At 59.4% G+C, this 57,671-nt stretch carries 51 protein-coding genes (1 of these 51 running past the window's edge); 17 read left to right on the top strand and 34 right to left on the bottom strand.

The genetic code is table 11. The features are described 5' to 3' along the window. The 14 genes from LC354_RS08610 to LC354_RS08545 all read right to left on the bottom strand — a co-directional run. On the bottom strand, nt 1-90 hold the start of the coding sequence (locus tag LC354_RS08610; protein ID WP_223422936.1) for a chloride channel protein. Its footprint begins 1,599 nt before the window's first position; only the first 90 of its 1,689 coding nucleotides appear in the window; the start codon lies at nt 88-90; its stop codon lies off the left edge, out of view. A 101-nt stretch (nt 91-191) separates the two neighbouring features. Beyond that, nucleotides 192-1,841, bottom strand: coding sequence for a DNA repair protein RecN (gene recN / locus LC354_RS08605; protein ID WP_223422935.1), 1,650 nt, complete (start codon nt 1,839-1,841; stop codon nt 192-194). Between the two features lie 36 nt (nt 1,842-1,877). Then, nucleotides 1,878-2,726 (bottom strand): outer membrane protein assembly factor BamD, encoded by an 849-nt coding sequence (locus LC354_RS08600; RefSeq protein ID WP_263289360.1) that lies wholly within the window; start codon nt 2,724-2,726, stop codon nt 1,878-1,880. Nucleotides 2,727-2,847: 121 nt separating this feature from the next. After that, nucleotides 2,848-3,771: a UDP-3-O-acyl-N-acetylglucosamine deacetylase gene (lpxC, locus tag LC354_RS08595; RefSeq protein WP_223422933.1), complete on the bottom strand. Its 924-nt coding sequence runs from the start codon at nt 3,769-3,771 to the stop codon at nt 2,848-2,850. A gap of 196 nt (nt 3,772-3,967) precedes the next feature. Next, nucleotides 3,968-5,578, bottom strand: a complete 1,611-nt coding sequence (gene ftsZ / locus LC354_RS08590) for a cell division protein FtsZ (protein WP_223422931.1) — start codon at nt 5,576-5,578, stop codon at nt 3,968-3,970. A gap of 174 nt (nt 5,579-5,752) precedes the next feature. Next, the gene (gene ftsA, locus LC354_RS08585; protein ID WP_223422929.1) at nt 5,753-7,087 is read right to left on the bottom strand and encodes a cell division protein FtsA; all 1,335 of its coding nucleotides are present in this window, start codon (nt 7,085-7,087) and stop codon (nt 5,753-5,755) included. After that, on the bottom strand, nt 7,087-7,974 hold the full coding sequence (locus LC354_RS08580; protein ID WP_223422927.1) for a cell division protein FtsQ/DivIB: 888 nt from the start codon (nt 7,972-7,974) through the stop codon (nt 7,087-7,089). Before LC354_RS08580 ends, ftsA begins: the two co-directional genes overlap by 1 nt. Further along, the gene (locus LC354_RS08575; RefSeq protein WP_263289359.1) at nt 7,962-8,840 is read right to left on the bottom strand and encodes a D-alanine--D-alanine ligase; all 879 of its coding nucleotides are present in this window, start codon (nt 8,838-8,840) and stop codon (nt 7,962-7,964) included. Before LC354_RS08575 ends, LC354_RS08580 begins: the two co-directional genes overlap by 13 nt. Before the next feature lie 135 nt (nt 8,841-8,975). After that, entirely contained in the window at nt 8,976-9,902 is a 927-nt protein-coding gene (gene murB, locus LC354_RS08570; protein WP_223422924.1) for a UDP-N-acetylmuramate dehydrogenase, read from the bottom strand. Between the two features lie 19 nt (nt 9,903-9,921). Next, entirely contained in the window at nt 9,922-10,176 is a 255-nt protein-coding gene (locus LC354_RS08565) for a DUF2484 family protein (protein ID WP_223422922.1), read from the bottom strand. 163 nt (nt 10,177-10,339) lie between these two features. Further along, nucleotides 10,340-11,746: a UDP-N-acetylmuramate--L-alanine ligase gene (gene murC, locus LC354_RS08560; protein WP_223422920.1), complete on the bottom strand. Its 1,407-nt coding sequence runs from the start codon at nt 11,744-11,746 to the stop codon at nt 10,340-10,342. Further along, nucleotides 11,743-12,840: a UDP-N-acetylglucosamine--N-acetylmuramyl-(pentapeptide) pyrophosphoryl-undecaprenol N-acetylglucosamine transferase gene (locus LC354_RS08555; protein ID WP_223422918.1), complete on the bottom strand. Its 1,098-nt coding sequence runs from the start codon at nt 12,838-12,840 to the stop codon at nt 11,743-11,745. Before LC354_RS08555 ends, murC begins: the two co-directional genes overlap by 4 nt. A 46-nt stretch (nt 12,841-12,886) precedes the next feature. Further along, entirely contained in the window at nt 12,887-14,053 is a 1,167-nt protein-coding gene (gene ftsW, locus LC354_RS08550; protein ID WP_223422916.1) for a putative lipid II flippase FtsW, read from the bottom strand. 121 nt (nt 14,054-14,174) lie between these two features. Then, nucleotides 14,175-14,702, bottom strand: a complete 528-nt coding sequence (locus LC354_RS08545) for a redoxin domain-containing protein (RefSeq protein ID WP_223422915.1) — start codon at nt 14,700-14,702, stop codon at nt 14,175-14,177. A 105-nt stretch (nt 14,703-14,807) separates the two neighbouring features. Here LC354_RS08545 and LC354_RS08540 point away from each other — a divergent pair, with 105 nt between their 5' ends. After that, nucleotides 14,808-15,983: a BaiN/RdsA family NAD(P)/FAD-dependent oxidoreductase gene (locus tag LC354_RS08540; protein ID WP_223422913.1), complete on the top strand. Its 1,176-nt coding sequence runs from the start codon at nt 14,808-14,810 to the stop codon at nt 15,981-15,983. Between the two features lie 77 nt (nt 15,984-16,060). Here the strand turns inward: LC354_RS08540 and murD are convergent, their stop codons facing one another. The 8 genes from murD to mraZ all read right to left on the bottom strand — a co-directional run bounded on the left by murD (nt 16,061) and on the right by mraZ (nt 25,346). Continuing rightward, nucleotides 16,061-17,455 carry a UDP-N-acetylmuramoyl-L-alanine--D-glutamate ligase gene (gene murD, locus LC354_RS08535; RefSeq protein WP_223422912.1) on the bottom strand — a complete coding sequence of 465 codons (1,395 nt, stop codon included), beginning with the start codon at nt 17,453-17,455 and terminating at the stop codon, nt 16,061-16,063. Between the two features lie 225 nt (nt 17,456-17,680). Next, nucleotides 17,681-18,763: a phospho-N-acetylmuramoyl-pentapeptide-transferase gene (gene mraY, locus LC354_RS08530; RefSeq protein WP_223422910.1), complete on the bottom strand. Its 1,083-nt coding sequence runs from the start codon at nt 18,761-18,763 to the stop codon at nt 17,681-17,683. Between the two features lie 11 nt (nt 18,764-18,774). After that, complete coding sequence (locus LC354_RS08525) at nt 18,775-20,223, bottom strand: UDP-N-acetylmuramoyl-tripeptide--D-alanyl-D-alanine ligase (protein ID WP_223422908.1); 1,449 nt, start codon at nt 20,221-20,223, stop codon at nt 18,775-18,777. Beyond that, complete coding sequence (locus tag LC354_RS08520; protein WP_223422906.1) at nt 20,220-21,728, bottom strand: UDP-N-acetylmuramoyl-L-alanyl-D-glutamate--2,6-diaminopimelate ligase; 1,509 nt, start codon at nt 21,726-21,728, stop codon at nt 20,220-20,222. Before LC354_RS08520 ends, LC354_RS08525 begins: the two co-directional genes overlap by 4 nt. A 17-nt stretch (nt 21,729-21,745) precedes the next feature. After that, entirely contained in the window at nt 21,746-23,533 is a 1,788-nt protein-coding gene (locus LC354_RS08515) for a peptidoglycan D,D-transpeptidase FtsI family protein (protein WP_223422905.1), read from the bottom strand. After that, entirely contained in the window at nt 23,530-23,889 is a 360-nt protein-coding gene (ftsL, locus tag LC354_RS08510; RefSeq protein ID WP_223422903.1) for a cell division protein FtsL, read from the bottom strand. Before ftsL ends, LC354_RS08515 begins: the two co-directional genes overlap by 4 nt. After that, nucleotides 23,889-24,854: a 16S rRNA (cytosine(1402)-N(4))-methyltransferase RsmH gene (gene rsmH, locus LC354_RS08505; RefSeq protein WP_223422901.1), complete on the bottom strand. Its 966-nt coding sequence runs from the start codon at nt 24,852-24,854 to the stop codon at nt 23,889-23,891. The genes ftsL and rsmH overlap by 1 nt, the downstream gene beginning before the upstream one ends. Next, nucleotides 24,855-25,346 (bottom strand): division/cell wall cluster transcriptional repressor MraZ, encoded by a 492-nt coding sequence (mraZ, locus tag LC354_RS08500; protein ID WP_223422899.1) that lies wholly within the window; start codon nt 25,344-25,346, stop codon nt 24,855-24,857. It abuts the gene before it with no gap. Between the two features lie 814 nt (nt 25,347-26,160). Between mraZ and LC354_RS08495 the strand changes: the two genes are divergently transcribed. Further along, on the top strand, nt 26,161-26,724 hold the full coding sequence (locus LC354_RS08495) for a hypothetical protein (protein ID WP_223422897.1): 564 nt from the start codon (nt 26,161-26,163) through the stop codon (nt 26,722-26,724). 17 nt (nt 26,725-26,741) lie between these two features. On the opposite strand, the gene LC354_RS08490 is transcribed toward LC354_RS08495, so the two are convergent. Beyond that, nucleotides 26,742-27,815 (bottom strand): Mrp/NBP35 family ATP-binding protein, encoded by a 1,074-nt coding sequence (locus LC354_RS08490; protein WP_223422895.1) that lies wholly within the window; start codon nt 27,813-27,815, stop codon nt 26,742-26,744. Nucleotides 27,816-28,041: 226 nt separating this feature from the next. Here LC354_RS08490 and LC354_RS08485 point away from each other — a divergent pair, with 226 nt between their 5' ends. Further along, nucleotides 28,042-28,275 (top strand): DUF1127 domain-containing protein, encoded by a 234-nt coding sequence (locus LC354_RS08485; protein WP_223422893.1) that lies wholly within the window; start codon nt 28,042-28,044, stop codon nt 28,273-28,275. Between the two features lie 406 nt (nt 28,276-28,681). Here LC354_RS08485 and LC354_RS08480 read toward each other — a convergent pair whose 3' ends face one another. Continuing rightward, nucleotides 28,682-29,860, bottom strand: coding sequence for an alpha/beta fold hydrolase (locus tag LC354_RS08480; protein ID WP_223422891.1), 1,179 nt, complete (start codon nt 29,858-29,860; stop codon nt 28,682-28,684). 141 nt (nt 29,861-30,001) lie between these two features. Here LC354_RS08480 and LC354_RS08475 point away from each other — a divergent pair, with 141 nt between their 5' ends. Further along, nucleotides 30,002-30,181 carry a hypothetical protein gene (locus LC354_RS08475; protein ID WP_223422889.1) on the top strand — a complete coding sequence of 60 codons (180 nt, stop codon included), beginning with the start codon at nt 30,002-30,004 and terminating at the stop codon, nt 30,179-30,181. A gap of 47 nt (nt 30,182-30,228) precedes the next feature. Here LC354_RS08475 and LC354_RS08470 read toward each other — a convergent pair whose 3' ends face one another. Beyond that, nucleotides 30,229-31,863, bottom strand: a complete 1,635-nt coding sequence (locus LC354_RS08470) for a hypothetical protein (RefSeq protein WP_223422888.1) — start codon at nt 31,861-31,863, stop codon at nt 30,229-30,231. A 294-nt stretch (nt 31,864-32,157) separates the two neighbouring features. Then, the gene (locus LC354_RS08465; RefSeq protein ID WP_223422886.1) at nt 32,158-34,593 is read right to left on the bottom strand and encodes an ATP-dependent helicase; all 2,436 of its coding nucleotides are present in this window, start codon (nt 34,591-34,593) and stop codon (nt 32,158-32,160) included. 285 nt (nt 34,594-34,878) lie between these two features. Here LC354_RS08465 and LC354_RS08460 point away from each other — a divergent pair, with 285 nt between their 5' ends. From LC354_RS08460 to LC354_RS08440, 5 genes are all read left to right on the top strand, one after another. Further along, entirely contained in the window at nt 34,879-36,018 is a 1,140-nt protein-coding gene (locus LC354_RS08460) for an alpha-hydroxy acid oxidase (protein WP_223422884.1), read from the top strand. A gap of 203 nt (nt 36,019-36,221) precedes the next feature. After that, a complete protein-coding gene (locus LC354_RS08455) occupies nt 36,222-36,386 on the top strand; it encodes a hypothetical protein (protein WP_223422883.1) in 165 nt (54 codons plus the stop codon). Between the two features lie 89 nt (nt 36,387-36,475). Then, nucleotides 36,476-37,081: a tetratricopeptide repeat protein gene (locus LC354_RS08450; RefSeq protein WP_223422881.1), complete on the top strand. Its 606-nt coding sequence runs from the start codon at nt 36,476-36,478 to the stop codon at nt 37,079-37,081. Nucleotides 37,082-37,154: 73 nt separating this feature from the next. Continuing rightward, nucleotides 37,155-38,228, top strand: a complete 1,074-nt coding sequence (locus LC354_RS08445) for a flagellar motor switch protein FliG (protein WP_223422879.1) — start codon at nt 37,155-37,157, stop codon at nt 38,226-38,228. Nucleotides 38,229-38,496: 268 nt separating this feature from the next. Beyond that, nucleotides 38,497-39,396 (top strand): lysophospholipid acyltransferase family protein, encoded by a 900-nt coding sequence (locus tag LC354_RS08440; protein WP_223422877.1) that lies wholly within the window; start codon nt 38,497-38,499, stop codon nt 39,394-39,396. Here LC354_RS08440 and LC354_RS08435 read toward each other — a convergent pair. Then, nucleotides 39,389-40,081 carry a DUF1223 domain-containing protein gene (locus LC354_RS08435; protein ID WP_223422876.1) on the bottom strand — a complete coding sequence of 231 codons (693 nt, stop codon included), beginning with the start codon at nt 40,079-40,081 and terminating at the stop codon, nt 39,389-39,391. The two genes, LC354_RS08440 and LC354_RS08435, sit on opposite strands and share 8 nt — an antisense overlap. Before the next feature lie 239 nt (nt 40,082-40,320). On the opposite strand from LC354_RS08435, the gene acnA reads away from it, so the two are divergent. Then, on the top strand, nt 40,321-43,089 hold the full coding sequence (acnA, locus tag LC354_RS08430; RefSeq protein ID WP_223422874.1) for an aconitate hydratase AcnA: 2,769 nt from the start codon (nt 40,321-40,323) through the stop codon (nt 43,087-43,089). 474 nt (nt 43,090-43,563) lie between these two features. Here acnA and LC354_RS08425 read toward each other — a convergent pair whose 3' ends face one another. Further along, the gene (locus LC354_RS08425) at nt 43,564-43,755 is read right to left on the bottom strand and encodes a hypothetical protein (RefSeq protein ID WP_223422872.1); all 192 of its coding nucleotides are present in this window, start codon (nt 43,753-43,755) and stop codon (nt 43,564-43,566) included. Nucleotides 43,756-44,054: 299 nt separating this feature from the next. Continuing rightward, nucleotides 44,055-44,327 carry a DUF2312 domain-containing protein gene (locus LC354_RS08420; protein ID WP_223422871.1) on the bottom strand — a complete coding sequence of 91 codons (273 nt, stop codon included), beginning with the start codon at nt 44,325-44,327 and terminating at the stop codon, nt 44,055-44,057. Between the two features lie 633 nt (nt 44,328-44,960). On the opposite strand from LC354_RS08420, the gene LC354_RS08415 reads away from it, so the two are divergent. Further along, nucleotides 44,961-45,203: a hypothetical protein gene (locus LC354_RS08415; RefSeq protein WP_223422869.1), complete on the top strand. Its 243-nt coding sequence runs from the start codon at nt 44,961-44,963 to the stop codon at nt 45,201-45,203. Between the two features lie 208 nt (nt 45,204-45,411). Then, complete coding sequence (locus tag LC354_RS08410) at nt 45,412-45,840, top strand: TIGR01244 family sulfur transferase (RefSeq protein ID WP_223422950.1); 429 nt, start codon at nt 45,412-45,414, stop codon at nt 45,838-45,840. A gap of 9 nt (nt 45,841-45,849) precedes the next feature. On the opposite strand, the gene LC354_RS08405 is transcribed toward LC354_RS08410, so the two are convergent. From LC354_RS08405 to LC354_RS08385, 5 genes are all read right to left on the bottom strand, one after another. Next, a complete protein-coding gene (locus LC354_RS08405) occupies nt 45,850-47,079 on the bottom strand; it encodes a FliM/FliN family flagellar motor C-terminal domain-containing protein (protein ID WP_223422867.1) in 1,230 nt (409 codons plus the stop codon). A 93-nt stretch (nt 47,080-47,172) separates the two neighbouring features. After that, nucleotides 47,173-49,854, bottom strand: a complete 2,682-nt coding sequence (locus tag LC354_RS08400; RefSeq protein WP_223422866.1) for a sensor histidine kinase — start codon at nt 49,852-49,854, stop codon at nt 47,173-47,175. After that, nucleotides 49,854-50,162, bottom strand: coding sequence for a hypothetical protein (locus tag LC354_RS08395; protein ID WP_223422864.1), 309 nt, complete (start codon nt 50,160-50,162; stop codon nt 49,854-49,856). The genes LC354_RS08400 and LC354_RS08395 overlap by 1 nt, the downstream gene beginning before the upstream one ends. Then, entirely contained in the window at nt 50,159-50,533 is a 375-nt protein-coding gene (locus tag LC354_RS08390; protein ID WP_223422863.1) for a response regulator transcription factor, read from the bottom strand. The genes LC354_RS08395 and LC354_RS08390 overlap by 4 nt, the downstream gene beginning before the upstream one ends. Nucleotides 50,534-50,622: 89 nt before the next feature. After that, complete coding sequence (locus tag LC354_RS08385; protein ID WP_223422861.1) at nt 50,623-51,921, bottom strand: helix-turn-helix domain-containing protein; 1,299 nt, start codon at nt 51,919-51,921, stop codon at nt 50,623-50,625. 232 nt (nt 51,922-52,153) lie between these two features. Here LC354_RS08385 and LC354_RS08380 point away from each other — a divergent pair, with 232 nt between their 5' ends. The 5 genes from LC354_RS08380 (at nt 52,154) to LC354_RS08360 (ending at nt 57,404) form a co-directional block, all read left to right on the top strand. Further along, on the top strand, nt 52,154-53,491 hold the full coding sequence (locus LC354_RS08380; RefSeq protein WP_223422860.1) for a substrate-binding protein: 1,338 nt from the start codon (nt 52,154-52,156) through the stop codon (nt 53,489-53,491). A 79-nt stretch (nt 53,492-53,570) separates the two neighbouring features. Beyond that, nucleotides 53,571-54,602: a branched-chain amino acid ABC transporter permease gene (locus tag LC354_RS08375; RefSeq protein ID WP_223422858.1), complete on the top strand. Its 1,032-nt coding sequence runs from the start codon at nt 53,571-53,573 to the stop codon at nt 54,600-54,602. A gap of 4 nt (nt 54,603-54,606) precedes the next feature. Continuing rightward, nucleotides 54,607-55,806 carry a branched-chain amino acid ABC transporter permease gene (locus LC354_RS08370; RefSeq protein ID WP_223422856.1) on the top strand — a complete coding sequence of 400 codons (1,200 nt, stop codon included), beginning with the start codon at nt 54,607-54,609 and terminating at the stop codon, nt 55,804-55,806. A gap of 11 nt (nt 55,807-55,817) precedes the next feature. Then, the gene (locus LC354_RS08365; RefSeq protein ID WP_223422855.1) at nt 55,818-56,582 is read left to right on the top strand and encodes an ABC transporter ATP-binding protein; all 765 of its coding nucleotides are present in this window, start codon (nt 55,818-55,820) and stop codon (nt 56,580-56,582) included. A gap of 66 nt (nt 56,583-56,648) precedes the next feature. Further along, a complete protein-coding gene (locus LC354_RS08360; protein ID WP_223422853.1) occupies nt 56,649-57,404 on the top strand; it encodes an ABC transporter ATP-binding protein in 756 nt (251 codons plus the stop codon). Nucleotides 57,405-57,671 lie beyond the last annotated feature (267 nt).

The raw sequence follows: 57,671 nt of genomic DNA, 5'->3' as shown, positions 1-57,671 counted from the left end.
CTGATGGCGCAGGACTTTCCAGCCGTCTTTGCAGGCGGTAACCGCCTGATCGAGCTGTTGGGACATGAAGCGGCGCCGAGGTTCGGGCATGTGATGATTGGGGTCAAAAAAGCTTTTGCTCCCTTTGTCTTAGGCCATGCGCTCCGGTCTGGAAAGCCCACGCAACCGAAGTTCGGTGCGGATGCGACAATTCAGACGTTCAAAAGAGCGCGTGCAGCGGCGCGTGCCTGATCCGTGATCGTATCGCCTGCCAACATGCGCGCGATTTCGTCCACTCGATCTGGAGCACCCAAAGGAACGACCGTGGATGTGGTCATGCCCTTGGCGACCCGCTTTTCCACGCGCCAGTGATACGCGCCCAGGGCAGCCACTTGCGGAGAGTGCGTGACGACCAGAACCTGACCGCCTGCCGCGATCGACGCCAACCGCCGTCCAACCGCGTCCGCCGTCGCGCCGCCAACGCCTCTGTCGATCTCGTCGAAAATCATGGTCAGCCCCGACTGCCCCTTGGTCAGACAGACCTTGAGCGCCAGCAGAAAGCGGCTCAATTCACCGCCAGACGCAATCTTGTTCAACGGGCCAGATGGCGCGCCGGGATTGGTGGCCACGGTAAACGCCACCGCATCCATACCATCAGGGCCCGGCGTATCCGGCACGATTTCGGTCCTGAAAACCGCCCGCTCCATCTTGAGCGGCGCAAGCTCCGCCATGACCGCCTTATCAAGCCGTTTAGCTGCGGCCTTGCGGCGCTCCGACAGCGTCGCAGCCGCCGCGTCATAGGTAGCTTCGGCGGCCAGTTTTTCCTTGGTCAGAACTGCCAGATCCGCATCGCCCGCATCAAGGGCCGCCAGTTTGGCGCGCAGATCATCGGCGAAAGCGGGCAGGTCATCTGGAGTTTTCTTATGCTTCTTGGCTAAGTCACGAATGTCAAAGAAACGCTCTGAAACAGCCTCCAACTCGTTTGGATTAAAAGCAAGATTGCGCAGCGCACTTTCAACACTCTCATTCGCCTCGTCCAGTTCAATCATCGCGCGCGACAATGCAGATATTGGGGCATCCAGTTGCCCGTCGGCCTTGCCCGCTACATCCTCCAGCCACTTGATAGCATCGTTGATCGCCCCTTCGGCGCCGTCATTCCCTAGCATCTGCTTGGCCCGCTTCACATTGTCTAGGATTTCTTTCGCAGCCTTCATCAACCGACGCTGGGTATCGAGTGCGGCGTCCTCGCCCGGTTGCGGGTCCAGCGCGTCCAACTCGGCGACGGCATGGCGCAGATACTCTTCTTCCGCCCGGATCGCCTGCATCGCGGCCTCGGCGGCCGCAAGTGCCTTGCGCGCCGCGCCTGCCGCCCGCCACGCATTACGCGTCTTGGAGCGCGCCGCCGCCAGGTCGGCAAATTCATCAAGGATGTCACGGTGTCCGCGCGGATTGAGCAGGCCGCGATCATCATGCTGGCCGTGCAATTCGACCAACGTATCGGACAGCGCCCGCAGCACCTCCCCCGAACAGCGACGGTCATTGACCCAAGCGGTCTTGCGACCATCAGCCGTATTCACGCGGCGCAAGATCAACTCATCACCACTCGGCAAACCCGCTTCCTCCAGCACGGCCCGCGCCGGATGATCGGCGGACAGATCGAACCACGCCGTGACCTCGCCCTGTGCCGCCCCCTGCCGCACAAGGTCCGCACGGCCCCGCCAGCCCAGCACAAAACCCAGACTGTCGAGCAGAATGGATTTCCCGGCCCCGGTTTCCCCGGTCAACACGTTCAACCCCGGCTGAAACGCAAGTTCCAACCGGTCAATGATCAACATGTCCGAGATATCAAGACCGCGCAGCATATCCGCCCACCAAAATGGCCTGTACCAAAACGTTGCTTAAATCCAACGGCCCTTGATCATCTGACGATAGATCTGGCGCAGCCATCCATCGCTGAACGGTCCGGGCTCCAACCCGTTCCCGGCCAGCAAGTTGAAGCTGTCCTGATACCACTCGCTTGCCTGGTAGTTGTATCCGAGAATCGCCGCCGCTGTCTGGGCCTCGGCAGCCAAACCCAAGGACAGGTAGCTTTCCACCAAACGGTGCAACGCCTCGGGCGTGTGGGTCGTGGTCTGGAAGTCTTCGACGACAACACGGAAGCGATTGATGGCCGCCGTATAGCGCCCGCGCTTCAGATAATACCGCCCGATCTCCATCTCCTTGCCCGCAAGGTGATCAAAGGCGAGATCGAATTTCAGAATTGAGGATTTGGCATATTCGCTGTCAGGATAGCGCTCGATCACTTCACGCAAAGCCTGCAATGCCTGAAAGGTCAGGCCCTGATCACGACCGACTTCGTCGATCTGATCATAGTAGCTGAGCGCGAGCAGGTATTGCGCATAGGCCGCATCGTCATCATCGGGATAGAAATCGATGAAACGCTGTGCTGCGGACCGGCTGTTGGGGTAATCCTTGTCGCGGTGGTAGGAAAACGCCTGCATGATCAAGGCCCTGCGCGCCCAATCGGAATAAGGATAGAGCCGCTCGATTTCGGAGAAGTAATATGCTGCTTCGCCGGGATTGTTATTATCCAGCTCAAATTCACCCCGGCCAAAGATCTGTTCCGCCGTAAAGTTGTCCAGCGGAACTTCCTGTTGATTGAAAAAACCACCGACCGTCGGGCGACCGTTGCCACCACAGGCGGCAAGGACAGCCGCCAACGTCATGACCAGTGTCAGACGTATCATGGAATTGCATCGGATCATGCCTTGCCACCCCCAGAGATGCAGTACGCCGCCCTTTTCGTGGGCTGTTAGACTTTCTCTAGCACAATAGTTCCGGGGGGGAAAATGACGAATTCGCTCTGCGTCACGCAACAGCGGGGATCTCGTCCCAAACAAGGCCATAGCCCGGCAGACGCGCCAGCATTTCTGCGTCGCATATCACCATACGCACGGCATCCGGCGTCGTGAACAGTTCGCGCAGCAGTTGATTGGTCAGCGCATGGCCCGCCCGCACCCCGATATAGTGCCCGATCAGCGGCGCACCGGCCAGTGCCAGATCACCCAGCGCATCAAGCATCTTGTGACGCACCGGTTCATCCGAATGACGCAAACCGCCCGGGCTGGACACGCGATCGCCATCAAAAATGACGGCATTCCTGCCGGCTTTGCCGCCCAGCGCCCGACCGTTGGCCTGCATTTTTTCGATATCACCCTTGCGACAGAACGTGCGGCTGTCACAGAGTTCGCGGGCAAAGTTGCCGTTGTCCATACTCAAGGATTTGTGCTGGCGTCCGATCGCAGCGTCTTTGAAATCGATATGAAATTCAATACGCATCCTGTCAGAGGGCAGGATTGTCGCTGTCGCACCACCATGTTCAACGCTGACAGGCTTGAGCACCTCGAAAGCCCGCACCGGGGCTGGCAGGATGCGCAAGCCGCGCTGCATCAATCCGCGCACAAACGCCACCGCAGAGCCATCCATGATCGGGACCTCGGGCCCATCGATCTCGATCAGGCAGTTGTGAACGCCACAGCCGACCAGAGCGGCCATCAGGTGCTCCACCGTACTGACTGTCACGCCCGCGTCATTGGCGAGCGTCGTACATAGGGACGTTTCACGCACCATATCCCAGCGGGCAGGCACGATCGTGTCACCCACATCTATATCCGTCCGGACAAACCAAATACCGTGCTCGGCCATCGCCGGACGAATCGTCACGCGGGCCTTCTTGCCCGAGTGCAATCCACGCCCAGCGAAAGAAATTGGCGATTTCACAGTTGTTTGCATCGTGCCAAGTCGCACCCCGATTAGACCTGAGGATACCTATGGATGCCCCTGCCAACACTCAACTCAATCTTTGTAACGGACTGAAACATCGCGGAATCCCATGGGCGGTTATGCGCGCACCACATGAACCGGCCTTGATATCAAACGCAAAAAGGGCCGCAGTGATGCGGCCCAGATTTGACGAGATGATTTGTGCCTAGTTCGCCTGGCGACGCAAAAATGCCGGGATCTCGATCCGTTCCTGATCAGGGTCCACGGCTTCGACGGGCTGTGGCGCCGGAGCGGCGGCCTGGCGCTGTACCGGCGGTTGCTGACGTGCAGGACGTTCCGCGCCCGTGCCTTCACCTGAACCCGTCATCCGGTTGATCAGGGAGTTGATTCCAAAGCGCGGCTTTTCACCTGCTGCTGTCACGGCATGCTCGGCTGCGTGGTGCTGGCGTTGCGGTGATGCCGTCGCCTTTTGCGTGGCCGCGCGCAGACGGGCCAGGGCTTCGGGGGACGGTGTTCCGGGTGCTGGCGCACGCGGAGCGACGAACTCTTCGGCCCGGCGCGTTTCAGGCTCTGGCGTCGGCTCAAAGGCTGCAACCTGCGGCTGATAGGCCGGGGGTGGCAGACCGTCGTCGTCCTCGGCTTGCGTTTCTTCGCCAAAGATATCCTCGGCCATGTCTTCTGCGGCAACGGTTTGTGCATCCAACTCTTCGAAGAGCGTGGGCTCTTCTGCGGCGGCGGCGACCAAAGCGGGGGCCGGTTCTGGATAGTCATCAGCCTCTTCTGCCATCACGGTTGGCTTCAGCGGTGCGGCCATGCTGCGCCGGGGAACCGGCAATTCGCTGTTCACGTCGCTGGCGTCGATGCCCGTGGCCACAACGCTGACGCGCATCATGCCCTGCATCGCAGTGTCGAGGGTCGATCCGACGATGATGTTCGCGTCCGGATCGACCTCTTCGCGGATACGGTTCGCCGCTTCGTCCAATTCGAACAGGGTCAGGTCATGCGACCCGGTGATGTTGATCAGCACACCTTTGGCGCCGCGTAGCGAAATTTCGTCCAGCAGCGGGTTGGCAATGGCCTTCTCGGCGGCCTGAACGGCGCGATCTTCGCCCTCGGCCTCGCCCGTCCCCATCATCGCCTTGCCCATTTCGTCCATGACAGCACGGACATCCGCAAAGTCGAGGTTGATCAGGCCGGGACGGACCATCAAGTCCGTTACGCCCTTAACACCCTGGTAAAGCACATCATCCGCCATCGAAAACGCTTCGGTAAACGTGGTCTTTTCATTGGCAAGACGGAACAGGTTCTGGTTGGGGATGATGATCAGCGTGTCGACCATCTTTTGCAGCGCCTCGATACCGTCTTCGGCCTGCTTCATGCGTTTGCCGCCCTCAAACTGGAAAGGTTTGGTCACGACACCGACAGTCAGCACGCCCAACTCGCGGGCAGCTTGTGCGATGATCGGTGCAGCACCCGTGCCCGTACCACCGCCCATTCCGGCGGTGATAAAGCACATGTGCGCGCCCGCCAGATGATCGACGATCTGCTCGATTGACTCCTCGGCTGCGGCGGCGCCAACGCTTGCCCGCGCCCCTGCCCCAAGACCTTCGGTGACTTTGATCCCCAGCTGCACACGATTGGCGGCGGCGGATTGTTGCAGCGCCTGCGCGTCGGTGTTGGCGACGACGAAATCGACACCATCCAGCTCTTTTTCGATCATGTTGTTGACGGCGTTGCCGCCCGCCCCGCCGACACCAAAGACGGTGATGCGGGGTTTCAACTCGTCCTGCCCGGGCAGTGAAAGGTTCAAGGTCATCGTAATATCCGCCTGTATTGTTTGCCGCATTCGCGGGTGTTTTTTTGCCTTAATACCCATAAACCTAACGCTTTGTGGCTTATCCGTCACGCGAAAAACACAAAATTAACGCAAAATATGGGCGATTTCTTGCTCTTGTTCACTCTATGTCCACGATGATCCCACATTTTGCGATCACCAGTTATCCCGGAACCATTTCACCGCGCGGCGCAGGCTGCGCTTTGGATACCGGTCGTGGGAAATGTCGAAATCCCACCACTCGTCTTGCGGATGGGCCGCAAAAAGAGCGAGGCCGACGGCACTGGCAAAGCTCGGCCCCGTCGCGGCCTGTGGCAATCCATGCACGCGCAGCGGTCGGCCAAGTCGTACCTGCTGGCCAAGGATCTTTGATGCGAGCCCATCGAGGCCCGGAATTTGGCTGCCGCCGCCTGTCAGAACAATCTGCTGGCTGGGCAAGTGGTCGAAACCCGCCGCATCCAGTCGGGCGCGCACCTCTTCGAGGATCTCCTCGACGCGCGGGCGCATGATGCCGATCAGTTCGGCGCGGCTGGCGGTGCGGCGGTCGTGTTCGTAATCCCCCGTCTCGCCGCCGATTTCGATCATTTCGCGGTCGTCCATACCGGTCGCCTGAACACCGCCGTAAAAGGTCTTGATCCGTTCGGCGTTGGCCATCGGCACCTGCAATCCCATCGAGATATCGCTGGTGACGTGATCGCCGCCCATCCGGACGGAGTCCGCAAAGATCATGTGCTTTTTGATAAAGATCGATACGCCCGTGGACCCGCCACCCAGATCGATACAAGCCGCCCCCAGCTCCTGTTCATCCTCAACCAGCGCAGAAATGCCAGCGACATAAGCCGAGGATGCGATGCCCGCCAGTTCCAGATCACAGCGTTTGATACAATGCGCCAAATGCTGGACGGCGGCTGCATCCACGGTCAGCATATGCAAATCAACAGCAAGCTCCGAGCCCAGTTGGCCGCGCGGGTCAGACAAGCCTGATCGGTGGTCCAGGGCGAAATTGACCGGTTGGGCATGCAGCACCTCTCGGCCCTCGCCATAGTCCGGCACATCGCAGCGCGACAAAACACGGGCCACGTCCGCTTCGCTGACGGCTTGTCCTTCGACATCGATGCGCGCATCAAGCCCGTAGCTGCGCGGTTCCGCCCCGGCCAGACAGGCAATCACGTGATCGACGCGAATCCCGGCCATTTTCTGCGCCGCCTGCAACACGGTGCGAATGGCGCGTTCGGTTTCCTGTATGGCATTGATCTCGCCGAATGTGACGCCCCGCGACCGCGTCGTTGCGGCCCCGATGACGCGAAAGCCGGACTGCCCCGCCAGCGAGCCGATCTCTCCGTCGTCGCCAAGTTGCGCGTTGCCATCAAAGCGCAGCACAAGGCAGGCGATCTTGGAACTGCCCACATCGAGAATGGCGACCACGCCCCGCTGCATCGCGATCTTGCGCATGTTGCGCATGCTGCGCTGATTTGAATAAAGGTCGGTCATCACTGCAACTCTTTCTCGGAATTCAACTGTCGGATCCGGCGCCACTCTTCGGTGGCTGTGGCATTCATGCGAACGGTGGGCCGGTCGTGCAGGCGCATATCGATGCGCGCAATGTCACGGCTCAGCACTTTGCGCGACGGCGTGGCCTCCAGAACGATGACCCGTTCGAGCGCACGTACCGCCCCTTCGGTCGGCAGAAGGATGCGCTGACTCCGGTCAAGCACCACATCCCAGCGCCGGTCGCCCATCCGCACCAAACCGCGCAGACGGTCGCCCAAAGGGGCCGCCGCCGCGACAAGCTGCAACGCTTCATCCACATGTTCCGCGGCACCTTCGCCTGCGATCACAGGCAGTTTGGGGTGCTGGCTTCGTTGTGCAATCGGGGCAACGACTGCGCCTTCGTCATCGATCAGGGTCAAGCCGCGGGCGGTACGCCAGATCGCGACAGGCACGCGCGGGGTGACATCCACGTGCAGCACGCCACCCGGACGAATGCGCACAGAGACTTCCTTGATTGGTGGCAATTCAAGCAGACGGCCCCGTATCTCTGCCGGGTCCAGATCAAAGGACGACATCGGGAAATCCAACGGCACGGCGGTGCGGATTGCTTCGGATAATTCGGCATCGCCGCCGTCGATGGCCATCAGATTGACCATGAACTCCGGACGCTGCTCGATTGCGGCACGCGCCTCTGCCACCGTTTCCGTGATCGCCGCGCGTGTGTCCGGATTGGACAGGTACCAAGTGCCGAGCGCGAACATGGCCATGAACGGCACACCGACACGCAGGCAGAACAGGAAAGCAGGCGTCAGCATCAGACGCTGCAAGCGCCATGACCAACGGGACGGCGCCGGATCGGCGCGGGAGGCACGTTTCAGCGATGGCATGACGCGTCCTCCACCATCCAGGCACAAAGCTCGCCAAAGGAGATCCCCGCGGCGATCGCCTGTTCGGGCGACAGCGACGTCGGCGTCATGCCGGGCTGGGTGTTGGTTTCAAGCAAAATCAGCCCCGCGACCCCTTTGCCTTCGTCCCAGCGAAAATCCGTTCGGCTCACACCTTTGCATCCCAAAGCATTGTGGGCACGCACCGCATAATCCTGGCACAGGTCGAAAATCTCGGTGGGTACATCGGCGGGGATCACGTGGCGCGATCCGCCCGGTTTGTATTTGGCGTCATAATCATACCAGCCATCGGTGAGGATATCGGTCACGCCGAGGGGACGGCCGCCCATCACGGTTGTGGTCAACTCCCGCCCTGCGGCAAAGGCTTCGACCATCACGAATTCGGGCATATCCGCAGCAAGCTGCGGCGGGCCGTTGGAGGCCTCGTGCACAAGGTAGACACCGACGCTCGATCCTTCGTTGTTGGGCTTTACGACATAGGGCGGCGTCATCACATGCGCCGCGCGCACCGCATCCGCCGACACGATGAGGCTGTCCACCACCGGCAGGCCGACGCTGCGATACACATCCTTGGTGCGCTGCTTGTCCATCGCCAAAGCTGAGGACAACACGCCGGAATGAGAATACGGCACGCCGATCCATTCCAGCAGCCCCTGCACGCAACCATCCTCGCCCCAACGGCCATGCAGGCAGTTCAGGACAGCGCAAGGCTTTATGGAGTGCAAAACGGCAACAAGGTCGGGGCCAGCATCGACCTCAACCACGTTATATCCTTGGTCCCTCAGCGCCGCTGCGCAGGCTTGCCCGCTCGAGAGAGACACCTCGCGCTCTGCCGAGGGGCCACCCATTAACACCGCCACTGTCGGGGACGTCCTGCTCGACTGACCCGCCATGTGCCTCTGGTTCCGGGGCCCGTTTGCGGACCCTCATCATTATTCGCCGTTTATTGATCGCTTTTTTCGATCTGCCCTGCGCGTGAGATCTTATGTCGGATCGCCTACACGCATAATTTCCCACTCTAGCGTGATACCGCTTGAATCGTAAACCTTTTTTCGCACCTCTTCGCCCAATCCTTCGAGGTCGGCTGCTGTGGCGCCGCCCGTATTGATCAAAAAGTTGGAATGCTTCTCGCTCATCTGGGCGCCACCGCGTCGCGCGCCGCGTAAACCCGCATCATCAATCACTTTCCACGCCTTGAGGTCATGCACGTCATCGGCCCGCCCGGTCGACGAAAATCCTGCCGGATTTCGGAAGGTTGACCCCGCGCTGCGGTCTTTCGTCGGCTGCGTCGCATCACGCTTGGCCAGTTGCTCCTGCATACGCGTCGCAAGCGCGTCGGCATCGCCGGATACGCCGCGCAAGGTCACCGAGGTGATCACGGCTCCGTCCGGGACACTGGACTGGCGATAGGCAAAACGCAGATCATCGGCGTTCAGAGTGACCAGGGTGCCGTCACGCAGCACCGCCTGTGCGGAGACAAAGACATCCGCAGTATAACTGCCATAGCAGCCCGCATTCATGCGCACGGCACCGCCAATGGATCCGGGAATCGTGCGCAGGAATGTCAGGTCCACCCCGGCGGCCGCGGCGGTCGTCGCCACCCGGCCGTCCAATGCGGCGGCCCCTGCCGTTACCTCAAGCCCGTTCACCTCGATCTGGCCAAAGCCGCGCTGCGACAGGCGGATGACGACCGCGCGCAAGCCGCCATCCCGCACGATCAGATTCGACCCTACTCCCATGGGAAATACAGGGACATCCGGGCCAAGAGCCGCGAGAAACGCGCTCAGATCTTCGGCATCGGCCGGCTGAAATAACCAGTCCGCCGGGCCGCCCACGCGCAACCACGTGAGAGCGGACAGGTCCTTTTGCGGGGTCAGCGTGCCGCGAACGGCGGGCAGATCATAGATCATGGGAAAGCGACGGCGCAGTTCATTTGCGCGATGCGACCCAGTTCTTGACCCAGCGGGTGACATAGATCACCGGCCAGCGCAGCACGCTCATGCCCGCCGCCATTACGAACAGCCCCGCCCCCGGTCCGTGCTGGTAGGTGACAAAACCGACGATCGGAATGCCGAAGGCAATGAGGACATAGGCATAGGTCCAATGATTGTCGCGACTGGGCAGCATCGCCAGCAGGTTCGCAACGAGGCCCCAAATACAGGCAAGGATCAAAGACAAGCTCATCCGCACAGCTCCGGTAAAAAACGAGGGTTGTGTCCCCGCGCCGTGACGCGGGCTTTGATATCTTGAGCGGCAGCGCGCCGTGCAGCGGCCAATGCCGGGACATCCGACACCAAGGCCCTGCCGAAATAAAAAACTCTTGAAACGACTACTTTAATCACCGCACTTACGCCGCCCCTTTCTGCAACCGCCCGGGCAAGCCATTAGCCCAGGTGCTGATCGTTCCTGCCCCAAGGCAGACGACCATATCACCGGGCCGCGCCTGCTCGCGCACCAGACGCTCCAGATCATCTTCGCCGATAACAGCGCGGGCATGACGATGACCATGCCGGATCAAACCGGCCACAAGGTCATCGCGGCTGGCGCCCTCTATCGGCGCCTCGCCGGCCGAAAACACCTCGGCAATGCCCACCACATCCGCGTCATTGAAACAGGCGCAGAATTCATCAAAGTGATGGCTGAGCCGGGTGTAGCGGTGCGGTTGATGCACTGCGATCACGCGCCCGTCCGTCGCCTGCCGCGCGGCCTTCAGCACCGCCGCGATTTCTACCGGATGATGGCCGTAATCATCGATGATCGTCACGCCGTCAATTTCGCCCACACGGGTAAAGCGGCGGTTAACGCCCCCGAACGCCGCCAGAGCCGCACGGATTTCATCCCCTTTCATGCCCAGATGACGTGCCACCGCAATCGCGGACAACGCATTGGACACATTGTGGTCACCGGGCATCGGCAGGCTGCAATTCTCGATCACCTTGTCTTCGGCCTGCAACGCCACATCGAAATGAGCCACGCCTGCCTTGTAGCTCAGGTTGATCGCCCGCACATCGGCCTGCGCGTTGAACCCGTAGGTGATGACACGCCGGTCGGTGATCTTGCCCACCAGGGCCTGCACGTCTGGATCGTCGGTGCAACACACGGCCACGCCGTAAAACGGAATGTTGGACACGAAATCAAGGAACCCTTGGTGCAGCGCCGCTTCGGTACCCCAGTGTTCCATATGTTCGGGGTCGATATTTGTCACGATGGCGATGGTGGCGGGCAACCGATTGAACGTACCGTCGCTTTCATCTGCCTCGACAACCATCCACTCGCCTTCACCCTTGCGCGCATTGCTGCCATAGGCGTGGATGATGCCGCCATTCACCACGGTCGGGTCAAATTTGCCCTCATCCAGCAAGGCCGCAACCATCGTTGTGGTTGTCGTCTTGCCGTGGGTGCCCGCAATCGCGATGTTCGATTTCAAGCGCATCAACTCGGCCAGCATTTCGGCGCGCCGCACGATGGGCAGGCCAAGGATCCGCGCGGCGTCCAACTCGGCATTGCCCGGCTTGATCGCAGACGAGATCACCACCACAGCGGCATTCTCGACATTCCGGGCCTTTTGGCCTTCGAACACTGTCGCTCCCAGATCGACCAGCCGATCCGTGATTTTCGTCGCCTTCAGATCGGAGCCCTGCACGGTATAGCCATGGTTCAACAGCACCTCGGCGATGCCGGACATGCCGATGCCGCCGATGCCGACAAAATGAATCGGGCCAACATCTGTTGGGAGTTTGGTCGCGGCGTTCATGCTTTGCCTTTCTCAGCGAGGATTTCAACCATGGCGGCGAGCGTTTCGGTGGCCTCTGGTTTGCCGACGCTTTGCGCGGCCAGCGCCATTTGCAACGCCCCGTCCGGATTGTCGAGGACCGATCCGATCTGTTCGGCCATGACGTCCACAGTCAACTGGCTTTCGGGGATCATGATGGCGGCCCCGGCTTCGGCCAGACCACGTGCATTGGCGGTTTGGTGATCGCCCGTCGCCGCCGCATATGGGATAAGGATCGACGGCCGACCAATCACTGAAATATCCGCAACGGAGGACGCCCCCGAGCGCGAGATGACCAACTGCGCTTCGGTCATGCGGCGGGGCACATCCTGAAAAAACGGTTGCACATCGGCGTTGATGGCATGCTCGGCATAGAAGGTGCGCACGCGGTCTTCGTCTTCGCCGCGCGCTTGATGGCTAACGCGCAGACTGCGCAGCCGCTCCATCGGCAGGCTGGCAATCGCGGGGGGAATGACGTCCGAGAGGATGCGTGCGCCTTGCGAGCCACCGATGACCAGCAATTCGATCGGGTAATCGCCCGGCACGATGTATCCTGCCGCCGCACGTTCCAGAATGGCTTTGCGCACCGGGTTCCCAACATGAATGGCTTCGACGTCCTCGGGCACATCCGTAGGCCATGTGCCGCAGGCAACCGCATCGACACGCGGCGCAAAGATCTGATTGACCCGGCCCAGCACCCCGTTTTGTTCATGGATCATGCGCGGCAAGCGCAGCAAAGTGGCCGCCGCCATCGCCGGAATGGTCGGATACCCGCCAAAGCCGACAACAACTGACGGCTTGTCCCGCTTCATCTGGATTGCAGCACTCAAAACGCCGGCCCCAATGCGGAAGGGCACCGCAGCCTTGGCCAAGACCCCACCGCGGGCGAACGTGGCCGACGAAATTTGCTCGATCTCGGTGCTGTGCGGAAAGCCGCCGGTATAGCGCGCACCGCGTGCATCCGTGCTCAGCTTGACGCGCCAACCGCGCGCCAGCATCGCCTCGGCCAGGGCCTGCGCCGGAAACATGTGACCACCCGTGCCGCCGGCCGCAATCATGAGAAGCGGTTGGGTCATCGCCTTCCCCGTAAGGCGGCGTTTACTCCGCCTCTGCCACGGATGATCATCTGTGCCCCCGTCCCAGCAAATCCGAAATCTCGCCTTGCGGCCGTGTCCGGGTAAAGGCCAACAACATGCCGATGGCGATGCCGGACGCAATAACGGAGGATCCACCGTAAGATACAAACGGCAGCGTCATGCCTTTTGCCGGCAAAAGGCGCACAGCCACACCCATGTTGATCATCGCCTGAACGCCGAACATGCAGGCCAGCCCGGTGCCGGCCAGCCGAATAAACGGATCGCGTTCACGTACAAGCCGCAACAGGGATCGCACGACAATGCCTGTGTAGAGCGCAATAATGCAAAGCACGAGAACAAGGCCGTATTCCTCGGCCGCCACTGCGATGATGAAATCCGTATGGGCATCCGGCAGCGACCATTTCACTTCTCCTTCGCCCACACCGACCCCGAAAAGACCGCCCTCCTGGATCGCATTGGTGGCATATCCCAGCTGCGTACGCGGATCGACATCGGGGCTCAGAAAACCGTCGATGCGACGGGCAAAGTGCTCCGAATTGGAATAGGCGATGGTGCCGCCGAAAATGACGAGGCCCGCCATCCCGACAAGCAGCAGGATAGGGGCACCCGCCACAAAATACATCACGCCCCATCCGAACAGAACCAGAGCAGCCTGCCCGAAATCAGGTTGCAAGGCCAGCATCAGAACGATCGAGATGCAAAGCGCGAAAGACCAGAGCCTGCCGGGCGGGCCATTGATATCCTGACTGGCCGCCATCATCCAGGCCGCCGCAACGACAAAGCCAGGCTTGAGAAACTCGGACGGCTGGACGGACGCAAAACCCAGCGAATACCAGCGCATTGCGCCCTTACCGAAGTCCGTTCCGAAAAAGGGCAGGAAAACCAGGGCCACGAACGCCACCAGAAACCCCAGGACGGCGAGGCGCCGCACCAGAACCGGGGACATCATCGAGGTCAGGATCATTGCGATCAGCGCACCGCCGCCAAATATCGCCTGCCGTGTCACGTAGTGAAACGGGGGAAACCCGTTCTTTTCCGCCAGCGGCACGGACGCCGCAAAGCCCAGCAGCATTCCGATCGCAAAGAGGATCAGAACACAGGACAATGACCACTTGTCGATTGTCCGCCACCATTTTGGAAGAATGGGTTCGCCGTCCCGTATCGGAACTGCACCATAGACCATTTCAGTCATGATCTGCCGCCTTATTGCCTGTAATCCGCCTCAGTTCCCCGTTTTGGCCGGGGTATGCTGCGTAGCATAGCTCAAAAGGCGCGCGCGGGCCAGCTTTTGTTGGGCTTGCCCGCGCGTGAATTTAGGCGGCTTTATGCGTGCCTCGGATAGGATAATCGTTGTTGCGGATAAAAGTGATGCCGCCGAGGACCCCCGGCAGGTCGGGACGCAGGAACGGTGCGTTGGAAACGTCGACCATCTGGATGCGCCCTTCACCATTGATCACGAACAGACCAGGCTCTGCGAATGGGCGGTCGGTCTCCTGAGCGCTGCGCGGATCGGATACATAAAGTCCCAGCGTTTTCATCTGCTCCACGCTCAAGCCGTACCCCATCGGCAGGCTCAAGCCCTTCTCATCGGTCATCACTTGCGCTTTTGCCTCGGGATCACCTGAAGCGACGACCACATCGACACCGATCTCATGAAACTGGCCCTGCATTTCTTCAAGCTGGGCAAGGTATTTTTTGCACAGCGGACAATGCAGACCACGATAGATCACGACCAGTTGCCAATCACGCCCCTCTTGCGGGATGCCCAAAGTGATAGTGACCTCGCCCAGACGGGGAATTTCAATCTGGGGAAAATGGGTGCCTGCGGCCAGTGCTGTCATGATGCGATCTCCTTTGGAACGACTGAACTCTTGAGATAACCGCCGCATTGCACATCACAAGTGCACAGGCTTGACCCTTTCTGTGCAATCCTGCACGGGGAGGTCATGGATTTTGATACGTTGGTGATTGGCGCCGGAGCCGCCGGCATGATGTGTGCAGCCTATGCGGGTGGTCGGGTGCTGCTTGTGGATCATGCACGTGCTCCGGGCGAGAAAATTCGCATCTCGGGCGGTGGACGCTGCAACTTTACGAACCTGTATTGCGAACCGCAGGCCTTCATCAGCGAAAACCCCCATTTCGCCAAATCCGCGCTGGCCCGGTATACCCAATGGGATTTCATCGACCTGATCAACCAGCACAACATCGCCTGGCACGAAAAGACTTTGGGCCAGCTTTTTTGCGACGTCTCCGCCAAAGAGATCATCGCGATGCTGCGCAACCTGATGCAAGATGCCGGGGTCGACCTGCGCTTGCAAGCCAGCATCAGCGATCTGGAAAAAAACAGCACCGGCTTCACGGCCGCCCTGGCAAAAGACGGCCAGACCAAGCCGATCACAGCGCACAACGTCGTCATCGCGACAGGGGGCAAATCCATCCCCAAGATGGGTGCGACCGGTTTTGCCTACGACATCGCCCGCCAATTCGGTCACCGGATCACCGAAACGGACCCGGCCTTGGTGCCGTTTACCTTTGCAGACGGGCGCTTTGCCGACATCTCCGGCGTGGCCTGCCCCGCGCGGATCACCGCCGACGGCCCAAGCTTTGACGAGGCGATGCTGTTCACCCATCGCGGGCTGTCTGGCCCGGCGATCCTGCAAGCTTCCAGCTATTGGGCGGCTGGGCATCCGATCACGGTCCACCTCGCACCGGATACGGATTTTGGCACGGTGCTGCGCCAAAAACGCACCGAAGACGGCAAGAAAGCGCTCACCACCGAGCTTGCAAAACATCTGCCCGGTCGACTTGTGGAACACCTGAGCGACCAGATCGACCTGTCGGGGCGGCTCGGAGACCTCTCCGACAGTCGCATCGACGCGATCTGCCAGGACCTGACGGCCTGGCAACTGATCCCAGGCGGCACCGAAGGCTACCGCACCGCAGAGGTGACACGCGGCGGCGTCGCAACCGACGGTCTGAGCTCAAAAACCATGATGTCGAAAAACGTGCCCGGTCTTTATTTCATCGGCGAAGCAGTGGATGTGACCGGCTGGCTCGGTGGATACAACTTCCAATGGGCGTGGTCGTCCGCCATGGCCGCCGCCCGCGCCCTGCAAAGCTGATCGGCGTCTTGGCCCGCCCGCGGCCTGACCAAATCAAAACAGAGTGCGCCTGAAAGGCGCTCCTTTGGATCAGAGCATCACAGCCTGGCCTTGACCTGCGCGATGAAATCCTCGCCGCGCCGCTCAAAACTGTCATATTGATCGAAGCTGGCCGCGGCGGGCGCCAAAAGGACGACGTCTCCGGACTTTGCGTCTGCCATGGCGGCTTCCACGGCTGCCTCCATCGTGTTGCATACGTGGGTATCCACGGTCAATTGCATCGCGAAATGTGCAGCCTCGCGCCCGATCACGTAGGCTTTCTTGACCGAGCCCGATGCGGCATTCACACCGTCGAGACCACCGTCTTTCTGAAGGCCACCACAGATCCACAAGATGTTGTCAAACGCCGCCAGAGCCTTGGCCGCGCTGTCCACATTCGTGGCCTTGCTGTCGTTGACGAAACGCACGCCACCCGCTTCCGCGATCAACTGGCTGCGGTGGGGCAGGCCCGCAAAGGACCGAAACGCGGCCTCGATCACCTTGGGGGCGATGCCAACGGCGCGGGCCGCCGCGTAAGCGGAACACGCGTTTTGATGATTATGCGCGCCCGGCAACCCGCCAATATCGCGCAGATCTATCGACGCCACCTGCCGACCCTTACGGTATTCGGACAGATACCCCTTGCGGGCAAAAACCTGCCATCCCGGTCCGGTCAGTTTCTGTTCCACAGAAACCCGGATGACCCGGTCATCCGTGGGACCTTCGCTCAACTGACCCGCGAGGAAACGCCCCTCGTCCTCGTCAACCCCGATCACGGCGCGATCAGGTCCGCCCTCGGCGAAAAGCCGACGCTTGGCCGCAAAATATCCGCCCATGCCGCCGTGCCGGTCCAGATGATCCGGCGACAGGTTCGTGAAAACCGCCACATCCGGTGTCAGATTGCGGGCCAGATCCGTCTGGTAGCTGGACAGTTCCAAAACGATCACTTCACCGTCATGCGGTGGGTCGATATCCAACACGCCGCGCCCGATATTGCCGGCCAATTGCGACGGGCGTCCAGCGACCTGCATGATGTGATGCAACAGGGCAGAGGTGGTCGATTTCCCGTTCGAGCCGGTCACGGCAATCACCCGCGGTGCGCTGTCGAAGTTGTCCCACTCCGGCGTCGCGAAGGACTGGAAGAACAGCCCGATGTCATTGTCGACCGGCACCCCTGCCGCAAGCGCCGCCGAGATGACAGCGTTCGGCGCAGGGTAGAGATGCGGAATGCCGGGACTGACGATCAGCCGCGAAACGTCGTCAAAGGCCCCCGCCCGTTTCAGGTCAACGCAGTCGAACCCTTCGGCTTCGGCCTTGATACGGGCATCCGGATTGTCATCCCAGCATATGGGCGTCGCCCCGCCTTCCGCCAGCGCCCGTGCGGCTGACAGACCGGATCGTCCAAGACCAAGAACAGCAACGCGTGCACCATTCACGCCGCGCACCGGGATCATATCGCATCGCCCTTTGCGCGCGTCGGAGTGAGGGGCCAGCCCCTCACACTCCCCGGGATATTTTGGGCCAAGAGAAAAACCACCTTCACCACGCCTTTTCCTGTCGGTCGCGGAGGACCTGTCTGGTTACGTCGCACGCAGTGTCGATTAGGAGAAAGTAGATCGAAACTGCTCCGATGGTGCGACCGGAGCCACGGTTTGCGTCTGTGGCGAGGGTCCGCGCCATCAGCGCACCTTGAGTGTGGCCAGACCGATCATCGCCAGGATCAAGGAAATGATCCAGAACCGGATCACGATCTGTGGCTCCGCCCAGCCCTTTTTCTCGTAGTGATGGTGGATCGGCGCCATCAGGAAGACGCGCTTGCCTGTACGTTTGAAATAGAGCACCTGGATGATCACGCTGAGCGCCTCGACGACGAAGAGCCCCCCCACGATCGCGAGAACCAGTTCGTGCTTGGTGGCCACTGCGATGGCCCCCAACGCGCCCCCCAGAGCCAGCGAGCCCGTGTCACCCATGAAGACTGCCGCAGGCGGCGCATTGTACCATAAAAAGCCCAGGCCACCGCCAAAGAGGGCCGCGGTAAAGATCAGCAATTCGCCGGTGCCCGGCACATAATGCACGTCCAGATATTCAGTGAAGTCCACCCGACCCACCGCATAGGCGATGATACCCAACGTGCCGCCCGCGATCATCACCGGCATGATTGCCAGCCCGTCCAGCCCGTCGGTCAGGTTGACCGCATTGGCAGATCCCACGATGACGATCATCGCGAAAGGGATGAACAGAAACCCCATATTCACCAGAACGTCTTTGAAAACCGGTAAAGCTAGTTGATTTTGCAAGGTTTCGGGGTGGCTGATGGTGGCGAAATAGGCCGCAAGTCCTGCGATCACAAACCCCAACAAAAGGCGCACCTTGCCCGGCACGCCCGCAGTCGTTTGTTTCGATACTTTTGCATAATCGTCGGCAAATCCGATCAATCCGAAGGCCAGTGTCACTCCGAGCACGATCCACACGAACGGATTGTCCAGACGCGCCCACAGCAGTGTGGACGTGGTCAACGCACCTACGATCAGCAACCCGCCCATTGTCGGCGTGCCCGCTTTGGAAAAATGTCCTTCGGGACCGTCATCGCGGATCGGCTGGCCTTTGCCCTGTCTGCGCCGCAAGACCGCGATCAGCGGCTTGCCAAACAGAAATCCGAACACCAGCGCTGTCAGGAACGCTCCGCCGGCACGGAATGTGATGTAGCGGAAGAGGTTGAAAAAATCCCCGCCATCCGAAAGCGCCGTCAACCAATAGAGCATTTCAGCCGATCCTAAACATAATCTTGTGGGTCCGCGCCCATATCCACCGGATGGCCCATTTTGCGGATGGCGTCAACGACAAGGGCCAGATTCATGCTCAGCGAGCCCTTGACCAAGACCACGTCCCCACTGTCCAGACTGCGCCGGATATCGCGCGCCATCTCTGTGGCGGTAGGCGTCCAGAGCCCCTGCTGTTCCGCAGGCAACGCCGCGTGCAGGTGCTGCATCAGCGGGCCGATGCAATGCACCTTGTCTATCGCCTGCATCGCGGCCAGCTTTGCCAGATCCGCATGCATGTCAGCGCCTTGATCGCCCAACTCCTTCATGTCACCGACAAAAGCGATCCTGCGGCCCTTGCTGACACGTCCGATATCATTGGTGACTTCAGCAGCAGCCAGAACATCCATCGCGGCCTCCATCGAGGTTGGGTTGGCGTTATAGCTGTCGTCGATCAACTCAAGCGTCATGTGCGTTTCGATTGGATCCAGGTAAATCACTTCGCGCGCACCGCGCCCCTTGTAGGGAGACCAGCGCCCCAGAGATTGTGCCGCAAGCGCCAGATCCGCGCCGAGCGCTTCGGCGGCGGCCAGCGCGCCAAGCCCGTTCATGGCGAAATGCCTCCCGACCGCGCCGATCTTGAACAGAAGCGGTGCGTCGTGCGCCTCGGCTTGCACCACCGTCGTATCGCGTCGTAAATCCACAGACTTCAGAACAAAATCATAACCGTGCGCGCCAAAACCAATATCGCGCCGTTTCAGATCATGGGCCTTGGCTTGCAGAATGGCCGCCGTCGAACAATCATTGTTCAGGATGGCTGTGCCGCCATATTCCAATCCTTCAAGGATGGCCGCCTTTTCCAGCGCGATCCCTTCGATGTTCTCGAACGCCTCCAGGTGGGCGGCGGCGACGGTAGTGATCATTGCCACATGCGGGCGTGCCATTTTGGCCAGAGGGGCAATCTCGCCGGGATGGTTCATCCCGATCTCGATCACCGCATATTCGGTGTCGCTCGGCATCCGTGCCAAGGTCAGCGGCACGCCCCAGTGGTTGTTGTAACTGGCCACCGACGCATGGGTGCGGCCCTGATCTCCAAGGATTGCGCGCAGCATTTCCTTGGTCGAGGTCTTGCCGACGCTGCCGGTGATGGCCACGACGCGGGCCTGCGTCCGGGCGCGGGCTGCAACGCCCAAGGCTTCCAGCGCTTCAAGAACATCCGGTACGATCAGCAAGGGCGCGTCGTTTGAAACCCCGTCCGGCACATGAGTCACAAGGGCGGCGGCCGCGCCGGCTGCCAAAGCCTGTGCGACAAAATCATGGCCGTCACGCGCCGCCTGAAGGGCAACAAACAAATCGCCGGGCTCAAGCGTGCGTGTATCGATCGATACGCCCGTCGCGGTCCAGTCGCCTGTGGTTTGTCCGCCCGTTGCCTCGGCGGCCTCCGCGGCTGTCCAGAGCGTCATGTCAGTCTTCCTTCCAAGGCGGCGACGGCTACGCTGGCCTGTTCCGCGTCATCGAAGGGCAGGATATCCTCGCCCACAATCTGCCCGCTTTCATGACCCTTGCCCGCGATCAGCAAGGCGTCGCCCGGTTCAAGTACGTCAACGGCGCGCAGGATCGCCTCGGCCCGGTCGCCCACTTCCGCGACACTTACGTCTGCGGCAAACCCGGTCGCGCCTTCCATCACGGCGGCCCGGATGGTGGCCGGGTCTTCGCTGCGCGGGTTGTCGTCGGTGACAAAAATCACATCCGCGTTTTGGGCCGCAGCCTGCCCCATCAACGGGCGTTTGCCTGCGTCCCGATCGCCGCCCGCGCCGACGATGGCCACCAGTTTGCCCATTACATGCGGGCGCATCGCGGCCAGGGCCGTGGCGATGGCATCCGGTGTGTGTGCATAATCCACAAAGACCGCCGCCCCGTTGGCGCGCCGCGCCGCCAGCTGCATACGCCCGCGTACAGTACGCAGATGCGGCAGGGTTTCGAACACCCGCTCCGGCTCCGCCCCGCAGGCGATCACAAGGCCCGCCGCCAGCATCACATTGTCGGCCTGAAATCCGCCGATCAGCGGCAAACGCGCCGTGTAGCTTTTGCCCAGATAGGTATACCGCACGTCCTGCCCGGTTGCATCGAAACGCTGCCCCGACAGGTGCAAATCCCCACCATCGCGGCCCACGCTCAGAACCGTCTGGCCCCGCGCACTGGCAATCGCGGCCATATCGATGCCGCGTGGATCATCCATGTTGATCACCGCGATGCCGTCCTCTGGCAAAACCCGCGCAAACAACCCCGCCTTGGCATCGAAATAGGCTTCGAACGTGTGGTGGTAATCCAGATGGTCCTGGGTAAAGTTCGTGAACCCGGCCGCCTTGAGCACCACACCATCCAGACGACGCTGGTCGAGGCCGTGGGACGAGGCCTCCATCGCCGCATGGGTGATGCCCGCCGCTTTCGCTGCTGCTAGGATCCGGTGCAATGTAATCGGCTCTGGCGTGGTATGGGCCAGCGGTGCGGTCCATGCCCCTTCGACACCGGTTGTGCCCAGATTGACGGCTGGAAGGTCCATTTCGATCCATATTTGCCGGACGAAGGTCGAGACGGAGGTTTTGCCATTGGTGCCGGTAATGGCGACCATTGTTTCAGGCTGGCCGCCGAACCAAAGGGCTGCGGCACGCGACAACGCTTCGCGCGGGGCGTCGGCGATGACAACTGCGATATCGTCCAGATATTCAGAGGCCAATGCGGCCCCCTCGGCATCGGTCAAGACCGCAACGGCCCCCATACGGACGGCATATTGAATGAACTCGGCGCCGTGCATGCGCACGCCCGGCATCGCGGCAAAGAGGAAACCATCCTTGACCTCGCGACTATCCACGGCGATCCCCGAGATCACGGGATTCGGCGCGACGCGGCCCCGACCATTGCGCGCGGTCAGGCCCAGCGCTGAAAGTGGTTTTACCTGATCACCCATATGTCGGCCTTTTTGGCTCAGTTGCTGCTGGTCAGCGTTATACCAGCCAGTTGTTTGGGTTCAACGGTTGGCCGCAACCCAAGCAAGGGCGCGATCCGGCCAATCATCTCGGCGGCGACGGGCACGGCTGTCCAACCGGCGGTGCGGCGTGGCTTGTCGCCGCTGGTCTCGACCGGTTCGTCCAACGTCACGATCAAAACGTATTTGGGATCATGCGATGGAAACAGAGTGGCAAACGTCGCAATCACCTTATCTTCGTAATAGCCGCCGCGCGGCCTCGGCTTGTCAGCCGTACCGGTCTTGCCACCTACGGCATAGCCGGGCACCTCGCCCATGGACGCCGTGCCGCTGGTCACAACCTCCCGCAACATGTCGCGCGCCGCGCTGGCCGTGCTTTCTCGCATCACGCGTTCGCCCATCTGGGGACCGTCCTGCTTGAGGATGGTCGGTTTGACCACCCGCCCCCCGTTGGCGATCGCGGCATACCCCGCCGCCAGATGCATTGGCGAGGATGACAGCCCGTGCCCATAGCTGATGGTGACAGAGCTGAGATCAGTCCAGCGCTTGGGCAGCAGTGGTTTGCCTGTGGCGGCCTCCACAATCTCGAACGACGTGGGATCAAAGAAGCCGAGGCTGCGCAGAAAATCCTGTTGTCGTTTTATCCCGATCTGCAACGCCAAACGGCCCGTGCCCCGGTTCGACGACTTTACAATGATGTCAGAGACGCTCAGCTCGCCATAATTCTTGTTCCGGAACTCGCCAATCGGGAAGCCGCCGACGCGCATCGGTCCCTTGGTGTCAATGATGGTCGAGGGCGACACCAGACCAAGCTCCACCGCCTGTGCGGCGGCAAAGATCTTGAAGGTCGAGCCAAGCTCGTAAACACCCTGGACCGAGCGATTAAAGAGGGGGCTGTCCGATTGATCCCCCGTGATCGCGGGACGAGGGCGATTGTTGGGGTCGAAATGGGGCAAGGATACGACCGAAACGATTTCACCCGTCTTCACGTCCATCAGGACCGATGTCGCCCCCTTCGCATTCATGATCTTCATGCCGCCCATCAACACACGCTCCGCTGCGGCCTGCACCGTCAGGTCCAGGGAAAGCTGCAAAGGTTTTTGACCATTGGCCGGATCGCGCAGATAATCGTCAAAGTACTTTTCGACGCCCGCGACGCCAATCACCTCGGCGGCACTCACACCCTCCTTGCCGAAGGACGCACCGCCCAGCACATGCGCCGCCAGCGATCCGTTGGGATAAAGACGCATGTCGCGTGGGCCAAAAAGCAAGCCCGGATCACCAATCTCATGCACCGCCTGCATCTGTTCGGGGCTGATTTTCTTCTTGATCCACAGAAACTTGCGCTTGCCTGTGAAATCCTCGATCAGGTCTTCGGCCTTCAGATCGGGAAATATCTCGGCAAGTCCGTTGGCTGCGGCCACAGGGTCGATCATCTGCGGCGGTTGGGCATAAAGGGCATGGGTGTCGAAATTGGTCGCCAGCAAGCGGCCATGACGATCGACGATATCTGCACGGGAGGCCGAGATCGCCGCCCCTTGCGCACTGGCCCGCGGCTCGGTCGGCTCAGACGTGGCGAGCATGCCCATTCGGACGCCCACCACGACAAAGGCACAGAGAAAAAACACGCCCAACACCAGCAAGCGGCCCTCTGCACGCTGGCGCATCCGATCGCGCATTTCCTCATGGCGGTTGCGTATGTTCTCCCGCTCGATGGCATCGGTGCTTTCGCCTGCGGCACGCGCAGGCAGGATGCGGGCCAGGGGGCGGAGCGGCGTGCGGATCATGGGTAGTCCTCCCCGTCATCTGCCAGCGTGCCGATGACTTCGATTGCGTTTGTGATCGGCAAGAGCTTGGGTGCGGGATACGCCACCTCGTCGAGGTGTCCGAACTGATCGGCGCGGAAGGGCAACAGGCCCAGACGGTCAAAGTTGATATCCGCCAGATCGCGCAACCGGTCGGGACGGTTCAGATAGGCCCATTCGGCGCGCAACACGGCCAGGCGGGCATGGGCGTTGCGGATGTCACTGTGCAGCTTGTCGGTCTTGGAAAGCACTTCCTGCGTGGCATAGTTTTCACGGTACGCCCAGAACGCGAGGCCAATCACAGCCAGCGTTGTGAGGATATATAATACTGTGCGCATCAAGTGGCTCCTCTGAGGTGCGGCATGCCAATGGATTTTGCGTCGATCTCTCCGGCCGGAGCATCAGTGCGGACCGCCACGCGCAACTTGGCCGAGCGGCTGCGCGGGTTCGCGGCCAGTTCGTCCTTGTCGGCGCTGATGGCCTTGCGCGATTTCACTTCGAATTGCGCAGGCGCTGTGATCGTTTCGGGGGCATAGCGGTTGGCATTGGCCGCCTTACCCGCCCGCGCGGTCAAAAAGCGCTTCACCATCCGGTCTTCGACGGAATGAAAGGTCACGACAGCCAGCTTGCCGCCGGGTGCCAAGGCGCGTTCCGCCGCCATAAGCCCCTCGTAAAGCTCGCCATATTCATTGTTCACCGCAATCCGCAGCGCCTGAAAGCTGCGCGTTGCGGGATGGGATTGCCCCGGTTTGGGGCGCGGCAGACATTTCTCGACGATCCCGGCCAGTTGCAGGGTCGTGGTCACGGGACGGGCGGCAATGATGGCGCGGGCAATGCGACGGCTCGCGCGCTCTTCGCCGTAATGATAAAGAATATCCGCCAGGTTTTCCTCTTCCGCCGTGTTCACCAGATCGGCCGCCGACGGGCCGTCCTGGCTCATGCGCATGTCCAGGGGACCGTCCCGCATGAAGGAAAAACCGCGCTCTGCCAGATCCAGTTGCATGGAACTGACGCCCAGATCCAGCACAACACCGTCCAGATTTTCGGCGTATTCATCCATCTTGGAAAACACGCCATGCTGCATCACCAGACGGTCACCATAGGTTTCCGCCCAGGGCGCCGCCAACTCGAAAGCCAGCGGATCCCGATCGACCGCAATGACGCGGGCGGCGCCTGCCTCCAGAAAGGCGCGGGTGTAGCCGCCGGCGCCAAACGTCCCATCCAGCCAGACACCTTCGATGGGCGCACAGGCCCGCAGGATCGCATCGATCAGTACCGGTATATGTGGCCCCCCAGCCGACATCTAATCCAGATCCCCGTCCAGATAGACGGAAGGGTCTTTGTCAGGGTCAAACCCGTCATCATCAAGCGCCGCGATGCTTTCATCATAAGCGTCAGGCTCCCAGATCTCGAATGTGTCACCGGAGGATACAAACCGCGCCATGCCGTTCAGGCCGATCTTGTCACGGACCTTTGCAGGCAAAACGATGCGGCCCGTTTCATCCACAACGGTCTCTATGGATTGCGCACTGTAAAGCCGCTCCATCGCCTTGCGCCTGGCCGAGCCGCGCGGATGCTTCGATATTTTCTCGTCCACCTCTTCCATGGCCTCAACCGTGAAACCTTCGAGGTAGTTGCGGGTCGCCCCGCCATAGACAATGATCAAACGGGGCGGCAGGCCGTCGGTCCAATCCGGGTCGCAAAGCTCGATCACACGGCGAAAAGAGGCCGGGATAGACACCCTGCCCTTTGCGTCCACCTTGTGGTCGCTTTCGCCTCTGAACCTGCGTGCCATCCGGCTTGGTCCGTCCCTTTGCCTGCCCTTGCCGGGCATTTATTGGTGCGCTGCTTGCGCTCTGCCTGTCCCCTGCTCCAGAAATGAAAACGGCGGATTGATCTGCTGCCACTGATCAATCCGCCGACTTCGTCCCGATTTCGGGATGTCCAGCTACGCGCACCATCTGGGGGGATGTATTGCTCGTTAGCGCGCCGGATCTCTTGGTCTGATGAAAGCGAGGTGCCTGTATGAAACCTGCTAGAGTTTTGTTGTTTGTGCGTGGGGTCGTTTGCTGCCCCGGGCTCGTTCTCATCCGATGCACTATTGATGCCATGGGAAAACATGGGCGACAATAGTTTTTTGTGGGAATATCGTCTGTTGAGTGTTGCACACAGGATAAGTGAAACTCAACTCAGTAAGGAAATTTGTATGAAAATTGGCTTATGTACGTCTAATTCAAAAAATTGGCACAATATGTAGTACTATCAAAAGGCCTCCCTTATAGTCCCATAATATCCCAGAAAATTTCATTCACAAACTTATCCACAGGATATGTTTTTGCTTTGTTCTCACCCGAACATCGTATTTTTCAGTCTAGACTGTCGAAATTGATTCGAATCACGGGGAGGATCAAGCGGCGGGACCATAAATTCCCACCTCGATTTCCATTGTAATGCTGCCGTGCAATGCCGTTTGATGGCAGTGTGTGTTGTGCGGGTGCACAGCACGGCGACTGCCGTCGTCGCATTAAACATGAAGGAATGCACTTAACGAAGTGGACTATAAGACGGCGGGCCACATCAGCCCCTAATCCGGACGGAGATCGATATTTATGACGGACGAGGACAATTCCCCAGATCTGCCTCCATCTCGTGCCGAATTGCGCGAACGGCTTGCTGCGCTAGATGACAGATTGCGTTCGGTCATGGGCGATCGGGACGCTTGGCTCTTGGATCAGGTTTCCACTCAGACAAAACAGTCTGACAAAGAATTAGACGATCTCAAGGCGAAACTTCGCAGCAAAAATCGTGCAGCTGCCTGGATTATTGCGGCAAACATTGCGTTAGGCGGCTCTTTCTTAGGCGATATATTTGATCCTTACGAGAGCTTACTCGGTTCTTTCAGTGACCAGTCCCAAATCAATTGGGATGATGAAGAAGCGAGATCGCTCTTGTTTGATGATTGCGAAACCCAGGTAGCGTCCGTTTATCGTTTAGAAGTTGGAGGCGTGAGGCCGAGCGTAAGAAAGATAGAAACATCCAATACGACGCGCAACAGGTTCGAATTCACCTATGCCCTGGCAGATGCGTCGCTCGTTCTGATCTGCGAAGAAATCATTACCAATATGGGCCGGGTCGCGACTGTCATATCTTACGAACGGCGACCCACTCTCTAAGAGCGCAGCGCGCACGTTCAGGCCATGCCACCCTTGATCAACCCTTCGGCGATACGCGCATAGGCCTGCGCCATCGGTCCGTCCCCGGCTGCAATCGGCGTACCGCCATCCCCCGCCAAACGGGTTTCCAGATCAATCGGCAAGGCACCGAGCAAGGGCACGCCCATCTTCTCCGCTTCGGCCGCGACGCCGCCCTGACCAAAGATCTGATGCTCCGCCCCGCAATCGGGGCAGACAAACATCGACATGTTCTCAATCAGGCCCAGCACCGGCGTTTTCAGGGTCGCAAACATGTCCAGCGCCTTGCGCGCATCAATCAACGCCACGTCCTGCGGAGTGGACACGACAATCGCCCCGGTCAGGTCCGACTTGGTGCACAGGGTCAACTGCACATCCCCCGTTCCGGGCGGCAAATCGACGATCAGCACGTCCAACTCGCCCCATTCCACCTGCCCAAGCATCTGTTGCAGCGCGCCCATCAGCATAGGGCCGCGCCAGACCACCGCCTTGCCCTCTTCCATCATGAAGCCGATGGACATCAGTGTGACGCCATGGGCTTTCAGCGGGATGATCGTCTTTCCGTCGGGCGAGGCAGGGCGCTTGTTGATCCCCATCATGCGCGGTTGCGACGGACCGTATATATCTGCATCCAGCAGGCCGACCTTGCGGCCCTGTTTGGCCAAAGCCACGGCAAGGTTGGAAGAAACGGTGGATTTTCCCACACCGCCCTTGCCCGACCCGATTGCCAGAATGCGCTGCACGCCCGTCGGCTTGGTCGGGCCTTCTTGCGGTTTGGGGTGGCCGCCGATCTTCAGGCTGGGCGGGGCGGCGGGCTTCGCCGCAGGGCCGTGGGCCGTCAATGCAACACGGACGGTGCCTACCCCCTCAAGGGCCTGCACAGCCTCCTGCGCGGCCGCGCGGACCGGTTCCATGCGCGCGGCAATCTCCGGTGTCGGTGCTTCGATCACGAATTGCACGGCGCCATCGTTCACCTGCACGGCACGAATCAAATCGCGGCTCACAAGGTCTCCCCCATCCGGCATTGCGATCCGGCGCAAGGTGGCAAGGATTTGGTCGTTGGTGATGGGCATGACTGTTTTCTCCGCTCGGGTGCCGCATTAACTGGCACATTCTCGCGGAAGAGCAAGGGGCACCACTGGCATCCGGCGTTAGCGCTCACCGATTCAGCATTAAGCTTGTTTTTTCATCCAACACCCCATGCAATTGCTGCATAGCAGCATTGACTCGGTTGGGTATTGTGCACTCGCAGCATTTGACTATCTTACTCCCAACACAGACAAAACGGAGCCACGGAAAATGGCCTATTACAATGACATCGCCGGACGGAATGATCTGGTAGAGCGTATGCTGGGCGCAGGCGCTCGCTTCTTGAACAACGTCGCAGAGCGCCACGCAATGCGCCGCATCTACAACACGACCAAGGCAGAGCTTCGCGCTTTGTCCGGACGGGAACTCGCCGATTTGGGCATCCACCCGTCAGAGATTTCAAGCATCGCTTGGGAAGCCGCCTACGGCGTCGACGCGAGCTAAAGAGTTTACGAGATCAGATGTTCCTCTCCTCCTCCCTGGGACATCTGAAATTGGCGGCGGCGCCTACCTCCTCCCAGGCGTCGCCGCACCTTTTACACCGCACCTGAATGGGTGCACCGAACACATCGCCAACGGGTCTTCCTCCTCCCTGATCCGGTAACGATGTCACTACTGCGGCGCCTCCTCCTCCCTGGAGGTGCCGCACCTTTTACACCGCATCCGACCGGGTGCACCGAACACATCATTATCGGATCCTCCTCCTCCCTGATCTGGTGATGATGTCAAAAGAGCGGCGGCCCCTCCTCCCTGGGGTCGTCGTTTTTCGTTTCCGATCCGGTAAACGCGCATTTCTGCCCAAGAGGCGGTGACAGGTCTGACCCATGCGGACGGGCACAGCCGAAGAGTTTCATCCCTTCAGGAAAGCGATCAACGTATCGGAATACACATCCCACACATCGTTCCCCGGCAATGGAACGTGATTGGCCGTCTCCAACACCACCAGTTCCGCGTCTGGAATGCCCGCCGCAAGCTTTTGCGCCTCCGAAAGCGGGTGCACCGCATCATGGCGTCCATGAATGACCAAGGTCGGACAGCGCACATCCGGTAACAAATCCGCAATTGATGCGGTGTTGCTCAAGTCCCGGTAATTCAGCATTGTGTCTGGCGTACAGGCGGACTGCATCATGTTTGCCAACTCACGCACATCTTCCAGCGGTCCTTCCGGAAAGTAAGTGGTGAGAAACGCGGTCGCAAACGGACTGTCCGGCTTGCCCCAGCCTTCTGCGATCATTGTCTTCAGGGAATCGTTTGGCCCGGATTGTCCACGTGTCACCCGACCATCGACATAGCCTCCGACAATAACCAAACGGCTTAACCGTTCGGGGTATCGCGCGGCAAAACTGACCGCGCCCAAAACACCACCAGACAGAGCGAACCCGGCAAAAGTGGAGGCGCCTGTGGTATCGGCCACACACAGTGCATCATCGGCGAGGTTTGCAATACTCATATCGCGTTCCAGACGCTCAGACTGGCCGGAGCCAACCTGATCATATCGCAAATACCGAAAGTGTTTGGACAACGCTTCGATGAAAACACGGTGGTGTTTGAACCGCCATTCATGCTCCAGATCGTTCGTGTAGGGCGGTGGGAATCGCATCACATCCCACCCCGTGCCCAGTATGGAATAGGCCAGCGTGTGCCCATCCTTGTCTCGGGTGTACTTGATGCGCTGAACCGCGGGCACCGCGACCGGCGCAGCTTCGCGCGTCTGCGAAACCGTTTCGTTCACCTCCGCGACCAACATCAAACCGCCCCGGGCAACAGTGCGGATAACTGCCTGCGCCTTACCATCATCCCCGACCGCCTTGCGCGCAGCAGCAATGCGCGCACTGATGGCCGACTCCGACACAATGCGCCCACCCCAGACCACGTCCACATTCTCGTCACGCGACACCAGACGCCCCGGATTGCCCACCAACAGAAGCAAAAGATCAAAGACCTGCGGCTCCACCTTCTGCGGCACCCCGGCGCGGGTCAGATCGTGACGCGCTGTGTTCAGCACGCAATCTGCGAATTGGTATTCCATCCCGCCACTACAGCGCGATTTTCGTCGTCAGGCAAGGCACTTGGCAAAGCTAAGGAGTTTCTCAGGGAAAGCTAAGGATATCCGTCAAGCGCGCGGCACAGGGACCTGCAATGATCGGACATCCACAACCGGAGAGATGCCATGCTACCCCTTTATGATATCACGCTTCTGTATCACCAGCCCGACCATTTGACTGCGCCGGACCCGGCAGAACGGATCGCGATGGCCCAGATCGCGCCGCATCGGTTCAAACCGACGGCATGGATCCTTGCGATGGTCCGCGCGGCCTTCAACCAGACTGCGGCGACCCGCAAGGCCTGAAAAACGGGACGCGCCGCACGGCCCGTGGCGCATCCTGGTTTGCGTGTTCACGCCGCTTGTGCGCGACACAGACAACTGGCGCGAATGGGGATATCCGCACGCGCAATCGCTTGATCCAGCAGCACGGACACATGTACCAATTCAACTGTCTCGCCGCGTCGGCGCAGGCATTCATGCAAACCATGCAAGGCCCAGACATTGCGCGGATGCTGGCTGGGGCGCGGCAGTTTCCCGTCAAGGCCCAGATCGGCACGGTAAACGGCTTCGGCCTCGGCATATTCCCCTGCTTCCATCAACAGTGCCCCGAGCGCATGACGCGATGGTTGCGGCCAGGACCACGGCTCTTCGTATTCCAGCCCATCATCCAATGTGACCGCCGCCCGCAGATGCGCCAGACCCTCGGTATGCTGACCCGATTTGAAGGCCAGCTCGCCTTTCATCATCTCTTCGCCGATGGCGAGCACGTCGCGGGCCGTGTTGTTGAACAACAAGCGGGTATCGGGCACCTGGGCATAAGCCTCGGTAAAGTCGGCCATGGCCTGCTGTGCCTCGTCATGGCGGGCAAGATTGGCATAGGCCACCGCCTTGGCATAGAAAATCAGCGCGTTTGTGGTGACGTAAAGCTCCGTATCTTCCGGTTGCGGCAACTCAAGTATCTCTTCCCACATGCCAAAACGGATGTAGACATGCGGTGCGGCGGCCACGAAGGTTTCGAAAATGTCGGGATAAGACCGCACAACCTCGTCCGGGACCTCGTCTCTCAGGCGCAGTACGGCATCGACGGCGGCAGCTTTCTGGCCCAGAAACATCGCGCCGAAAAAAGCAAAATGCAGGTTGTGGATGCGATAGAGCGCGTAAAAATTCGCGGGTCCCGCATAGGTTTTGAATTTCTCATCCACCTCACAGGCGGCCAGATTGCGGGACAGCACGTTTTGGTAATCTCCGCACAGTACATCAATATGCGTTCCCATATGCACCAGATGACCGGCATCCGGCACAAGGCCCACAAGCCGGTCGCCGTGGCGCAACGCCCGTTCCGGATGTGGCGACATTTCCATAAGGTGAATATACATGTGCAAAAGCCCCGGGTGGTCCCAGGCGCCCGGTGTGTGGTCAAAAGCGCGTTCCAGAACAGCCATCGCTTCGACCGTTGAAGCTTCGGGGTTTGGCACACCATTGTGAAAGTCCCACAATTGCCAGGGCGTGCGGTTCATCAATGCCTCGGCATAAAAGCAGGCGATATCCAAATCATCCGGATGTGCCTCGTAAACCGGCCGCATCGCATGGGCGAACCCGTCATTGAACGGCTGGTAATCCTCGATCTCCGGGTCTGTCGGATAGCGCAGCGCCAGCGCGTCGATCAAAGCGCGTTCCGCAGGCGTTGCCTCCGTCAGAGCCTGTCCGGCCGCAAGTGCCTGGTGCGCGCGCCCCAAGGCCGGGGCCTTCTCCTCGGGCATGAAGACCTCCCACGGTTTATTGTAGTTCGGGCCGATCCCGTATGCGATCCCCCAATGGGCCAGCGCACAGCCCGGATCAAAGCCCAGCGTTTTTTCAAAGCAGGCGATGGCCTCTTCGTGATTGTACGCAAAAAGCCATACAAGACCCCGGTCAAACCAGGTTTGCGCGTCTGCGTGGGGACTGACCGGGCGGCTGTAATTGCCAAGATCGAAATACTCGGACATGAAAATACTCCCTTATCGGTGCGGGAGCATAGCATGGTTTTGCGAAATCTCGCTTTGGTCCGGATGTTACCGGAAACGGACAAGACGGCCAGCGATCATAATTATGCAGGGTTTGATTTCGCACGGACGGGTCATTCCCGCACTAAGTCAGACCAGAATGTGCTCAAAGGCGCGTTTCATTCGTTCACCTGCGCGAACGGCCACGCGGGTCAAATCTGATCGACAGTGTGGTTGATCGCCTTTCTGTGAAAAGAAATCCTTGCCACCGATTGCGTTTGTCTGCGTGAACGCAAACTAAAACGGAATGTCATCACAGCCGGACACGAATCGCGCGACGACCTTCTTTGTCCCTGCCTTTTCAAACGCAATCTCCAGCTTGTCGCCCTCTATCTCCACAATCGCGCCGTAGCCGAACTTTTGGTGAAACACTCGTTCCCCCACGGTAAAGCTCGATACGGCCGTCAGGTCGATCACCGTATTCTTGCTTTCCTTGGGTTGGCTGATCGGCCGCTCGCCCGATCTGGCTTGCAGCCGTTTCCAGCCGGGCGAGTTGTACACGTTCGCATCCGCAGCCGCCTGATGCAGGTTCGACTGGACGCCCATGCTCGGTGACGCTGCCCCAAACCCGCCACCATACAGGCCCGGAGGAGTCAGCACATCAACATGCTCCTCGGGCAATTCATCAATGAAACGTGACGGCATCGAAGATTGCCACTGCCCAAAAACCCGGCGGTTGGCGGCAAAGGAAATCGTACACACTTCCTCCGCCCGCGTGATCCCGACATAGGCCAGACGACGCTCCTCCTCGAGGCCCTTCTGCCCGCTCTCATCCATGGAACGCTGCGACGGAAACAACCCGTCTTCCCAGCCCGGCAGAAAGACCATCGGAAATTCCAGACCTTTGGCGGCGTGCAAGGTCATGATCGACACTTTCGATCCGGCATCCTCAGACGCATTGTCCATGATCAGCGATACATGTTCCAGAAATCCCTGAAGGTTTTCAAAACCTTCCAGCGCCTTCACCAGTTCCTTGAGGTTCTCCAACCGTCCCGGCGCCTCGGGCGTCTTGTCGTTTTGCCAATGAGCGGTGTAGCCGCTTTCGTCCAGAATGATTTCCGCCAACTCGACATGAGACAGGCGCGGCGGCCCATACTCAAACCGGGGCGCAGGTCCGCCCTCATCCAGCACCGCATCATCATCCACGGTCATTTCAATCCGGGGGCCGCGCAGTTCCGAATTCCACCGGTCAATCCCCGCGACCAGCGCGCCAAGCTCTTTGCCGCCCTTGCCCTTGATCAACCCCTGCTCCACCGCCAGACGCGCTCCCTCGACCAGAGACACCTCATTGGCGCGCGCTGCGATTTGAATGGTCTGCTGCGCCTTGTCGCCCAGGCCACGCTTGGGCGTATTCATAATCCGCTCAAAGGCCAGATCGTCCTCGGGCGACACCACCACCCGGAAATAGGCCATGGCATCCCGGATCTCCATCCGCTCGTAAAACCGTGGCCCGCCAATTACGCGGTACGGCAGTCCAATGGTCAGAAACCGATCTTCAAAGGCGCGCATCTGGTGGCTGGCACGCACCAGAATCGCCATCTGATCCAGCGACACAGGGTCCATCCCACGGGTGCCACGCTGCGCCGCTTCGACCTCGTCGCCGATCCAGCGGGCCTCTTCCTCGCCGTCCCAATGGCCGATCAACCGGACCTTCTCGCCCTCGTCCTTGTCCGTCCAGAGCGTCTTGCCCAACCGCGCTTTGTTGCCCGCAATCACGCCAGACGCCGCGCCCAGAATATGCGGGGTGGAGCGATAGTTCTGCTCCAGTTTCACAACATGAGCGCCGGGAAAATCCGTCTCGAACTTCAGAATGTTGCCCACTTCCGCGCCACGCCAGCCATAGATCGACTGGTCATCATCGCCCACACAACAGATATTCTTGTGCCCCTGCGCCAACAGGCGCAGCCACAGGTACTGCGCGACGTTGGTATCCTGATACTCGTCCACCAGAATATAGGCGAACCAGCGTTGATACTGCCCCAGAACATCCGGATGCGTCTGGAAAATCGTGACCACATGCAACAACAAATCGCCAAAGTCGCAGGCATTCAGTTCCTTCAAACGTGCCTGATACTGCGCATAAAGCTCGACCCCCTTGTGGTTATACGCCCCGCCATCCGCCGCAGGCACCTTGTCCGGCGTCAGCGCCCGGTTTTTCCACCCGTCGATGATGGAGGACAACTGACGCGCAGGCCAACGCTTGTCGTCGATGTTGGCGGCCCGAATCAACTGCTTGAGCAGACGGATCTGATCGTCCGTATCCAGAATGGTAAAGTTCGACTTCAGCCCTGCCAGTTCCGCATGGCGACGCAGCAGCTTGACACAGATCGCATGAAAGGTCCCCAGCCAGGGCATGCCCTCGATGGATTGTCCCAACATGGCCCCGACGCGATTCTTCATTTCGCGGGCCGCCTTGTTGGTAAAGGTCACTGCCAGGATCTCGTTAGGCCGGGCGCGCCCGGTATTCAGCAAATGCACAATGCGCGCGGTCAACGCACGGGTTTTGCCCGTCCCGGCCCCCGCCAGCATCAGCACTGGGCCATCCATTTGCTCAACGGCGGCACGCTGGGCGGGGTTCAACCCCTCCAGATAAGGCTGCGGACGCGCGGCCATAGCCCGCGCCGACAACGAAGCGGCACCCTCAAAGGCGTCCATATCATCAAAACTGCTCATGTCCGCAATCTAGCGCGGACCAAACCAAAGGAAAAGCCATGTTCTTGAGATGTTCCAACCCCTTCATCTTGCCAGAAAAACTCCGGGGGACGCGCGGCACGCGCGGGGGGGGGCAGCGCCCCCTGCAACGGCTGCCGCTTCAAGGACACCACCTGCTGTCTGCCCCGTAAGGCGGAAGCCTCTTCCGCCATGGCCCCATCCACACAGCCGCGTCACGCGAGCCCCCTCACCAGCCTTTCAGACGCCTCCTTGCAGCGGTCGTGCGGTCGCGCCATAAGATGCGCCATGACATACGATGCGCGCTTCCCCGCTCTCTCCGACCTGAAGAACTGCGCTGAAAGGCGCATTCCCAAATTTGTCTGGGAATATCTCGACAGCGGTACTGGTAGCGAAGCCACCAAGGCGCGCAACCGCAGCGCGCTCGACAAGGTCGGGCTGATGCCGTCCATCCTGCACGGCGAGTTCACACCGGACCTGACGACATCCTTTCTGGGCGCGGATTTGCCGCTGCCCTTTGGCATCGCACCCGTGGGCATGTCCGGACTGATGTGGCCGGACGCCGAACGGTATCTGGCGCAATCCGCAAACCGACTGGGCATACCTTATACCTTGTCGACCGTAGCCACCGCAGCGCCCGAAGACATCCAAAATGTGCTGGGCGAAAACGGCTGGTTCCAGATGTACCCGCCCCGCGACGAAGGCATTCGGCGCGATATGCTGAAACGGGCCCGCGCGTCGGGCTTTACCACTCTCGTGCTGACGGTCGATGTTCCCGTCGCCTCCCGGCGCGAACGACAGACGCGGTCGGGGCTGACCAACCCGCCCCGCCTCACACCACGGCTCCTGGCGCAAGTGGCCCTGCGCCCCGCCTGGGCGCTCGGAATGGCCCATAGGGGCATGCCGCACATGCGGATGCTCGACGCCTATGCCAATGCCGCAACGAACAACCTGCCCGTGAACGCCCATGTGGGCTATTTGCTCCGCACATCACCCGACTGGGATTATGTGAAATGGTTGCGCGACGCCTGGCAGGGTCCATTCGTGGTCAAAGGCGTGCTGCGCGGCAAAGATGCGGAGCGTTTACAAGGATTGGGCGTCGACGCCGTCTGGGTCTCCAACCATGCAGGCCGACAATTCGATGCGGCCCCTGCAACGATCGACGTGTTGCCCGCGATCCGGCGCGCCACCACCCTGCCCATCATCTTCGACAGTGGCATCGAGGGCGGGCTCGATATTCTGCGCGCCCTGGCCTCGGGGGCCAATTTCGTCATGCTCGGCCGCGCCTGGCACTACGCACTGGCGGCCCTGGGTCCCGAAGGACCGGATCACCTTGCTCACATTCTCAAGTCGGACCTGATTGCGAATATGGGACAGCTCGGGGCGCGGTCCCTGCGCACGCTGCCCAAACCGTTCAAACTCGACTGAAACCGGCGTCTGCCGCCGCCCCGGTGCCCGCAGGCTCTGACACCGAAAGCAGCCGGGCCATGCGCGCTTATGCGATATACTGCCGGTTTCGCGCCCAATCCAACAGCAATCATGGCCGTTGCATCGCCTGCAGCACGAATTTATTTTGTCCACGCGGCAAGTTGCTCTACCTTACGTGAATTGCAACACAAAGGAGACGACTGATGACGACCAAGACTCTCGCCGTGGCGCTGGCTCTCACCCTCGCCCCCACGCTCAGCCTTGCGATGGGCTGCAACTATGGAAAGACCGAGCAACAGGCGATGTCCTGCGCTGCCGGATCGACCTATGATTCCGCGACAAATAGCTGTGTCATGACAACCGGCTGACGTTCACGGAATGTTGAAAACTTAGTGACCGGGCGCGGCGGATTATACGACTACAACTGAAACCGACGCGCCCAACTGGAGAATCTGTGATGTTTCGTACCCCCTCTGTCACTGCGGTGCTTGCTCTTGCCATCGCTTTTCCAACCGCAAGCTTTTCCGCTGGGGGCGAAGATGAGTCGAAGCCGCAAACAACCCAAACCACCAAGGATTGCTTTCAGGAACGCCAGTGGGATCCTGAAATCAAAAAATACGTGCGCTTCTCGGCCAAGGTGAACGGAGTATGGGATGCGAGCATCAGCAAATGCGTGCGCCCCGACAAGACATCCCATCTGGACAATGGCACCCTGTATGATGCCGTGCGCGAACTGGCCTACGCCGGACGTTACGACGAAGCGACGCAGGTGATGGACAACATGCCCGATCAGGCCTCCGATCAAGTGCTGACCTATCGGGGGTTCACAGCGCGCATGCTTGGGGATGTGGCACTGGCCAATGTGTATTACCAGCGGGCCATCGACACCAATCCCGACAACATTCTGGCCCGCTCCTACATGGGTCAAGGATTTGTGGCCTCCGGTGACAAGGTCGCAGCCATTGGGCAATTGCGCGAGATTCAGGAACGCGGCGGTGCCGGAACATGGGCAGAAACGTCCCTGCGCACTGCTATCGAAACGGGCCAGACCTACAGGTACTGATTTCTGCAACGGTTGAAGGATTATCAACCTTTGCCTGCGATGTAGGGTATAAATCCCCGTATCGAGGCAGCGCATGACTGAATTGGTTCCCATCCCTGCCGCCCCCGCAATCGTGCATCAGGGCGGCGGTCTTTCTCTCACCACGAACTCCCTGTCCCGTCGCGCCAAGGCTGCGATTGTGGTGCGGATGTTGCTCAATGACGGGGCTGACATCCCGCTTGAGGATTTGCCCGAAGAGTTGCAAGCGCATCTGACCAAGGCCATGGGGTCGATGCGCACCGTGGATCGCGATACGCTGCAGCATGTCGCTGCGGAGTTTGCCGACGAGGTGGACCGGATCGGGCTGTCCTTCCCCGGTGGCATGGCAGGCGCGCTCAGTGCGCTTGAGGGCCGCATCAGCCCTCAAACCGCGGCCCGCCTGCGCAAAGAGGCTGGTGTGCGCGAAGCAGGCGATCCTTGGAAACGCATTCGCGACATGGAGCCGGAGTTGCTGTTGCCGATCCTCCAGAACGAGAGCGTCGAGATCGCCGCCGTGATGCTGTCGAAACTTCCAGTGAGCAAGGCCGCGAACCTGCTGGGCAAACTGCCCGGCCCGCGCGCCCGCCAGATCACCTACGCGGTGTCAATGACCGGGGCCGTAACGCCCGATGCAGTCGACAGAATCGGCCTGTCCCTCGCCAGCCAGCTGGAGGACAGGCCAGTGCGCGCCTTTCATGACGGGCCGGTGGAACGGGTGGGCGCCATCCTTAATTCCTCCACTTCGCTCACCCGCGATGACATGCTCGCTGGGCTCGACGAGACGGATGAGGGCTTTGCCAATGCCGTCCGAAAGGCGATCTTCACCTTTGCGAACATCCCGGCCCGGATCGCCGCCCGCGATGTGCCACGCATCCTGCGCGCAGTGGACCCGGCGGCCCTGATCACGGCTCTGGCGGGTGCCGAAGCCGCAGGCTTGCAGGCCAGCGCCGACCATCTTCTTGAAAACATGTCCGCACGGATGGCAGACCAATTGCGCGAAGAAGTGGGCGAGGCAGGCACACCCAAGCCCGCTGAGACCGAGGCCGCCATGGCGGCGGTCGTGACCGCAATCCGACAGATGGAAAGTGACGGCGAACTGACGTTGATCTCCGCAGATGACGACAGCTGAGACTGGCACGTCCTGACAAGCGGGGTCTAGACCGCAGGAACTGAAGGACGAGGCTGTCCTAAGACCGTCTCAAGATCGAAGGCCGGGCAAGATCTGACAAATCCGACCTCGCCATGCTCCGGTTATCCGGCCCCATTGCCGCAACGCACACGACGGAGGTTTTTTCGCGGCGCTTGTGGTCACACATTCAGGGATTTATGTCTGTCACACAGCACAAGGGGCGCGCGAATAGGCGCGGTCCCGCCCCTTTGGACAGCAGAGCCGCCTGATGCGCAAAGCGCCCGACACAATACCCTGGGTCACCAAGGCCGCACATTTTGCGACCAATCTTGTGGCGCGCGGCGTGATCCTTGCTGCGCTGACCATGCCCTCCAAAATGCGCGGGCGGGTGATGGGCTGGATGATGGCGCATGTCATTGGCCCCCTTGCCGGATATCGCAAGCGTGCGCGCGCGCACGTGGCAATGATCCTGCCGCACCTGCCGTCAGCCGAGCAAAAGCGCATCGCGGATACCAGCCTGTACAATGCCGGGCGCACCGTGATCGAAAACTACGCGACCCGCGATCTGCTGGATCAGCAAAAAAACGCGGCGATCAGCGGCGCAGGATTTGCCGCCCTTTCGGAGGCGCGCGCCAAAGGCCGCCCTGCTCTGTTGGTCAGCGGGCATTTCGGCAACTACGAGGCCGTGCGCGCGGCCCTCATTGGCCGTGGATTTGACGTCGGCGGGCTCTACCGCGACATGTCGAACCCATATTTCAATGCCCATTACGTGCAGACACTACAGGCCTTGGGTGGCCCCGTCTTTGCGCAGGACCGCGCGGGCATGGCCGGATTCCTGCGTCATCTCAAATCCGGCGGTCAGCTTGTCCTGCTCTTTGATCAACACGTCGAAAACGCGCCGATCCTCGATTTTCTGGGCAAACCGGCGCATACATCAACTTCCGCCGCCGAACTGGCCTTGCGGTATGACGCTTCGCTGATCCCCTTTTACGGCATTCGGCAGCCCGATGGGCTGTCCTTCGCGTCCGTGCTCGAAGCGCCGATACCGCACAGCGACCCTGTGACAATGACGCAAGCGCTGAACGACAGCCTGAGAGCGCGTATTCTTGAAAATCCCGAACAGTGGTTTTGGGTGGCGCGGCGCTGGAGGGCGAACCGGATTACTTGATCTGGGCTGCGGCCAGAATAGGTCCGTGCGTTCCGTGTTGAATGAGAACGACCAACGGTTGGTCCCCCTCAACCTCCGTTTCCAGAGAAAGGGCCGTTGCGCCGTCCCACTCGGCCAGGGTTTCCCAATCCTCGGTCACGTTGGTATATGTCAGCACATGCCCTGCATTCTCTCCGCGGGTAATGTCCGACGTCCGCTCGGGCGTATAGCGCAACATCTGCACCGTCAGAGGACCAGGTGTCTGCCATGGCTCCGCCGAGATCGACACGGTCGAGCCTGATCGCTCCACCTCTAACGCAATCAGCGTCGGATTGGCCGCGTGTTCGGCGATGGCCTTGGACAAATCCATTGGCCGCGCTCCGACAATATCGGTGACGCCATTTATGATCATCTGAGGCGTGTAGATCGAACGGCGCCCTGCCTCTTGCGCATAGCCGCGCTGACGTTCCGTATTGGCGGGGACGGCAAACTCATCTTTCCAACCGATGTAGTCCCAGTAATCCACATGCAGCGCCAGCGCGATGACATCGTCCCGCTTGGCCAATTCGTGCATCAACGCATCGGCCGGCGGACAGGACGAACAGCCTTGCGACGTGAACAGTTCAACAACCACGGGCGATTGCGCTGCTGCCGACGTGCCGAACAGGGACAGGCCTGTCAGAATGAGGGGAATCAGTTTCTTCATGAAGATATGCACCGCAGCTTGGAGATCGGACAGCAACTATGGCACAGACCTAAAAGGCATGCGATCAAATGACCAATCAAGGTTTGTTGAGCATTTGTGTCACTGCCCTCGGCCTTTATTGTATGCAATAGTATACAAAATCGTCGCACCGGACCCGAAATTTGTTGATTGCAGGCGCTGGTTAAGGCATGACGCATCCAAATCTCTTGTCCCGCAGCGCATTCAGAAAGGGAGCATTCATGCCCATCACCGTTGGTCACGACACCGCCAAAACCCGCAAAACGCTGACAGTTGGCGATCAGTCGATCGCGTATTACTCCATCCCGGCCGCCACCGAAGCTGGCCTGGGCGACTTTTCCAAACTGCCCGCCGCCCTGAAAGTGGTGCTCGAAAACATGTTGCGTTTCGAGGACGGCAAGACCGTGTCGGTTGACGATATCAAGGCCTTTGCCGAATGGGGTGCCAATGGCGGCAAGAACCCACGCGAGATTGCCTACCGCCCGGCCCGCGTGCTGTTGCAGGATTTCACCGGCGTTCCCGCCGTGGTCGATCTGGCCGCAATGCGCGACGCGTTGGTCAGCCTGGGCGGCGACGCCGAACAGATCAACCCGCTGAACCCCGTTGATCTTGTCATTGACCACTCGGTCATGATCGACGAATTCGGCAACCCGCGCGCGTTCCAGATGAACGTGGATCGTGAATATGAGCGCAATATGGAGCGCTATACCTTCCTCAAATGGGGCCAGAGCGCCTTTAACAACTTCCGCGTCGTTCCCCCCGGAACCGGCATCTGCCACCAGGTCAACCTGGAATACCTCAGTCAGACCGTCTGGACCGATGCGGATCAGAACGGCGAGCAGGTCGCCTATCCCGATACGCTTGTCGGCACCGACAGCCACACCACCATGGTCAACGGCGCTGCCGTTCTGGGCTGGGGCGTCGGTGGGATCGAAGCCGAAGCCGCGATGCTCGGCCAACCAATCTCGATGCTGATCCCCGAAGTCATCGGCTTTGAGCTGACAGGCTCGATGATGGAAGGCACCACCGGCACCGACCTCGTCCTGAAGGTCGTTGAAATGCTGCGGGCCAAGGGCGTCGTTAGCAAATTCGTCGAATTCTATGGCGAGGGCCTGAACCGCCTGCCGCTGGCCGACCGTGCGACCATCGCCAACATGGCTCCCGAATACGGAGCCACCTGTGGCTTCTTCCCGATCGACAAGGAAACGCTCCGTTATCTGGAAAACACCGGCCGCGACAAGGACCGGATTGCACTGGTCGAAGCCTATGCCAAGGAAAATGGCATGTGGCGTGACGACAGCTATGCCCCGATCTACACCGACACGCTACATCTGGACATGGGCACGATCGTCCCCGCAATCTCTGGACCCAAACGCCCGCAGGACTATATCGCGCTGACCGAAGCCGCAGCCGCCTTTGGGGCCTATATCAAGGGCCAAAGACCGGGCATCTCCGCGCCTGCGGATGAGAAAAAGGAGTGGACCGGCGAAGGCGGCCAACCCGCCCCACACCACATTCCCGGCAATGTTGGACACCACAAATCGCATGCCGTCGAAGGCGAGGATTACAAACTGCATGATGGTTCAATCGTCATCGCATCGATCACGTCCTGCACCAATACCTCCAATCCTTATGTGATGATCGGCGCGGGGCTGGTCGCACGCAAGGCGCGCGAAAAGGGTCTGACCCGCAAACCATGGGTCAAGACATCGCTCGCACCAGGGTCTCAAGTCGTGTCCGCTTATCTCGAAGCTGCCGACCTGCAAGAGGATTTGGATGCCATCGGCTTCAATCTGGTGGGCTACGGCTGCACCACCTGCATCGGCAACTCCGGCCCGATCCAGAAAGAGTTGAGCGACGCGATTTCCGAGGGCGACCTGATCGCCACGTCCATCCTGTCAGGCAACCGCAACTTCGAGGGCCGGATATCGCCCGATGTGCGGGCCAACTACCTCGCCTCGCCCCCTCTTGTGGTGGCCTACAGCCTGGTGGGTGACATGAATATCGACATCACCACCGAACCACTGGGGCAAGACCAGGACGGCAACGACGTCTTTCTGAAAGACATCTGGCCCTCGACCCAGGAAATTGCTGAACTCGTCGAAGCGACGGTGACGCGCGAAGCGTTCCAGACCAAATACGCAGACGTCTTCAAAGGCGACGAGAAATGGCAGGGCGTCGACACCACGGACGCACTGACCTACGATTGGCCACCAACATCCACCTACGTGCAAAACCCGCCCTACTTTCAAGGGATGGGCGCGCAGCCGGGCAAGATCAGCAACATCGACGACGCCAAGGTGCTGGCAATGCTGGGAGATATGATCACCACCGACCACATCTCCCCCGCTGGATCCTTCAAGGAAAGCACGCCCGCCGGTCAGTATCTGATGGAGCGGCAGGTCGCCCCACGCGAGTTCAACTCCTACGGCTCGCGGCGTGGCAACCACGAGATCATGATGCGCGGCACCTTCGCCAACATTCGCATCAAGAACGAGATGCTGGACGGCGTCGAAGGCGGCTACACCAAAGGGCCAGACGGCGCACAAACGTCGATCTTCGATGCGGCCATGGCCTATCAGGAGGCCGGCACACCGCTGGTCATCTTCGGCGGCGAGCAATATGGCGCAGGCTCCAGCCGCGACTGGGCGGCCAAAGGCACGGCCCTGCTGGGTGTCAAAGCGGTCATCGCCGAAAGCTTTGAGCGAATCCACCGCTCCAACCTGGTGGGCATGGGCGTGATCCCGTTCGAATTCACCGGTGGCGACACCCGGAAATCGCTTGGCCTGACCGGCGAGGAAACGGTCTCGATCTCCGGTCTCGACACGATCCAGCCCCTGCAAGAGGTGCCCTGCACCATCACATTCGCCGACGGTTCGGCCAAAGAGATCATGCTGAAATGCCGGATCGATACGGCGATCGAGATCGAATATATCGAACACGGCGGCGTCCTGCATTACGTGCTGCGCAACCTCGCCGCAGCGGCCTGAGACACCACAAATGAAATCAAAAAGGGGCCATCTGGCTCCTTTTTGATACCTACCCAAAAGGTCAGCTTGGCGCCCATTCTTGCCTCACACCTTTTCCGGCGGCTTTGCCAAAGCCGTCTACGTTTTTGTGCAATGGGTTCGGCTTCTTATTAATGTGTTTGAAGGGGCTGAAAATATTAATGGCGACGACTGACGAAATGCGGACGCTGCTTCCTAAATATCTGTAGTCCTATCTAAAAAAAGAAGCTGCAGGCTGTGCGGCATACGTCCCGTCCAACGCTATATTGCACTCCTCCTGTGCAGCGCCGCTCAAGGGCCGCAACGCGATTGACGACTGAACCGTGCCCGGTTTACCAAGGAATTTCTGGTTCAATGATTGGGCTGCTTTCTCGTCTGCGTTCAAGCTCACATGAAAGGCCTGCCTCGCTGTTTTGGGCGTGACGTCGCCAATGACGCTGTGAATGTCGGGTGGTGTCATACCTTGTCGATCCGTTTCAGGGTGTCCAACGCGATCTGGCCGACGGACTTCCAAGGCCGGGGGACCTTTATGGACTGGGTTTTGAACAGGCCGATGATCATGCGGACATAGACGTCGATGGATAAATGCCGTGTGGGCCATCCGTGGCCAGCTTGAGACAGAGGTGAAGTCGTCGTCCATTGGGGCATTGGCCTGCCCCGCAATTTGGGGAGTTCAGGTGTAGTATTCGTTCCGGTTTCTTTCTGCTGATTGGCTTGCGGTCAAGGCGTGCTGAGTGCGCACAACCTTGTTAACGCCTCATGGCATTGCTTAGCATACGGTTGCGGAGATCTAGATCTTCGTTAACGACGACCCAGTTCGTCTTTCTCGCCACCGCCGCAGGCTTGATGCTGCTGCGCTATTTGGGGCTGCACAGCATCAATCCTGCTCTCACTATGAGGCAGCGCTATCTATAAGATCGGGAGATTGTAGGGACGTCTAATCCCTATCAGGTCATACCCAAAGCCTCTTTGTACATTTCCAGAACGGCCTCTTCCTCTGCGAGGTCGTCAGCGTCTCGCTTGCGCATCGCCAGCAATTTGACAAGAATCCGAACGTCGTAGCCGCGCGATTTAGCTTCGGCTTTGACTTCTTTTTCCTGCTCGGCGAGATCCTTTTTCTCGGCGGCCAGACGCTCCAGGCGTTCTACAAATTGCCGCAGTTCGTTTGCCGTTACCTTGTAGCTATCCGGTGTGGATTCTTGATCCAATACTTGATCCATTGTCAGTCCTTACGTTTCTAAGTTTTGTATTTCGGCAGTCAAGAAATCACGTTCGCAGAGACTTGGAAAGCCAGGCTATTCGCTGTCTGGGTATGATCTCGTGAGGAAAGTGCTGCTTTTCCTGTTTCCGTTTTGGCGATTCACTCACACCCGCGCACAGATTTAGACCCGGCGCCACGACATCTGCGATCGGGAGCATCAATCTCCGTGATTTCCACCTTCGTCTGAATTTTCAATCCCGTTGGACCCCTCGCCGGATTTCGGATTCACGCGGCTCCACTCGCTTTGGAAGACCGCCAGAGGATAAAATACCTCGTTTTTTTTTGCCTTAACCGTTTGACAAGCCGGGCCCGCCGCACCGCGAGTATTCAAAGCGCTCTTTGAGAAACACCTCATCGTGTTTGACCCAGCATCCCTTTTCTCTCCCAGCAAAGCGTTTCAATCCTTTGATGCCCGGATCGCCCCGTTTTTACGTCAAAACCGGCGTTCTTGGCACCAGCCACGATGACAGAGGCTTGGCTCTCCCAAGCATTGATGGGCGTTGGATAGCGGCCTCGCCGGTGCCCTGCAAGAGGGGATGGCTTGCGAATTCGCGCGCTTGCCCTGAACATCGGGTTCCGGTAAGGGCGTGCCATGGAAAGCACTGAAACATTTAGCTTGTTTGACGGCCTGATCTGGGGCGGCGCCGCGATTTCGGTCCTGGGGCTCGTGGGGCTTATGTGGTGCGTTGTGACGGTTTGGCGCGCGCGGCGCGCCAAGTTGGACGACACCGAAATGCGCGCGGTCATGCAGCGCGTTTTGCCACGCAACCTCGGAGCGCTGTTTTTGTCGGTTATCGGCTTGATGGTCGTTATTATCGGTATCTTTTTGAGCTGAACCTCATCAATGCGTCAAAGCCGTGTCTCGCTGTTTTGTTGTCGACGACCTGGAGCGAATGATCAAACCTATGCTCTGGGGTTCGGTCGTCAGCTTCGCTGATCTCGGATATCGAAATCCGGTCATCAAAGCCTCCGACGCCACGGATCACCAGACAACTGTGACGCGCGCTGGACAGTCCGCCAATCACGGCCTAACTCTTGATGCCATGGATATTCGCCAAATCACCCCGACTTACTTTGTGGCTCCGCAGATTGATGCGGCGGACATGAATGATATCGCAGCAGCAGGCATCACGACCGTGATCTGCAATCGCCCTGATGCCGAGGTCCCACCGAGTTTGCAGGCTGACGCCATCGAGGCCGCGGCCTTGGCTGCGGGCCTGGCTTTTGTGCGCCTGCCGCTGACACATCAAACCATGAACCCCGAGAACGTGGAATTGCATGCAAAGACGATCGAAAAGAGCGCAGGCCCGGTTTTGGCCTATTGCGCCTCCGGTACGCGGTCTACCATTGTCTGGGCGCTTGGTAAGGCTGGCAAGATGAACACAGATGACGTACTCGCGGCAGCGCGATCGGGCGGGTATGATCTGGACAACTTGCGTCCGACACTGGACGCTATTGCAAAGACTGTTTGACGATCAGTCCTAGCTCGCGATTGGCAATTTCGTTTCGGACAGGTCAGCAAGGTCAGGCATGTCTGCCAAATCCGGCAGATCTTCAAGGTCGGGAAAATCTTCCAGGGCTGGCAGGTCGACCTCAGGGGCATCGGCAATCGCAGGCACTTTGTGCTCAGAATCGTTTGCCCCGTCTGCATCGGACGGTTTTCCGAGGGTCGTCGTCTGTTGCGCTGCCCCTGCATCCTCCGATTTCTCATTGCTCTGCGAAACCCTGGCATCCGTATCTTGTGCGCGCCTTCGGTCACCGATCTCTTCCACCTTTGGCATGTCCACGCGATCTTCGTCGCTGGCGCGTCGCAGCGGTTGGGATGCGTGCAGTGGTTTTTGCTTGGGTTTGACGGCACGCAACCCATCCACGTGACCAACGACCCCCTGCCCCAGAACACGCCCGAATTTTTCGCATATCTGTACATTTGGAAAATGGCCCGGAGGGATATCCAGCACATCGCCCGGCTTGAGATCCCGGACCTTTGTCAGTGGCAGCTTCACCCGGCACAGGATCATGTTCAGTTCTGTTGTCAGGTCCATCACCACCTTACTCATTTCGGGTGGTTGCAGCTTATGCTCGCCGTGGTCGTCCGGCCCTTCCGGCACCGTCACTTCCAGGTGTTGGATCGGAAGAATTATCACCATTTCACCCTGCCGCGTACCGCGCGCTAAATCGATTGTGAGCCGCAAAATGGTATACTCGGGCGCTTCGAGCGCGATCCGCAACGCCCTACTATGCTCCGCCTTGGCACCGAAACGAAAGCCATCGACGAGGCGGGCGTCTTCCGCGCTGTCAACGATTTTGGGCACCCGTTCGAAAACGGCGTCGAGCAACGGCGCGCAAATGGCGGCGTCCGTGCGCGTCATCGGACGGGCCGCGCCGGTGTCCGGACGCACGGTGCCAATGGTTTGTTGTTGGATCATCCCACCGACAAGCACCGGGTCGAACTGCACAGCACCGACACGTGCCGTAGGTCCATCCAGCAAAAGGAGCAACGCATCATCGTCAATGACGCTTTCCAGTCCATCACCCGTAACTTTCTGGACAACCGATCCGATGACCGCCAAGGGCAGGTCCATCAGCGAATCCGCAACCTTGGTCAACGTCACACGCATGGCCTTTTGCAAGGTCATGGCACGCGCCTGATGATCCTCGCGCCCGGCGGCCGCAATGCGCCCCAGAACCGTATTTGACTTGGTTTCGCCCATATACTCTATCGGTCAAATCACCTGTAACTCCGGTTTAACAATTAGGCGCGAATGGTTACCAATCGCTTTATCACAGCGCGGATTTCTGCATCTTCACTGCGCAGCCATCGCAGCAGACCGCGGCAAATCGATAACAAACGCGTTCCCCTCAAGGTCCGGCGCATATCGGATATTGCCGCCCAAACGCGTCATGATTTCGCGACAAATCGCCAACCCGAGCCCGGCCCCGTCCCCTTCGGTGTCCTTGATGCGCGCAAATTTCTCGAAAATCAGCGCCCGTGATTGAACCGGAATGGGTATTCCATTGTCGGCAAACACGACCGATACATTCTCGCCATTCCGGTGCACTTCAATGGTCAGTATCGGCGTTTGCGCTGCGCAGTATTTCTGAGCGTTCGTGATCAGATTGATAAAGACCTGGTTCAATCGATCCAAATCCGTGGTCAGGATGATCGCCTCATCCAGATGTCTTCGTTTGATCGTCAAGGGTCGCATCGCCCCGGCCTGCGCCGTCACGATGGACTTGTCCAACACTTCGCTCAAACGCCCGCTTTCGACATTCAGATTGACCTGACCATTCTCGAGAACGCTCAAATCCAGCAAAGCGTCCAACAGCCGGGTCAAGCGGATCGTTTCCCCATGGATGATCGAAGCGTATTTGGTCTTTTCCACCTGCCCCAACCCTTCTGTGTCGCGCAGGATTTCCGTAAAGGACCGGATCGAGGTCATCGGCGTGCGCAATTCGTGGCTGATCTGGCTGAGAAACGCATCCTTTTGCACCGACAGGGCCGTCAGCTTGTCATTCGCCTCGCGCAATTGACCGGCGGTGCGGCTCAACTCGGCAGACTTGGCTTCCAACTGGTTGGAATATTCCAATATCTGCGCAGATTCGTCCGCGACGGCCATCAGGTCCTGCACCGAGACGGACGCCCCGCCCACCAACTGGCTGATCATTGCGTGCGCTGTTGCCGAACCGACCGATGCCGCCAGTTCACGTTCAAGGTGCTGCAAGAAAGCCTGCGTGGGTTCCGGCAGATGGCCTCGGACACCCTGCTTGCGCGCCTCGGCCCGAAACAGGTTCTGGGCTTCGGTCGGGCCAAGGATGCGCTGAGACATGATCATCAGGTCCTCGGACGTCGCAAAGGCCGCGTCCCAGCCACGGGTTTGAGTTGAATGATCAAATACATTCACGAACTGGGCACCCTGCAGACGCTCCAATGGACCGGGAAACGTCATCAATGACATGACGACAAAAGCGAAGGTATTCAGTGTCAGGGACCACACAACCGCGTGTACTGTCGCATCCAGACCTTCGATGCCAAAGAGCGCTTCGGGCCGCAACAGGCCCACACCCCAGGGGCCGACTTCAAACAGCTCCCGGCTGAGTACCACATCCGGGCCAAAGCTGGGCAAGAGCGAGCAGTAGACCCAGATCACGAACCCCACGATCAATCCGGACAGAGCCCCCGTGCGCGTGGCCCCCCGCCAAAAAATGCCTCCGAGCATGGCGGGCAGAAACTGGGCCACGCCGACAAAGGAAATCAAACCAATGGCCGCCAGCGCAGCCCCTCCACCCGAAAACCGGTAGTACAGATATCCAAAGCCGATGATCACCAGAATGGACGTACGACGGGCAAAGATCACCACGTTGCGCACATCACCCGACACCGACGCGCCGTTGCCCTGCGCGTTCAGCCACACCGGCATCACCACATGGTTCGACACCATCGTAGCCAGCGCCAGCGTCGCCACGATCACCATCGACGTCGCCGACGAAAACCCACCCAGAAAGCTGAGCGTCGCCAGACCGATCCGCCCTTCAGCCAGCGGGACGGTCAGCACGAACAGGTCCGGGTTGGAGCCTGCGGGCATCAGATCAAGGCCAACGACTGCGATAGGCACGACAAACAGGCTCATCAGCAACAGGTACAGAGGAAAGGCCCAGCTTGCGATTTGCAGATGGCGTTCATCCTGATTTTCGACGACCAGCACCTGAAACATGCGCGGCAGGCATAAAAACGCGGCCGCCGACAAAGCCGTCAGCGCGACCCAACGGCTGCGATCAACGTTCCACTCGCCGATGGGCGAGGTATTGATGCGCTCCATCATCGGGCCGATCCCGCCTGCGATCCCCCAAACGACAAAGATGCCGACAGCCATCAGCGCCACAAGTTTCACGACCGCTTCGACCGCAATCGCGATGACCACCCCGTCGTGACGTTCATTGGCGTTCAGGTTGCGCGTGCCGAACAGGACGGTGAAGACGGCCAATCCCACTGCGATCCAGAACGCCCCCCCCGGTTGGCTGAAGCCACCGGCATCATCCGGGCCTGCAAATATCGACAATGACAACGTGACCGACTGCAATTGAAGCGCGATGTAGGGGGTCACCCCTATCACGGACATGATCGTCACCACGATCGCGAGCGTATTGGATTTTCCGTAGCGGGCGGAAATGAGGTCGGCGACGGACGTGGCCCGTTGGGCACGCCCGATGCGCACAAGCTTGCGCAAGACCCACCACCATCCGATCATCACCAGGCTCGGACCCAGATAGATGGTCACAAACTCCATCCCGGATCGGGCCGCATAGCCGACGGCGCCGTAAAACGTCCATGCCGTACAATAGATTGACAGCGACAAGGTGTAGACAAGCGGCGATCCGAGCCAGCCGCGTCGGCCTGATGCGGCCGCCCGCTCTGCAAAAAAGGCGACCGCAAAGAGAAACACAACATAGGCGATACTGACGCCGATCAGCTGGTTGACGGAGGCCATCAGCGCGCTTCGCCCCCGCTCGCCTCTTCCACTTCTGCCGCTTCTTGCTCCAGCGTGGCGCGCAATATCCGGCGCAACCCGAAAGACATCGCAATCAAAAGCACCCAAACGCCAAAGACGTAGATGACGGCAGAGGACATTTTCACCGGTTCAGCGATGCCATGCTCGGCCGGGCCGGTGGGCCAGAACAGCGGAAACATCCACAAAAACACGCCCAGCACCGGCAGCACCCGCAGCGCATCCATCATCCGGCGTTGCCGATACCCGCTCCGCTCCAGAAAAATGGCAGGCTTGGAGGGCGGTTTCATCGCGCCAATTGCACCAGATCGCGCACAGCGGTCACCACTTCGGTGTTGGAAAACGGTTTTGTCATGAAACGGCTGACACCCGCTTTCTCGGCCTGTTCACGGTCGCGCAACTGGCCGCGCGCCGTCAGCATCAAAACCGGCAAATTGACGAAATCAGGATCGTTACGCAGTTCCAATAAGATATCGAGACCATTTTTACCTGGCAGCATGTAATCCAGAACCACCAGCGTCGGACGCAGTTTACGAATGATCTCGACCGCCGTCGCACCGTCGGAATGGGTATCAACCCGCCACCCCTCACGGCTCAGCAAAAATCGAATGGCTTCGATGATATTCATCTCATCTTCCACCAGCAGAACATGTTTATCCATGCTCGCGTCTCCTCCCCTGATGCGCAGGACCTGCGGCCCGATTGTGCGCATGACCGACTATGTGCAGTTTTGCACGGCCTGTCAAAACGTCAGAACCCTGCGCTCAGAATAGAAGGCTCGCGGCGGCCCGGGCACCCGCGACGCGGGCAAATACGGCACGACGCCCCCATTTCCTGAGGTGCAGCGTCGCTGTCCTGGTCCGGGCCGGGAACAGGTACGATCAGCATCGTCGCCTCGATCAGCGGCGGCACATTGATGACCATGGGTCCGACGGACTCGGCGGCAGCATAGCAATCAAAGACGGCATCGGCGCGACCGGGCACCTGTATCCGCTGCGACAAGACGTGGCCCGGTTGCCCCAATACCTGAAACAAGGGCCACAAAGGGCAAGCCGCGCCATAGCGCGGGATCGCAAACCCCGGAACGCCCTTGCGGAACAATAACGCGCCCGACCGATCCGAAACCACAAGGCCAAGCCCCAATTTCGGCAATGAAGCCATCCGGCGCATGATGCACGGCACCGAAACCCGGAAATGTTCGGCCAGCGCAACAGGATCGGCGCCCACCGTCTCAAGAGCCCTCTCAAGCTTCGGCATCGCCACGCGCTCACTGTCTTGGACAATGCGCTTCAAGACATCTTCGGCGACTTGCCGGGCGGAGACGGATGTCAATTCCGGTGCATCCTTTATGGCGTCGGCGGGTTGCACCGCACCGGCTTCCAGGTCCTCAAAACTGTAGTTGCGCGCCGCCAGAAACTCTTCGACCTCTTCTTGCGGTGTGCTGGACGTGACTGCTTCACCGGTTTCTGCATCCAGAAACCCGACGAGAGCCTTTGAGCTGGCGGCCAGACGGCGGCTGTCGGCATCGATATTGGCATGAAACCGGTCGCGCCATTCTGGGTCCAGATCCTTGTCTTCCGCGAGGATCGACGCTGTCGAGCGGATCGCAGCCGCTGTGGAAAGCACTTCGTGCACGGACGCGGCCAGTTCGGGATCATGGGTCAGGCGATCGTTCAGCGTTTCAATCATCCGCTCCAGGACAGCGATCCTGCGGTGGGATTTGGACAACGCATCCGCCCAGGCGGGAAACCGGCCTGCAAACTCTTCCGCACGTTCCATTTCGGCGTCGGGCATCCGCGCCCCTTGGGCAGCATCCCGCAAAGCCGCGATCAAGGCAGCTTCGGCGCCTTCGGTCAGCGCCGAAATTTCGACCCCCAATACCCCCGCTATATCGAGAAGTAGCTTGCCGCCGATTCTGCGACGGTTGTGCTCGATCAAGTTGAGGTAGGACGCTGATATTCCGATCTGGCGCGCCAGATCCGCCTGCTTCACGCCCAGAATGATACGACGTTCGCGGATGCGGCTGCCGGTTAGTGCTTCTCTGGTCATGCTGCTGCCGTCCCCCTATCTCAGGTTTTTCAACGCGTTTCTGCGCTGCGACATAATAAAATTTACAGATGCTCCCTGCGCGGTGTTGATATGTTTACAAAATAGTTGTGAAAAACAAGGGGTTTATTGCGCAATTTTCCGAAAGAGGGCCTTATGACATTTGCACTAATAGGTGCCGCGCCGCCGTGGAAGAGGAGCCTGGCTGCGCATTTCAACAAATGGGAGGATATTTATGTCCAAATTGAACCTGACACGCCGTGGCGTGCTGCAAACCGGCGTCGTTGCCGGTGCCGGCCTCACGCTTCCGACGTATCTGCGCGCCGAAAGCCATGCAGGCTTCACCAACGCACCAACGGGCGACACTGTCACATTGGGCTTCAACGTTCCGCAATCCGGTCCTTACGCGGATGAGGGTGCGGACGAGTTGCGCGCTTACGAGTTGGCGGTCGAGCACCTGAACGGTGGCGGCGATGGCGGCCTGCTGAACACATTCTCGTCCAAGGCCCTGCAAGGCAACGGAATCCTGGGAAAGAAGGTCGAATACGTCACAGGCGACACGCAGACGAAATCGGACGCCGCCCGCGCTTCAGCCCGGTCGATGATCGAAAAAGACGGCGCTGTCATGATCACCGGCGGCTCGTCGTCAGGTGTGGCCGTGGCCGTTCAGGCGTTGTGCCAAGAAGCCGGTGTCATCTTTATGGCCGGTCTGACCCACTCCAACGACACAACGGGAAAAGACAAGAAAGCCAATGGCTTCCGTCACTTCTTTAACTCGTATATGTCCGGCGCGGCGCTGGCGCCGATCCTTGCTGCCAACTATGGCAACGATCGCAAAGCCTATCACCTGACCGCCGACTACAACTGGGGTTACACCACAGAAGAGGCCGTTCGCACGTCGACCGAAGCTCTGGGCTGGGAAACCGTAGCCACGGTTCTGACACCGCTGACGCAGACAGATTTCTCGTCCTACATTACGCCGATCTTGCAATCGGATGCGGACGTGCTGGTGTTGAACCACTACGGCGGCAACATGGTGAACTCGTTGACAAACGCGGTTCAGTTCGGCCTGCGTGACCGGATGGTGAACGGCAAGCAGTTCGAGATCGTTGTTCCGCTCTACTCCCGCCTGATGGCGAAGGGTGCGGGTGCCAACGTCAAAGGCATCTTTGGTTCGACAAACTGGCACTGGTCGCTGCAGGACGAAGGCTCCAAGGCATTCGTCAAATCCTTCGGCACCAAATACGGCTTCCCCCCCAGCCAGGCGGCGCACACCTGCTACGTTCAGGCCCTGCTCTATGCAGATGCGGTGGAACGTGGCGGTTCTTTCAACCCATGTGCGGTTGGCGAAGCCCTGAAAGACTTCGAATTCGACGGCATGGGCAATGGCCCGACGCTGTATCGTGGCGAAGATCACCAGTGCTTCAAGGACGTGCTGGTCGTGAAGGGGAAAGAAAACCCGACGTCGGAATTCGACCTTCTTGAGATCGTGGAAATCACACCTGTGAGCCAGGTGACCTATGACGCCTCCATCTTTGGTGGCGAACTGGGCGCGTGTAACCCAGGCGCGTAAGCCAACGATCCGGGGCGGGCCAACGGGCCCGCCCCACCCCATCCTTCGCGGATAAATCTCCAAACCAAAGGTCAGACCGATGGAAGCAATCATCCTTCAAGTCCTGAACGGACTCGACAAGGGATCAGCCTATGCGCTGATCGCGTTGGGACTCACGCTCATTTTTGGCACGCTCGGCGTCGTTAACTTTGCCCATGGCGCACTGTTCATGATCGGCGCGTTTTGTGCCGTAACGCTCAGCCGGATCATATCGATCAGCCATGAGGTTGTGGACAACACGCAAACCGACTTTCTGGGCAACCCGCTGAAGGTAGATGTACCTTATGTCTATGACTGGTTTGGTCAGGCAACGGGCGACGCACTCATCGACTGGGCCGTACCTCTGTCGATCCTCTTTGCGATCCCGGTCATGGTCGGCATCGGCGTCGCGATGGAACGGGGGCTGATCAAGCATTTTTACAAACGTCCGCACGCGGACCAGATCCTCGTGACCTTTGGCCTTGCCATCGTTCTACAAGAGATCATCAAGTATTTTTATGGTGCCAACCCGATCCCAACACCGGCGCCCGACGCATTTCGCGGCTCCTTCGACTTTGGTGCCGCCTTCGGGTTTGATCCGAATGTCATCATCTATCCCTACTGGCGCCTCGTATATTTCGGCTTTGCAGCGATCATCATCGGCGCTGTCTTTGCCTTTCTGCAATTCACGACCTTCGGGATGGTGGTGCGTGCCGGTATGGCAGACCGTGAAACGGTTCAATTGTTGGGCATCAACATCGACCGCCGCTTTACCCTGATGTTCGGGATTGCCGCCGCGGTCGCGGGACTGGCCGGGGTGATGTACACGCCGATCAACTCCCCGAATTACCACATGGGAATGGATTTCCTTGTCCTGAGCTTCGTCGTGGTGGTTGTCGGCGGCATGGGCTCCCTGCCCGGCGCGGTGCTGGCAGGCTTCCTGCTGGGTATTCTGGAAAGCTTTGCCTCTATGCGCGAAGTTCTGAACATCCTGCCCGGATTGAACCAGATCATCATCTACCTCGTTGCAATTATCATTTTGTTGACACGTCCGCGTGGCCTTATGGGTCGCAAGGGCGTGATGGAGGACTAAGCACATGTTCGGACTTGAGAAAAAAGACGCGCGTCTGCTGATCCTGGTTGCAGTGCTCGTCGCATTTGCGCCCTTTATCCTGAACCCCTTCCCCGAAGGATCGGGCCTCGCACAGTTCAACGCGGGCTATCCCGACCTGATGCAGCGATTCGTGATTTTCGGTATCTTCGCGATCGGGTTCAACATCCTGTTTGGCCTGACGGGGTACCTCTCCTTTGGCCATGCGGCCTTCCTGGGGGTCGGAAGCTATGCCGCGATGTGGATGATGAAACTGCTGACGATGAACGTGATCCCCGGCATTGTCGTGTCGGTGATCGTTGCAGGTGTTTTCAGCCTCGCCGTAGGCTGGATTTCGCTACGCCGCTCGGGCATCTACTTTTCGATCCTGACGCTGGCCTTTGCCCAGATGTCTTATTCACTGGCCTATTCTGTGCTGACTCCGTTGACCGGCGGCGAAACGGGCTTGCAGCCGAAAATCACAGACCCGCGCATTCTTGATGCGGCTCTGGCGCCGGGCGCCACGCCCAAGGCCAACCTGTTCGGGCTGGAAATGGGATCAAGCGTTGAACTGGGCATGGGGTCCTGGCTGTTCACCTTCAACGCGGGGTACTATGTGGCAGCGATTGTGATGCTTGTGGCCTTCTACATGTCGATCCGTATATTCCGCTCTCCTTTCGGGATGATGTTGCGGGCTGTGAAGTCGAACCAGCAGCGGCTGAACTATACCGGGTTGAACACCAAGCCCTACACACTGGCGGCCTTTGTCATTTCCGGCATGTATGCCGGTTTGGCGGGCGGTCTGATGGTTGCGATGGACACACAGGTTGGCGCGGAACGGATGTTCTGGACGGCGTCTGGCGAGGTGGTCCTGATGACAATCCTCGGCGGCGTTGGGACCCTGATTGGTCCGGTGCTGGGGGCTGGTGCGATCAAGTACATGGAAAACATCCTGTCAAAGATCAACTCGGACATCCTCCACACCTGGTTTGCCTTTCTGCCCGACGGGCTTGAGGATTTCGTTGTCACGCTGATCTATCCGTTCATCGGCAAAGGCTGGCACCTGACGCTTGGCTTGATCTTCATGGCGGTCGTGATCTTCCTGCCGGGTGGTCTGGTCGAAGGTGGGCAAAAGATTGCGAAACTGTTCAAGCGCAAGTCACCGGTTGACGACTCGCCTGACGGCAAAACCACACCTGCGGAATAAGGAGACGACTGATGGGAATTCTCGAAGTCAAGAACGTGGGCAAACGGTTCGGCGGCCTTCAGGCGCTCGGTGACGTGAACCTCAGCATTGCGGAAAACTCGGTGCATGCGATCATCGGACCAAATGGGGCCGGCAAGTCGACCTTGCTGAACTGCCTTGTCGGCAAGCTGATACCGGATACGGGCTCCGTGATGTTCGATGGGCAATCGGTTCTGGGGCGCAAACCCTACGAGATCAACCAGATGGGCATTTCGCGTGTGTTTCAGACTCCTGAGATCTTTGGCGATCTAAGCGTCATGGAAAACATGATGATCCCCTGCTTTGCAAAACGAGACGGATCGTTCAAACCCAATGTGTTCATCAACATGCTGAAGGATCGCGAAATTGTTGAGCGCGCCGAGCACATGTTGGAAGAGATGAACATGTCGGACAAGCGGCACATGCACGCAGCCTCCATGTCGCGCGGTGATAAGCGGCGCCTCGAGATCGGAATGTGTTTGTCTCAGGAACCGCGCTTGCTGCTGCTGGACGAACCCACGGCCGGAATGGCGCGGGCGGATACCAACAACACGATCGACCTGCTCAAGCAAATCAAGGAAGAGCGGAACATCACGATTGCGATCATCGAGCACGATATGCACGTGGTATTCTCACTGGCGGAACGGATCACTGTCCTGGCACAGGGCACACCGCTGGTCGAAGATACGCCGGACAATATCAAAGGTCACCCCAAAGTGCGTGAAGCATATTTGGGTGAAACCCAGGAAGCCGCATAATGCAACGTCGCCTGAGAAAATTCGTACGAATTTTCTTGGCGCTACGACTCAGAACGGAGCACTGACATGAACGTCAAACCCGATTTCTCCAAGGGCATCAGCCATGCCCAGACCGCCCCTGCCTTCCTCAGCATATGGGACATGCATGCCTATTACGGTGAAAGCTACATCGTCCAAGGGATCAGCTTCAACGTCCATGAGGGTGAAATTCTGGCGCTTCTTGGCCGCAACGGAGCGGGCAAAACCACGACACTCCGATCCATTGCCCGCATGGATGACCCCGAGTTGCGTCATGGCGAGATCTGGCTCGACCACCAGCCCTTGCACAAAATGAAAAGCCATGAAGCGTCACAGTTGGGTCTTGGCCTTGTCCCTGAAGATCGCAGGATCATCCCGGGCCTGACCGTCGAGGAAAACCTCAAGCTGGCACAAATCGCTCCCCCTATCGGCTGGTCGATCGAGCGGCTTTACAATCTCTTTCCGCGCCTTGGCGAGCGGCGTTTGCAAGAAGGTGTCACACTTTCGGGCGGGGAACAGCAAATGCTGGCCATCGCCCGGGCGCTTGCACGTGACATCAAAGTGCTGTTGCTGGACGAACCGTATGAAGGTCTGGCGCCAGTCATCGTCGATGAAATCGAAAAGACGCTGCGCGTGATCAAGGAACAAGGCATCACAACGGTCATAGTTGAGCAGAACGCCATACGCGCTTTGCAACTGGCCGACCGTGCCGTGATTCTGGATACAGGCGGTATCGTTTTCGACGGATCCGCAGCGGAAGTTCTCGAAAACGAAGAATTGCGGTCCGAATATCTGGCGATCTGAGGCAGGCCGTGCTTTGGTTTTGATAAGGTTGAACGGAACACGCGGAGCCATTGGCTCCGCTTTCTGTTGCGCCAAAGCCAGAACACCAGATTATCGGAGCAAATCCGATCTGGCTTCTGAGCCCGATCTCTCTAACCTCAATGTCTTTGAGGATCCTGTGGTGCAGCATCGCTCTTCGTTCAGCAATGCCAGTGAAGGACCACCGGCTGACGCCGGAGGCATCATTTGTCGGAATGTAATTCCAGGTACTGCTTGATGACATCGTCT

It is taken from the genome of Tateyamaria pelophila (assembly GCF_019966495.1).
GTDB classification, from domain to species: Bacteria; Pseudomonadota; Alphaproteobacteria; order Rhodobacterales; family Rhodobacteraceae; genus Tateyamaria; species Tateyamaria pelophila.
The sequence above is the reverse complement of the archived record's forward strand: the minus strand, read 5'-3'. Positions and strand labels throughout refer to the sequence as shown.

What these genes read in the sequence shown, in the direction of transcription:
- recN (WP_223422935.1), bottom strand. Translation starts at nt 1,841, where the DNA reads ATGCTGCGCGGTCTTGATATCTCGGACATGTTGATCATTGACCGGTTG.
- LC354_RS08600 (WP_263289360.1), bottom strand. Translation starts at nt 2,726, where the DNA reads ATGATACGTCTGACACTGGTCATGACGTTGGCGGCTGTCCTTGCCGCC.
- lpxC (WP_223422933.1), bottom strand. Translation starts at nt 3,771, where the DNA reads ATGCAAACAACTGTGAAATCGCCAATTTCTTTCGCTGGGCGTGGATTG.
- ftsZ (WP_223422931.1), bottom strand. Translation starts at nt 5,578, where the DNA reads ATGACCTTGAACCTTTCACTGCCCGGGCAGGACGAGTTGAAACCCCGC.
- ftsA (WP_223422929.1), bottom strand. Translation starts at nt 7,087, where the DNA reads ATGACCGACCTTTATTCAAATCAGCGCAGCATGCGCAACATGCGCAAG.
- LC354_RS08580 (WP_223422927.1), bottom strand. Translation starts at nt 7,974, where the DNA reads ATGCCATCGCTGAAACGTGCCTCCCGCGCCGATCCGGCGCCGTCCCGT.
- LC354_RS08575 (WP_263289359.1), bottom strand. Translation starts at nt 8,840, where the DNA reads ATGGGTGGCCCCTCGGCAGAGCGCGAGGTGTCTCTCTCGAGCGGGCAA.
- murB (WP_223422924.1), bottom strand. Translation starts at nt 9,902, where the DNA reads ATGATCTATGATCTGCCCGCCGTTCGCGGCACGCTGACCCCGCAAAAG.
- LC354_RS08565 (WP_223422922.1), bottom strand. Translation starts at nt 10,176, where the DNA reads ATGAGCTTGTCTTTGATCCTTGCCTGTATTTGGGGCCTCGTTGCGAAC.
- murC (WP_223422920.1), bottom strand. Translation starts at nt 11,746, where the DNA reads ATGAACGCCGCGACCAAACTCCCAACAGATGTTGGCCCGATTCATTTT.
- LC354_RS08555 (WP_223422918.1), bottom strand. Translation starts at nt 12,840, where the DNA reads ATGACCCAACCGCTTCTCATGATTGCGGCCGGCGGCACGGGTGGTCAC.
- ftsW (WP_223422916.1), bottom strand. Translation starts at nt 14,053, where the DNA reads ATGACTGAAATGGTCTATGGTGCAGTTCCGATACGGGACGGCGAACCC.
- LC354_RS08545 (WP_223422915.1), bottom strand. Translation starts at nt 14,702, where the DNA reads ATGACAGCACTGGCCGCAGGCACCCATTTTCCCCAGATTGAAATTCCC.
- LC354_RS08540 (WP_223422913.1), top strand. Translation starts at nt 14,808, where the DNA reads ATGGATTTTGATACGTTGGTGATTGGCGCCGGAGCCGCCGGCATGATG.
- murD (WP_223422912.1), bottom strand. Translation starts at nt 17,455, where the DNA reads ATGATCCCGGTGCGCGGCGTGAATGGTGCACGCGTTGCTGTTCTTGGT.
- mraY (WP_223422910.1), bottom strand. Translation starts at nt 18,763, where the DNA reads ATGCTCTATTGGTTGACGGCGCTTTCGGATGGCGGGGATTTTTTCAAC.
- LC354_RS08525 (WP_223422908.1), bottom strand. Translation starts at nt 20,223, where the DNA reads ATGACGCTCTGGACAGCCGCGGAGGCCGCCGAGGCAACGGGCGGACAA.
- LC354_RS08520 (WP_223422906.1), bottom strand. Translation starts at nt 21,728, where the DNA reads ATGGGTGATCAGGTAAAACCACTTTCAGCGCTGGGCCTGACCGCGCGC.
- LC354_RS08515 (WP_223422905.1), bottom strand. Translation starts at nt 23,533, where the DNA reads ATGATCCGCACGCCGCTCCGCCCCCTGGCCCGCATCCTGCCTGCGCGT.
- ftsL (WP_223422903.1), bottom strand. Translation starts at nt 23,889, where the DNA reads ATGCGCACAGTATTATATATCCTCACAACGCTGGCTGTGATTGGCCTC.
- rsmH (WP_223422901.1), bottom strand. Translation starts at nt 24,854, where the DNA reads ATGTCGGCTGGGGGGCCACATATACCGGTACTGATCGATGCGATCCTG.
- mraZ (WP_223422899.1), bottom strand. Translation starts at nt 25,346, where the DNA reads ATGGCACGCAGGTTCAGAGGCGAAAGCGACCACAAGGTGGACGCAAAG.
- LC354_RS08495 (WP_223422897.1), top strand. Translation starts at nt 26,161, where the DNA reads ATGACGGACGAGGACAATTCCCCAGATCTGCCTCCATCTCGTGCCGAA.
- LC354_RS08490 (WP_223422895.1), bottom strand. Translation starts at nt 27,815, where the DNA reads ATGCCCATCACCAACGACCAAATCCTTGCCACCTTGCGCCGGATCGCA.
- LC354_RS08485 (WP_223422893.1), top strand. Translation starts at nt 28,042, where the DNA reads ATGGCCTATTACAATGACATCGCCGGACGGAATGATCTGGTAGAGCGT.
- LC354_RS08480 (WP_223422891.1), bottom strand. Translation starts at nt 29,860, where the DNA reads ATGGAATACCAATTCGCAGATTGCGTGCTGAACACAGCGCGTCACGAT.
- LC354_RS08475 (WP_223422889.1), top strand. Translation starts at nt 30,002, where the DNA reads ATGCTACCCCTTTATGATATCACGCTTCTGTATCACCAGCCCGACCAT.
- LC354_RS08470 (WP_223422888.1), bottom strand. Translation starts at nt 31,863, where the DNA reads ATGTCCGAGTATTTCGATCTTGGCAATTACAGCCGCCCGGTCAGTCCC.
- LC354_RS08465 (WP_223422886.1), bottom strand. Translation starts at nt 34,593, where the DNA reads ATGAGCAGTTTTGATGATATGGACGCCTTTGAGGGTGCCGCTTCGTTG.
- LC354_RS08460 (WP_223422884.1), top strand. Translation starts at nt 34,879, where the DNA reads ATGACATACGATGCGCGCTTCCCCGCTCTCTCCGACCTGAAGAACTGC.
- LC354_RS08455 (WP_223422883.1), top strand. Translation starts at nt 36,222, where the DNA reads ATGACGACCAAGACTCTCGCCGTGGCGCTGGCTCTCACCCTCGCCCCC.
- LC354_RS08450 (WP_223422881.1), top strand. Translation starts at nt 36,476, where the DNA reads ATGTTTCGTACCCCCTCTGTCACTGCGGTGCTTGCTCTTGCCATCGCT.
- LC354_RS08445 (WP_223422879.1), top strand. Translation starts at nt 37,155, where the DNA reads ATGACTGAATTGGTTCCCATCCCTGCCGCCCCCGCAATCGTGCATCAG.
- LC354_RS08440 (WP_223422877.1), top strand. Translation starts at nt 38,497, where the DNA reads ATGCGCAAAGCGCCCGACACAATACCCTGGGTCACCAAGGCCGCACAT.
- LC354_RS08435 (WP_223422876.1), bottom strand. Translation starts at nt 40,081, where the DNA reads ATGAAGAAACTGATTCCCCTCATTCTGACAGGCCTGTCCCTGTTCGGC.
- acnA (WP_223422874.1), top strand. Translation starts at nt 40,321, where the DNA reads ATGCCCATCACCGTTGGTCACGACACCGCCAAAACCCGCAAAACGCTG.
- LC354_RS08425 (WP_223422872.1), bottom strand. Translation starts at nt 43,755, where the DNA reads ATGCCCCAATGGACGACGACTTCACCTCTGTCTCAAGCTGGCCACGGA.
- LC354_RS08420 (WP_223422871.1), bottom strand. Translation starts at nt 44,327, where the DNA reads ATGGATCAAGTATTGGATCAAGAATCCACACCGGATAGCTACAAGGTA.
- LC354_RS08415 (WP_223422869.1), top strand. Translation starts at nt 44,961, where the DNA reads ATGGAAAGCACTGAAACATTTAGCTTGTTTGACGGCCTGATCTGGGGC.
- LC354_RS08410 (WP_223422950.1), top strand. Translation starts at nt 45,412, where the DNA reads ATGGATATTCGCCAAATCACCCCGACTTACTTTGTGGCTCCGCAGATT.
- LC354_RS08405 (WP_223422867.1), bottom strand. Translation starts at nt 47,079, where the DNA reads ATGGGCGAAACCAAGTCAAATACGGTTCTGGGGCGCATTGCGGCCGCC.
- LC354_RS08400 (WP_223422866.1), bottom strand. Translation starts at nt 49,854, where the DNA reads ATGGCCTCCGTCAACCAGCTGATCGGCGTCAGTATCGCCTATGTTGTG.
- LC354_RS08395 (WP_223422864.1), bottom strand. Translation starts at nt 50,162, where the DNA reads ATGAAACCGCCCTCCAAGCCTGCCATTTTTCTGGAGCGGAGCGGGTAT.
- LC354_RS08390 (WP_223422863.1), bottom strand. Translation starts at nt 50,533, where the DNA reads ATGGATAAACATGTTCTGCTGGTGGAAGATGAGATGAATATCATCGAA.
- LC354_RS08385 (WP_223422861.1), bottom strand. Translation starts at nt 51,921, where the DNA reads ATGACCAGAGAAGCACTAACCGGCAGCCGCATCCGCGAACGTCGTATC.
- LC354_RS08380 (WP_223422860.1), top strand. Translation starts at nt 52,154, where the DNA reads ATGTCCAAATTGAACCTGACACGCCGTGGCGTGCTGCAAACCGGCGTC.
- LC354_RS08375 (WP_223422858.1), top strand. Translation starts at nt 53,571, where the DNA reads ATGGAAGCAATCATCCTTCAAGTCCTGAACGGACTCGACAAGGGATCA.
- LC354_RS08370 (WP_223422856.1), top strand. Translation starts at nt 54,607, where the DNA reads ATGTTCGGACTTGAGAAAAAAGACGCGCGTCTGCTGATCCTGGTTGCA.
- LC354_RS08365 (WP_223422855.1), top strand. Translation starts at nt 55,818, where the DNA reads ATGGGAATTCTCGAAGTCAAGAACGTGGGCAAACGGTTCGGCGGCCTT.
- LC354_RS08360 (WP_223422853.1), top strand. Translation starts at nt 56,649, where the DNA reads ATGAACGTCAAACCCGATTTCTCCAAGGGCATCAGCCATGCCCAGACC.